At 66.7% G+C, this 56792-nt stretch carries 54 protein-coding genes and 1 pseudogene (2 of these 55 running past the window's edge); 37 read left to right on the top strand and 18 right to left on the bottom strand.

The features are described from left to right. The 12 genes and pseudogenes from tssK to H7F35_RS32190 form a co-directional block, all read left to right on the top strand. Positions 1–522, top strand: a pseudogene (tssK, locus tag H7F35_RS32245) (type VI secretion system baseplate subunit TssK) (its annotated part extends 331 nt beyond the left edge of the window); the annotation flags it as partial. A 404-nt stretch (positions 523–926) separates the two neighbouring features. Next, positions 927–1931 carry a TagK domain-containing protein gene (locus tag H7F35_RS32240; protein ID WP_187110545.1) on the top strand — a complete coding sequence of 335 codons (1005 nt, stop codon included), beginning with the start codon at positions 927–929 and terminating at the stop codon, positions 1929–1931. After that, positions 1928–3049 (top strand): type VI secretion system baseplate subunit TssG, encoded by a 1122-nt coding sequence (gene tssG / locus H7F35_RS32235; protein WP_187110544.1) that lies wholly within the window; start codon positions 1928–1930, stop codon positions 3047–3049. The genes H7F35_RS32240 and tssG overlap by 4 nt, the downstream gene beginning before the upstream one ends. Before the next feature lie 48 nt (positions 3050–3097). Continuing rightward, a complete protein-coding gene (locus tag H7F35_RS32230; RefSeq protein WP_261803447.1) occupies positions 3098–4141 on the top strand; it encodes an ImpA family type VI secretion system protein in 1044 nt (347 codons plus the stop codon). Next, entirely contained in the window at positions 4138–4764 is a 627-nt protein-coding gene (locus H7F35_RS32225; protein WP_187110543.1) for a hypothetical protein, read from the top strand. The genes H7F35_RS32230 and H7F35_RS32225 overlap by 4 nt, the downstream gene beginning before the upstream one ends. Before the next feature lie 136 nt (positions 4765–4900). Beyond that, the gene (gene clpS / locus H7F35_RS32220; protein WP_187110542.1) at positions 4901–5260 is read left to right on the top strand and encodes an ATP-dependent Clp protease adapter ClpS; all 360 of its coding nucleotides are present in this window, start codon (positions 4901–4903) and stop codon (positions 5258–5260) included. A 67-nt stretch (positions 5261–5327) separates the two neighbouring features. After that, positions 5328–7649 (top strand): ATP-dependent Clp protease ATP-binding subunit ClpA, encoded by a 2322-nt coding sequence (clpA, locus tag H7F35_RS32215; protein ID WP_187110541.1) that lies wholly within the window; start codon positions 5328–5330, stop codon positions 7647–7649. A 124-nt stretch (positions 7650–7773) separates the two neighbouring features. After that, complete coding sequence (gene cls / locus H7F35_RS32210) at positions 7774–9219, top strand: cardiolipin synthase (protein WP_187110540.1); 1446 nt, start codon at positions 7774–7776, stop codon at positions 9217–9219. Continuing rightward, the gene (gene sbcB / locus H7F35_RS32205; protein WP_187110539.1) at positions 9220–10659 is read left to right on the top strand and encodes an exodeoxyribonuclease I; all 1440 of its coding nucleotides are present in this window, start codon (positions 9220–9222) and stop codon (positions 10657–10659) included. Between the two features lie 26 nt (positions 10660–10685). After that, a complete protein-coding gene (locus H7F35_RS32200) occupies positions 10686–11417 on the top strand; it encodes a CatB-related O-acetyltransferase (RefSeq protein WP_187110538.1) in 732 nt (243 codons plus the stop codon). A 24-nt stretch (positions 11418–11441) separates the two neighbouring features. Beyond that, positions 11442–11891: a DUF3574 domain-containing protein gene (locus tag H7F35_RS32195; RefSeq protein WP_187110537.1), complete on the top strand. Its 450-nt coding sequence runs from the start codon at positions 11442–11444 to the stop codon at positions 11889–11891. Beyond that, positions 11878–12447 (top strand): GNAT family N-acetyltransferase, encoded by a 570-nt coding sequence (locus tag H7F35_RS32190; RefSeq protein WP_222621990.1) that lies wholly within the window; start codon positions 11878–11880, stop codon positions 12445–12447. The genes H7F35_RS32195 and H7F35_RS32190 overlap by 14 nt, the downstream gene beginning before the upstream one ends. Positions 12448–12659: 212 nt before the next feature. On the opposite strand, the gene H7F35_RS32185 is transcribed toward H7F35_RS32190, so the two are convergent. Further along, positions 12660–13943 (bottom strand): amidohydrolase family protein, encoded by a 1284-nt coding sequence (locus H7F35_RS32185; protein WP_187110536.1) that lies wholly within the window; start codon positions 13941–13943, stop codon positions 12660–12662. 85 nt (positions 13944–14028) lie between these two features. Here H7F35_RS32185 and H7F35_RS32180 point away from each other — a divergent pair, with 85 nt between their 5' ends. Then, positions 14029–14865, top strand: coding sequence for an AraC family transcriptional regulator (locus tag H7F35_RS32180; RefSeq protein WP_261803446.1), 837 nt, complete (start codon positions 14029–14031; stop codon positions 14863–14865). A 19-nt stretch (positions 14866–14884) separates the two neighbouring features. On the opposite strand, the gene H7F35_RS32175 is transcribed toward H7F35_RS32180, so the two are convergent. The 11 genes from H7F35_RS32175 to H7F35_RS32125 form a co-directional block, all read right to left on the bottom strand. After that, the gene (locus H7F35_RS32175; RefSeq protein ID WP_187114488.1) at positions 14885–15337 is read right to left on the bottom strand and encodes a hypothetical protein; all 453 of its coding nucleotides are present in this window, start codon (positions 15335–15337) and stop codon (positions 14885–14887) included. Positions 15338–15339: 2 nt separating this feature from the next. After that, positions 15340–16263: an ABC transporter permease gene (locus H7F35_RS32170; RefSeq protein ID WP_187110535.1), complete on the bottom strand. Its 924-nt coding sequence runs from the start codon at positions 16261–16263 to the stop codon at positions 15340–15342. A gap of 133 nt (positions 16264–16396) precedes the next feature. Continuing rightward, positions 16397–17461: an ABC transporter permease gene (locus tag H7F35_RS32165; protein WP_187114487.1), complete on the bottom strand. Its 1065-nt coding sequence runs from the start codon at positions 17459–17461 to the stop codon at positions 16397–16399. Beyond that, positions 17461–19053 carry an ABC transporter ATP-binding protein gene (locus tag H7F35_RS32160; RefSeq protein ID WP_187110534.1) on the bottom strand — a complete coding sequence of 531 codons (1593 nt, stop codon included), beginning with the start codon at positions 19051–19053 and terminating at the stop codon, positions 17461–17463. The genes H7F35_RS32165 and H7F35_RS32160 overlap by 1 nt, the downstream gene beginning before the upstream one ends. Next, the gene (locus H7F35_RS32155) at positions 19050–19745 is read right to left on the bottom strand and encodes an alpha/beta fold hydrolase (RefSeq protein WP_261803445.1); all 696 of its coding nucleotides are present in this window, start codon (positions 19743–19745) and stop codon (positions 19050–19052) included. The genes H7F35_RS32160 and H7F35_RS32155 overlap by 4 nt, the downstream gene beginning before the upstream one ends. Positions 19746–19789: 44 nt before the next feature. Beyond that, positions 19790–20755 carry a 5'-methylthioadenosine/S-adenosylhomocysteine nucleosidase gene (locus H7F35_RS32150; RefSeq protein ID WP_410010747.1) on the bottom strand — a complete coding sequence of 322 codons (966 nt, stop codon included), beginning with the start codon at positions 20753–20755 and terminating at the stop codon, positions 19790–19792. Further along, on the bottom strand, positions 20755–23451 hold the full coding sequence (locus H7F35_RS32145) for a polysaccharide deacetylase family protein (protein ID WP_261803443.1): 2697 nt from the start codon (positions 23449–23451) through the stop codon (positions 20755–20757). The genes H7F35_RS32150 and H7F35_RS32145 overlap by 1 nt, the downstream gene beginning before the upstream one ends. A gap of 133 nt (positions 23452–23584) precedes the next feature. Continuing rightward, a complete protein-coding gene (locus H7F35_RS32140; protein WP_187110531.1) occupies positions 23585–24589 on the bottom strand; it encodes a BMP family protein in 1005 nt (334 codons plus the stop codon). A 155-nt stretch (positions 24590–24744) separates the two neighbouring features. Further along, positions 24745–25374: a uracil phosphoribosyltransferase gene (upp, locus tag H7F35_RS32135; RefSeq protein ID WP_187110530.1), complete on the bottom strand. Its 630-nt coding sequence runs from the start codon at positions 25372–25374 to the stop codon at positions 24745–24747. A 34-nt stretch (positions 25375–25408) separates the two neighbouring features. Beyond that, positions 25409–26815 (bottom strand): URC4/urg3 family protein, encoded by a 1407-nt coding sequence (locus H7F35_RS32130; RefSeq protein WP_187110529.1) that lies wholly within the window; start codon positions 26813–26815, stop codon positions 25409–25411. Continuing rightward, positions 26812–28158: a GTP cyclohydrolase II gene (locus tag H7F35_RS32125; protein WP_187110528.1), complete on the bottom strand. Its 1347-nt coding sequence runs from the start codon at positions 28156–28158 to the stop codon at positions 26812–26814. Before H7F35_RS32125 ends, H7F35_RS32130 begins: the two co-directional genes overlap by 4 nt. Before the next feature lie 148 nt (positions 28159–28306). Between H7F35_RS32125 and H7F35_RS32120 the strand changes: the two genes are divergently transcribed. Together H7F35_RS32120 and H7F35_RS32115 are read left to right on the top strand one after the other, a co-directional pair. Then, a complete protein-coding gene (locus H7F35_RS32120; RefSeq protein WP_261803442.1) occupies positions 28307–28864 on the top strand; it encodes a sigma-70 family RNA polymerase sigma factor in 558 nt (185 codons plus the stop codon). Further along, entirely contained in the window at positions 28861–29502 is a 642-nt protein-coding gene (locus H7F35_RS32115) for an NrsF family protein (RefSeq protein WP_187110526.1), read from the top strand. Before H7F35_RS32120 ends, H7F35_RS32115 begins: the two co-directional genes overlap by 4 nt. Positions 29503–29802: 300 nt before the next feature. Here the strand turns inward: H7F35_RS32115 and H7F35_RS32110 are convergent, their stop codons facing one another. After that, a complete protein-coding gene (locus tag H7F35_RS32110; protein WP_187110525.1) occupies positions 29803–31317 on the bottom strand; it encodes a helicase HerA-like domain-containing protein in 1515 nt (504 codons plus the stop codon). Positions 31318–31430: 113 nt separating this feature from the next. On the opposite strand from H7F35_RS32110, the gene H7F35_RS32105 reads away from it, so the two are divergent. From H7F35_RS32105 to fabG, 10 genes are read left to right on the top strand one after another with little or no spacing between them, the layout of a single operon-like run. After that, positions 31431–31742: a phosphopantetheine-binding protein gene (locus H7F35_RS32105; RefSeq protein WP_187110524.1), complete on the top strand. Its 312-nt coding sequence runs from the start codon at positions 31431–31433 to the stop codon at positions 31740–31742. Positions 31743–31747: 5 nt separating this feature from the next. Beyond that, a complete protein-coding gene (locus H7F35_RS32100; RefSeq protein ID WP_187110523.1) occupies positions 31748–32392 on the top strand; it encodes a hypothetical protein in 645 nt (214 codons plus the stop codon). A 16-nt stretch (positions 32393–32408) separates the two neighbouring features. Continuing rightward, complete coding sequence (locus tag H7F35_RS32095; protein WP_187110522.1) at positions 32409–34118, top strand: AMP-binding protein; 1710 nt, start codon at positions 32409–32411, stop codon at positions 34116–34118. Next, the gene (locus H7F35_RS32090) at positions 34118–35134 is read left to right on the top strand and encodes an acyl-CoA synthetase (RefSeq protein ID WP_187110521.1); all 1017 of its coding nucleotides are present in this window, start codon (positions 34118–34120) and stop codon (positions 35132–35134) included. Before H7F35_RS32095 ends, H7F35_RS32090 begins: the two co-directional genes overlap by 1 nt. Then, the gene (locus H7F35_RS32085) at positions 35106–35756 is read left to right on the top strand and encodes an outer membrane lipoprotein carrier protein LolA (protein WP_261803441.1); all 651 of its coding nucleotides are present in this window, start codon (positions 35106–35108) and stop codon (positions 35754–35756) included. Before H7F35_RS32090 ends, H7F35_RS32085 begins: the two co-directional genes overlap by 29 nt. 2 nt (positions 35757–35758) lie before the next feature. Next, positions 35759–38146 carry an MMPL family transporter gene (locus H7F35_RS32080; RefSeq protein WP_261803727.1) on the top strand — a complete coding sequence of 796 codons (2388 nt, stop codon included), beginning with the start codon at positions 35759–35761 and terminating at the stop codon, positions 38144–38146. Continuing rightward, positions 38146–38985 carry a polysaccharide deacetylase family protein gene (locus H7F35_RS32075; RefSeq protein WP_187110519.1) on the top strand — a complete coding sequence of 280 codons (840 nt, stop codon included), beginning with the start codon at positions 38146–38148 and terminating at the stop codon, positions 38983–38985. The genes H7F35_RS32080 and H7F35_RS32075 overlap by 1 nt, the downstream gene beginning before the upstream one ends. Then, complete coding sequence (locus H7F35_RS32070; RefSeq protein WP_187110518.1) at positions 38982–39752, top strand: class I SAM-dependent methyltransferase; 771 nt, start codon at positions 38982–38984, stop codon at positions 39750–39752. Before H7F35_RS32075 ends, H7F35_RS32070 begins: the two co-directional genes overlap by 4 nt. Next, the gene (locus H7F35_RS32065; protein ID WP_187110517.1) at positions 39749–40222 is read left to right on the top strand and encodes a hydroxymyristoyl-ACP dehydratase; all 474 of its coding nucleotides are present in this window, start codon (positions 39749–39751) and stop codon (positions 40220–40222) included. The genes H7F35_RS32070 and H7F35_RS32065 overlap by 4 nt, the downstream gene beginning before the upstream one ends. Beyond that, positions 40219–40950 (top strand): 3-oxoacyl-ACP reductase FabG, encoded by a 732-nt coding sequence (fabG, locus tag H7F35_RS32060; protein WP_187110516.1) that lies wholly within the window; start codon positions 40219–40221, stop codon positions 40948–40950. The genes H7F35_RS32065 and fabG overlap by 4 nt, the downstream gene beginning before the upstream one ends. Before the next feature lie 555 nt (positions 40951–41505). On the opposite strand, the gene H7F35_RS32055 is transcribed toward fabG, so the two are convergent. Genes H7F35_RS32055 through H7F35_RS32040 form a run of 4 tightly spaced genes read right to left on the bottom strand, consistent with a single transcriptional unit; the run spans position 41506 to position 44902 of the window. Next, complete coding sequence (locus H7F35_RS32055; protein WP_187110515.1) at positions 41506–42282, bottom strand: glycosyltransferase family 2 protein; 777 nt, start codon at positions 42280–42282, stop codon at positions 41506–41508. Next, positions 42249–43046 (bottom strand): lysophospholipid acyltransferase family protein, encoded by a 798-nt coding sequence (locus H7F35_RS32050; RefSeq protein ID WP_187110514.1) that lies wholly within the window; start codon positions 43044–43046, stop codon positions 42249–42251. The genes H7F35_RS32055 and H7F35_RS32050 overlap by 34 nt, the downstream gene beginning before the upstream one ends. 33 nt (positions 43047–43079) lie before the next feature. Then, positions 43080–44060, bottom strand: coding sequence for a hypothetical protein (locus H7F35_RS32045; protein ID WP_261803440.1), 981 nt, complete (start codon positions 44058–44060; stop codon positions 43080–43082). Positions 44061–44113: 53 nt separating this feature from the next. Beyond that, entirely contained in the window at positions 44114–44902 is a 789-nt protein-coding gene (locus tag H7F35_RS32040) for a class I SAM-dependent methyltransferase (RefSeq protein ID WP_187110513.1), read from the bottom strand. A gap of 117 nt (positions 44903–45019) precedes the next feature. Here H7F35_RS32040 and H7F35_RS32035 point away from each other — a divergent pair, with 117 nt between their 5' ends. From H7F35_RS32035 to rng, 9 genes are read left to right on the top strand one after another with little or no spacing between them, the layout of a single operon-like run. Further along, positions 45020–45745 carry a YebC/PmpR family DNA-binding transcriptional regulator gene (locus tag H7F35_RS32035; RefSeq protein WP_187110512.1) on the top strand — a complete coding sequence of 242 codons (726 nt, stop codon included), beginning with the start codon at positions 45020–45022 and terminating at the stop codon, positions 45743–45745. 43 nt (positions 45746–45788) lie between these two features. Continuing rightward, entirely contained in the window at positions 45789–47087 is a 1299-nt protein-coding gene (gene purD / locus H7F35_RS32030; protein WP_187110511.1) for a phosphoribosylamine--glycine ligase, read from the top strand. Next, entirely contained in the window at positions 47087–48013 is a 927-nt protein-coding gene (gene hemF / locus H7F35_RS32025) for an oxygen-dependent coproporphyrinogen oxidase (protein ID WP_187110510.1), read from the top strand. The genes purD and hemF overlap by 1 nt, the downstream gene beginning before the upstream one ends. Continuing rightward, on the top strand, positions 48010–48639 hold the full coding sequence (nadD, locus tag H7F35_RS32020; protein WP_187110509.1) for a nicotinate-nucleotide adenylyltransferase: 630 nt from the start codon (positions 48010–48012) through the stop codon (positions 48637–48639). Before hemF ends, nadD begins: the two co-directional genes overlap by 4 nt. Further along, positions 48639–49343 (top strand): ribosome silencing factor, encoded by a 705-nt coding sequence (rsfS, locus tag H7F35_RS32015; protein ID WP_187110508.1) that lies wholly within the window; start codon positions 48639–48641, stop codon positions 49341–49343. The genes nadD and rsfS overlap by 1 nt, the downstream gene beginning before the upstream one ends. Then, the gene (gene rlmH / locus H7F35_RS32010; RefSeq protein ID WP_187110507.1) at positions 49340–49807 is read left to right on the top strand and encodes a 23S rRNA (pseudouridine(1915)-N(3))-methyltransferase RlmH; all 468 of its coding nucleotides are present in this window, start codon (positions 49340–49342) and stop codon (positions 49805–49807) included. Before rsfS ends, rlmH begins: the two co-directional genes overlap by 4 nt. Continuing rightward, positions 49804–50499 (top strand): phytanoyl-CoA dioxygenase family protein, encoded by a 696-nt coding sequence (locus tag H7F35_RS32005; protein ID WP_187110506.1) that lies wholly within the window; start codon positions 49804–49806, stop codon positions 50497–50499. The genes rlmH and H7F35_RS32005 overlap by 4 nt, the downstream gene beginning before the upstream one ends. 32 nt (positions 50500–50531) lie before the next feature. Beyond that, on the top strand, positions 50532–51134 hold the full coding sequence (locus H7F35_RS32000) for a Maf family protein (RefSeq protein WP_187110505.1): 603 nt from the start codon (positions 50532–50534) through the stop codon (positions 51132–51134). A 6-nt stretch (positions 51135–51140) separates the two neighbouring features. Then, entirely contained in the window at positions 51141–52667 is a 1527-nt protein-coding gene (gene rng / locus H7F35_RS31995) for a ribonuclease G (protein ID WP_187110504.1), read from the top strand. Here the strand turns inward: rng and msbA are convergent. Further along, positions 52664–54448: a lipid A export permease/ATP-binding protein MsbA gene (msbA, locus tag H7F35_RS31990; RefSeq protein WP_187110503.1), complete on the bottom strand. Its 1785-nt coding sequence runs from the start codon at positions 54446–54448 to the stop codon at positions 52664–52666. The genes rng and msbA overlap by 4 nt on opposite strands. A gap of 253 nt (positions 54449–54701) precedes the next feature. Here msbA and tolB point away from each other — a divergent pair, with 253 nt between their 5' ends. The 3 genes in view from tolB to ybgF are tightly spaced (at most 25 nt apart) and all read left to right on the top strand, a layout consistent with a single transcriptional unit that may run on beyond the window. Further along, complete coding sequence (gene tolB, locus H7F35_RS31985; protein WP_222621989.1) at positions 54702–55928, top strand: Tol-Pal system beta propeller repeat protein TolB; 1227 nt, start codon at positions 54702–54704, stop codon at positions 55926–55928. Between the two features lie 25 nt (positions 55929–55953). Beyond that, a complete protein-coding gene (pal, locus tag H7F35_RS31980; RefSeq protein ID WP_187110501.1) occupies positions 55954–56469 on the top strand; it encodes a peptidoglycan-associated lipoprotein Pal in 516 nt (171 codons plus the stop codon). Further along, positions 56469–56792, top strand: partial view of a tol-pal system protein YbgF gene (gene ybgF, locus H7F35_RS31975; RefSeq protein WP_187110500.1) — the 5' end (the start) only. 426 nt of this gene lie beyond the right edge of the window; the window shows 324 of its 750 coding nt (coding positions 1–324); its start codon is at positions 56469–56471; the stop codon falls past the right edge of the window. The genes pal and ybgF overlap by 1 nt, the downstream gene beginning before the upstream one ends.

Here is a 56792-nt window from a genome sequence, read left to right as displayed (position 1 = left end):
AAACGAGCTTCGACGATGTTGCGGCAGTCTCGGCATCGCTCGCACGTTTCTCGGTCTTCGACACCGAGTTGCGCGATGCAAACTCCATCGGACACGCGCCGCCCCCAGTCGCATCCGGCCTACCAGCACCTTGATCCGTATCTGTCCTTCAGGGAGCTGATGGCCGATGTCCAGGCGTTGCTCAATGACGTGCTGGTGCGCAGTGCCCAGAGCATTCCTCTGGCCCAACGTGCCAATGGCGTGAGCGTGGCAAGTGTCGAGCCTTCCGAGTTGCAAGGCTTTTCCAGCCTGGTGTTCGCTGTGGCCGCTCACACGCCGCCTGACGAACTGGCCAGCCAGTTTCCGGCGCGCTGCAAGGTGGGGCCCAGCGATCGACTCGCCGAACTCATTCGCTCGCACCTGCCTGGCATTCCATTGCAGACCTTGCCCGTGCCACCGCGCCAGATTCCCTTCAATGCTGGCTTCGTCTACTTCCAGATCGACCCGCGTGGCCCGCTGTGGGAGCACATGGTGATCTTCGGGCGCGAAGTGGCCATCCAGCGTTTCGCCATGAGGTTCCCGGCTGCGGTCGCCTCTAGGCGCGTCGACGAAGTCTTCTTTGTGGAACATGGGAGCGTTGAAAAATGGATGGGCAGGGTGCGGAAGAAGATGACGTCGCTGGTCAGGCCTCGCACTCGGAGCCGTCGTTGACGATCTGCTCGAAGCAGCTGTTCTGGATGTGGCTGGTCTTCATGCGGCCAGCAGGATGCCGAGGGCCGCTTCATCGGCGCGGCCAACAGGCTGCAAAAGCTCTGGGGAGGTGCGTCTTGATCGAGGGTGACTCTCGCGCGGACGACGGCAGGGGGGCGCCGTCGCGCCTTCGACTCACCCACAGCGGTGGTGAGATTCGCAACGGCACCATGCGGATTCCTGCCGCTGGCGCAGGCATGGCCGATGCACTTCAGTTATGCGGCGAACGGCAGAGCGAAGCGCAATGGCGCGTTGCCAACATGTGTCGTATCGCATGGAGCGATGAGGCTGGGGGCTGGCAGCTGACGAACAACAGCCAGACGCTGATGTGCGTGTGCAACGGCGAGCGGGTCAGGGTGGGTGCTCCGGTGTTCATTGCTATTGGCGACACGCTCGAACTGGGGCTCCTGCGCTTCCTCGTAGAAACGGATGAGGTTGGCGAGGCGCATGGTCAGGCGGTGCACTCCGAAGTGGTGCGGGGCGATCGTCAGATGGGCGGCACCTCTCGACCCCATACGCCGGCAACCCCTGTCGAGCACTTTCCGCCTGCGTTCGACCTTCGGGACCTTGCCGCTCGCGACGACAAGTACGGCAGCCTGGAATCTCCAGCCGATGCCCTGGCCGATCCTTTCGGCGTGCTGGGCATCGCAGGTGCGCAGTCTCGCCCCACGGCGGATGTTCTGGCCGAGTTGCTCGGTGAGATTCCGAGGTCGACGGCGAGCGCGACGTCTTTTGCGCACACGCCAAGGCCCCCGCCGGAGCGCGGCCGCCCCACGGCCCTGCTCGACGAACTGCACGATGAATTCGTCCGCGTTGTCCGGGACCCGGATCAACTCGCGGGCCGCACCGACTGGGAAGGCTTTCTCGCCTTCGGTGCCGAGCCTGCACCCACTCTGGACGAGTTGCGCAAGCAGGCCGAGCTTTACCCCTTGCTGCGTGACATCTTGCTGCCCCGCGAGGGCATCGACCGGATCATCGAAGACTTCGAGCCCCTCGCGAGATCGGGGCTCCTCGATACGGAAAATCCCGAAGATGTCCTGAACCTGTTCGCGCCGGAACTGGCCCGGGACGCAAGAACCTCGCTGCCCAGCCTAACGCGACGGGAGCATCACGAGCTTTCACCGGACAGCCACATCCACATCGGCTCCGCCCGGGTCGACAAAGACGATGGCAATGGCGACAGCGAGGCCTCTGCCCGATGAAGCCAGACACCGTAGCGAACTTGCAGGAAATGCTCGAACGGCTGCGCCAGGCGCCCTGGAAGTTCGGTTTTCTTGCGCTGCTGCGGCGTTTCGGCGCTTCCTATTCGCAGCAACCGCCCATCGGACTCGCCAGCCGCCCGCAGCAGGAGCCGTTTCGCCTGGGTCAGGCGGCTGCACTGGCTTTTGCACCGCGTGAAATCGCCGGCGCGGTATTGCCCGGCGAGTCGGTGCTGCGCGTCCTGGGGGGCGTCAATCCACGCGCGGGCAACAACCCGGCGCTGCCGATGGTCCGGGTCTACGGCCTGGGTCTGCTCGGGCCCAACGGCCCGCTGCCGCTTCACTACACGGAACTCGTGCGCGACCGCACAGAGAACCACAACGACAGCACGCTCGCCGACTTCCTGGATCTGTTCCATCACCGCTACCTCACGCACATGTACCGGGCATGGGCCCAGGGCCAGGCTGCGGCAGGGCTCGATCGTGCCGGTGACGAGGCTTTCAGCGGCTACATCGCGCGCCTGACCGGACACGATCCGCTGGAAATTCGCGATTCAGTGCTGCCTGCGCATGCCCGTCTGGCGGCCTCGACACACCTGGGCCGCGAGGCCCGCAACCCGGATGGGCTGGCTGCGACGTTGGCGCGCTTCTTCGCGGTGCCGGTGCAACTGCAGGAGTTCGTGCTGCACTGGATTCGCATCGACGACGAAGACCAGAGCCATCTGGGCCGCGCGCGCACTTCCAGCGTCATGGGGGTGGGGGCGATCGCAGGGGAGGTCGTGGCTGACCGGCAGAACAAGTTTCGGCTCGTGCTCGGGCCGTTGAGTCTCGATCAGTACCTGCGCTTCACGCCTCAGGGGCGCGACCTTCCGTTGCTGATCGAGTGGGTGCGCGGCTTCGTCGGGTACGAGTTTGTCTGGGAGGTCGAGCTGCGTGTGCGCAACGACAGCACGCCACCTGCCCGGCTCGAAGACACAGAAAAGCTCGGTTGGTCTACCTGGCTCGGCGGCTCCGAAGGCGCGGCGCGGCACGCCGACCCTGCTGGTCGTGTCGCCGCACATGCCCGCGACTACACCGTCGGGATGGTGTTCGAGCCCGAGCAATACATCGGTTCACGCTAGCGCAAAGACGCCTGATCTGCCTGTCGATTCCTCCCATTCCGGACCTTCATGACCCTCGCTGCCGCCTCCGCCGTTCCTTCCATTCCGCCTGACGCCCATTCCCGTGTGCGGGGCGACATGACTGCGGACTGGCTGCAGCCCCTTGGCGCCGTCGATCCTTGCGGTCCAAGCCTCGAGTACGACGCCGAATACGCGGTGCTGCTTTCCCGCATGTCCCCGCGCGGAGACGCGCAGTACGGCCAGTTCGTGGGCACGCCGGAGGGGCCCAACTGGGCCGAGATCGAACGCGACTGCCGCCGCCTGTTGCTGCGGACCTACGACATCAACCTGTTCGTCTGGCTGTGCCGGGCCCGCACAAGGCTTGCGCAGGCAGCGGGGCTTGCCCAGTCCCTGGCTGTATTGGCCGACGTGCTGCAGGCGTGGCCCGAAGCGGTTCATCCGCAGCTCGTGGTCGAGGGGGAGCGCGATCCGGCGGTACGCGCCAATGCACTGGCGGCGCTGGCCGATCCTGAGGGCCTGCTGGGCGACGTGCGCGAAATCGTCGTGGCAGCCAATGCAGCCAGGCACCTGACCGTGCGCGAGGTCGAGCGCGCTTCGATGGTGCCCCGTCCGGCCGATGTGCCCAGCCCCGAGTCGGTGGCGCAGCAACTGGCCCATTTGCATCACGAGGCAAAGGGCGACGCCGGGGCGGCGGTGAGCTTGCTTGCAGACGCCTCGCAGTCTGCAGCGTGGATCGCCGGCTGGGCCGCGAACCACCTCGGGCACGATGCGCCGCCGCTGCAGGCGCTGGTTCGATTGCTGAAGCCGTTCGATCCAGCGGCGTCCGCTGCCGAGGCTGACGCCACCGCTCCAGGCGAAACAACTCGAAGTCTGACCAACCCCGGGTCTGCCGGTGTAGCCACGCGTGAAGACGTCCAGCACAGCATCCGTGCGGCGCGCGAATGGTTTGAAGACCATGAGCCGAGCAGCCCGGTGGCTGTACTGCTCAAACAGGCCGAACGCATGGTCGGCAAGCGCTTTGCACTGGTTGCCGACGCGATTCCGCTCGATCTGCTGCGGAAATGGGATGCAGAGGGGGAGTCACCGCGATGACGCAGGCCCAGCTCGGCTTCCTGATCGTCTGCCTGGCTGTTGGCGTGCTTGGGGCAATGCTGGGTGCATGGGCTTATTCGCGCAGTTGTCGTGCGCAGCTCGATGCGCAGAGCGCTGCCTTCGAGCTTGCCCGGGAAAAGGCCAACCGCGATCTGCAGCAGGCTTTGCTGTGCGTTCCGCAATGGATGCAGCAAACCGTCCGGGTCGAGTTGGAGTTTCTGGGGCGGCAACAGGCAGAGCGTTGGAAGGAGCTGATTCGCGAACAGCAGCGCTGGCAATCTGAACAGGACGCGGTAAGGCTGGCTGAATGGCGGGCATTGTTGTCCGGTTCGCCGCCGCGGCCGGGCAGGGCGCCGGTTGCTGCTGCGCCGCCGGAGCGATCGGCTCCTGCGTCTGCGCGTGTATCCGTTCCAAGGCCGATCCCGGCGCCACCGTCGGCCCGCCCACCAGAATTGTCGGAAACCCCGCGACCGCAACCGGTGCCCGTGTACGCGGCTGAAGCGCCCGAACGCGAACTCAGCGACGAGGAAATCGACGCCTTGCCGCCCGATCTACCTGTGCCGAACCGGCCGTCAACGCGAAAATTGCCGGCGCCCAAAGGGCCGATCCTGCGCAATATCTGAGAAGACCGGCAGCCTGCCGGTTTTTTTATGCCATTCGGGCTGTCGCACACGGCGCAAGGCCCTTGATTTGTCGAATACGCGCCACCAAGTCTTCTGGCGCCGGCACGGTGCTTGCACGCTCTATAGAATCTTTTTCATGGCAACGAGAATTCCCAAGACTCCCAGCACCCCTCCGGCGCAGAAACCGGCCGGGGATGACGGAGATTCGGTCGTCCTGGAGCGCCGGCCGCAGAAAACTGCGCCGCCCCAGATGTACCAGGTGGTGATGCTGAACGACGACTACACGCCGATGGAGTTCGTGATCGTCGTGCTGCAGGAATATTTCAGCAAGGACCGCGAATCCGCGACTCAGATCATGCTCAAGATCCACCTCGATGGCCGGGGCGTCTGTGGGGTTTATTCCCGCGACATGGCGGCCACCAAGGTCAACCAGGTGATGGAGGCTGCGCAGCAGGCCGGGCATCCGCTGCAATGCGTGAGCGAGCCTGTTGCATGAACCAGTTGAATTGCGCAAGCTCCAACCCATCTGAGAACTTATTTACAGCAAGGCAAAAGGAAATCACATGATTGCCCAGGAACTGGAAGTCAGCTTGCACATGGCCTTTGTCGAGGCCCGGCAGCAGCGCCACGAGTTCATCACCGTGGAGCATCTGTTGCTCGCTTTGCTGGACAACCCGAGCGCCGCGGAAGTTCTGCGTGCCTGCTCGGCGAACGTCGACGACCTTCGGGCGTCGCTCACCAACTTCATCAAGGACAACACGCCTCAGGTGGCGGGTACCGATGATGTCGACACCCAGCCCACGCTGGGTTTCCAGCGCGTGATCCAGCGTGCCATCATGCATGTGCAGTCCACCGGCAACGGCAAGAAGGAAGTCACCGGCGCCAACGTGCTGGTCGCGATCTTCGGCGAGAAGGACTCGCACGCGGTGTACTACCTCCACCAGCAGGGCGTGACCCGTCTGGACGTGGTCAATTTCATTGCCCATGGCATCAAGAAGAGCGATCCGCCCGAAGCCGTCAAGGGCAGCGGTGAAGCACCGTCCGGCGAAGGCGAAGAGGGCGGCGGCGAACGCAACGAGAAGGCATCGCCGCTCGAGCAGTTCACCCAAAACCTCAACCAGCTCGCCAAGGACGGCAAGATCGATCCGCTGATCGGCCGCGAATACGAGGTCGAGCGCGTCATCCAGATCCTGTGCCGCCGGCGCAAGAACAACCCGCTGCTGGTGGGCGAAGCCGGTGTCGGCAAGACCGCCATTGCCGAGGGGCTGGCCTGGCGCATCACGCAGGGCGACGTGCCCGAGATCCTGGCCGAGGCGCAGGTCTACTCGCTCGACATGGGCGCACTGCTGGCCGGCACCAAGTACCGCGGCGATTTCGAGCAGCGCCTGAAGGGCGTGCTCAAGTCGCTCAAGGACAAGCCGAACGCCATCCTGTTCATCGACGAAATCCACACCCTGATCGGTGCGGGCGCAGCCTCGGGCGGCACGCTCGACGCGTCGAACCTGCTCAAGCCAGCGCTCTCGAGCGGCCAGCTCAAGTGCATCGGCGCGACCACCTTCACCGAGTACCGCGGCATCTTCGAGAAAGACGCGGCCCTGTCGCGTCGTTTCCAGAAGGTCGACGTGGTCGAGCCGACGGTGCAGGAAACCGTCGACATCCTGAAGGGCCTGAAGTCGCGCTTCGAGGAACACCATGGTGTGAAGTACGCCGTGGCTGCCCTGCAGGCTGCCGCCGAGCTGAGTGCCAAGTACATCAATGACCGCCATCTGCCCGACAAGGCAATCGACGTCATCGACGAAGCGGGTGCTGCCCAGCGCATCCTGCCGCCGAGCAAGCGCAAGAAGACCATCAGCAAGGCCGAGGTCGAGGACATCGTCGCGAAGATCGCGCGTATTCCCCCGGCCAACGTCAGCAACGACGACCGCGGCAAGCTGCAAACCATCGAGCGCGACCTCAAGAGCGTCGTGTTCGGCCAGGACAAGGCACTCGAAGTGCTGGCCTCCGCGGTCAAGATGGCGCGTTCGGGCCTGGGCAAGGGCGACAAGCCGATCGGCTCGTTCCTGTTCTCCGGTCCCACGGGCGTCGGCAAGACCGAAGCTGCGAAGCAGCTCGCCTACATCATGGGCATCGAGCTGATCCGCTTCGACATGTCGGAGTACATGGAGCGTCACGCGGTGAGCCGCCTGATCGGCGCGCCTCCGGGCTACGTCGGTTTCGACCAGGGCGGTCTGCTGACCGAGGCCGTCACGAAGAAGCCGCACTCGGTGCTGCTGCTCGACGAAATCGAGAAGGCGCACCCGGACATCTTCAACGTGCTGCTGCAGGTGATGGACCATGGCACGCTGACCGACAACAACGGACGCAAGGCCGACTTCCGCAACGTCATCGTCATCATGACGACGAATGCGGGCGCCGAGACCATGAACAAGGCGACCATCGGCTTCACCAACCCGCGCCAGGCGGGCGACGAAATGGGCGACATCAAGCGCTTGTTCTCGCCTGAATTCCGCAACCGGCTGGACGCCATCGTCAACTTCAAGGCGCTCGACGAAAACGTCATCCTGCGCGTGGTCGACAAGTTCCTGCTGCAGCTCGAAACGCAACTGGCCGAGAAGAAGGTCGAGGTCACTTTCAGCGACAAGCTGCGCAAGCACCTGGCAAAGAAGGGTTTCGATCCGTTGATGGGCGCTCGCCCGATGCAGCGCCTGATCCAGGACACGATCCGTCGTGCACTGGCCGACGAACTGCTCTTCGGCCGCCTGACCGACGGTGGCCGCCTTGAAGTCGACATCGACGACAAGGACGAAGTGCTGCTCGACATCCAGCCGTTGCCGAAGAAAGAGGGCAAGTCCAAGCCCGAAGCGGAAGAAGCCGCAACCGGTTGAGCGAACCGGGCAATTCGTGGCCGATGAGGCCGCGGAACAGCCGCCAAAGGCCGGTAGCATCACGCTACCGGCCTTTTTCTTTGGGGCGGCGAAACCGCACAGCCGCTCCAACCACTTTCCGACCTTGATCCTTCCCGAACTCAGCCACGAATGGAAAACCGGCCTCTCCCTGGCGTGGAGCGGCTACATCGCCGTGCTGTCGGTCTGGATCGTGATGCAAAAGCGCGCGCCGGTGTCCACCATGAGCTGGATCCTGTCGCTGGCGCTGCTGCCGTTCGCGGGCTTCGTCATCTATTACTTCCTCGGGCCGCAGCGCCTGCGCAAGCAGCGGCTCAAGCGCCTGCGCAACCGCGCCAGCGCCTATGCCCAGGCCGACCTTGCGCGGCTGCGCGACGTGGCGCAGAACGCACCGCCGGCGCTGCAGCAGATGGCACGGCTGGGCACCGCGACCTGCGGGTTGCCGGTATCGAGCGCCACGGGGGTGGAGCTGCTGTCCGGCGGGGCGCGCACCTTCGATGCGATCTTCGAGGCCGTGCGCGCGGCGCGCGACCACATCCACCTTGAGTACTACATCTTCGAGCCCGACAAGATCGGCACTGCGCTGCGTGACCTGCTGATCGAACGCGCGAAGGCGGGCGTGAGCGTGCGCCTCTTGATCGACGCGCTCGGCTCCAAGCGCATCGGCCGCCAGTTCATGGCGCCGCTGCATGAAGCAGGCGTGAAGGTGGCGCTGTTCCACGACACCAAGATCGGCCGGCGCCTGCGGCCGGTGACCAACTACCGCACCCACCGCAAGATCGTGGTGTGCGACGGCCGCGTGGGCTTCACGGGCGGCGTGAACATCACCGACGAGGAAGACAAGCGCACCAACCCCGACGCGTACCACGACGTGCACCTGCGCATCGAAGGCAGCGCGGTGCGCTGGCTGCAGACCACCTTCCTCGAAGACTGGACCTATGCCACCGGCGAAGACCCGCGCGGCATGGACGACACCATGGACGCCATGCTGCCGCAGCTGGAAGCCGGGGACATCCCGGTGCAGATCGTGACCAGCGGCCCCGACAACACGCTCGAAGCCATCCACCGCATGCACGTCGAGGCGATCCATTCGGCCACGACCCGCGCCTGGCTCACCACGCCGTATTTCGTGCCCGGCGAGCCTGCGCTGATGGCGCTCACCAGCGCCGCGCTGCGCGGCGTCGACGTGCGCCTGCTGGTGCCGCGCCGCAGCGACTCGGCCATCGTGAGCGCCGCCGCGCGCTCCTACTTCGACGAGCTGATCGCCGCCGGCGTGAAGGTCTGGGAGTACAAGGCGCGCATGCTGCACTCCAAGACCTTGGTGGTCGACGACCATTGCGCGATGATCGGCACCGCAAATTTCGACAACCGCAGCTTCCGGCTCAACTTCGAGGTCTGCGCCGTGGTTTATGGTCCGGCACTGGCCCGGCCACTGGCGGCGCAGTTCGAAACCGACCTGCACAGCTCCGGCGCGGTGCGCGCCCACCGGCCCCAAAGTTTCTGGCGTCGCCTTGGCGATGCCGTTGCGCGCCTGTTTTCACCCCTGCTCTGAATGAACCACACCTTTCTCTGGCACGACTACGAAACCTTCGGCGCCGTGCCGCGCCGCGACCGGCCTTCGCAGTTCGCCGCCATCCGCACCGACGCCGAACTGAACGAAGTCGGCGAGCCGCTCATGGTCTATTGCAAGCCGGCGCCAGACTACCTGCCCAGCCCCGAAGCCTGCCTCATCACCGGCATCACGCCGCAGGTGTGCCTGGAGCGCGGCATTCCCGAGCATGAGTTCGCCGCGCAGATCGAGCAGGCCTTCTCGCAGCCCGGCACCATCGGCGTGGGCTACAACACCATCCGCTTCGACGACGAGGTCACGCGCTTCCTGTTCTGGCGCAACCTGATCGATCCGTACGCGCGCGAGTGGCAGAACGACTGTGGCCGCTGGGACCTGCTCGACGTGGTGCGCCTCATGTATGCGCTGCGCCCTGACGGCATCCAGTGGCCGAAGAAGGAGGACGGCAAGCCCAGCTTCAAGCTCGAAGACCTGGCACGCGCCAACGGCCTGCTGCACGAGTCGGCGCACGATGCGCTGTCCGACGTGCGCGCGACCATCGCGCTGGCCCGGCTGATCCGCGACAAGCAGCCCAAGCTGTTCGACTTCGCCTTCGGCCTGCACCGCAAGGATCGCGTGGCCAGTGAACTCGGCTTGCCCGCAATGCGCGAAACCGCCAAGCCCTTCCTGCATGTCTCGGGCATGTTCCCGGCGGAGCGTGGTTGCCTTGCCGTGATGTGGCCGCTCGCGAGCCATCCCAGCAACAAGAACGAACTGATCGCCTGGGATCTGTCCCATGACCCGAGCGAACTGCGCGACCTCGATGCCGACACGCTGCGTCTTCGCTTGTTCACCCGCACCGCCGATCTGCCCGAAGGCATGGTGCGGCTGCCCGTGAAGGGCATCCACCTCAACAAGTCGCCGATGGTGGTGGGCAACCTGCGCACGCTGGCGCCGGCCATGGCCGAGCGTTGGGGCATCGATCTCGACGCGGCCATGCGGCACGCAGCGATTGCACGCGACCTGCCCGACATGAGCGCCATCTGGTCGAAGGTCTATGCACGGCCGAAAGAGGCCACGCCCGATGTCGATGAAGACCTCTATGGCGGCTTCGTCGGCAACGCCGACCGTCGGCGCCTGAACCAGTTGCGCGCGTTGTCGCCGGAAGAACTAGCGAAAGACCGCACCGGCTTCGACGACGGGCGCCTCGACGAGGTCCTGTTCCGCTACCGCGCGCGCAATTGGCCAGAGCTGCTGGCCCCCGAAGAAGTCGAACGCTGGGAGGCGCTGCGCGTGGCCCGGCTGTTCAAGGGCGAGGGCGGGGCGCGCACCATCGAGCAGTTGTTCAGCGAAGTCGATGCACTGTCTGAGACCGCCGATGAGCGCGGCGAAGAGATCCTGGGCGCGCTCTATGAGTACGCCGAGGCTATCGCGCCCGAAGCCTGAGAGACGAGAGCCCCGGTGCACAGCCCATGATCCTGAATATCACCCCCGAGCTTTCGCCGGCACTTGAGCCGCATGGGTTGTTTCTTGCGCCGGGTGTCGTCTTGTCCCTGCCGTTTCGCTACGAGACGCCAGTGCGCCTTTGGCCCGGCGTCCATATGTACGGCGTGTCGGTGGGCGCCTATTCGTATGTCGCGCCCTCGGTCCAGCTGCATCAGATGCAGATCGGGCGTTATTGCTCGATAGGCGACAACCTGAACCTGCTGAGCCAGCATCCGACGGATTGGCTCACGGCACATCCGTTTTCGCACCAGCACATCTTCCCCGAGCCGTTTCGCAATTCGTCCATCGACCCGTATCCGCAACTGAAGCCCACGGTGATCGGCAACGACGTCTGGATCGGCTCACGGGTGAGCCTGAAGGGCGGCGTGACCATCGGCGACGGCGCGCTGATCGGCGCGGGGGCGGTGGTGACCAAGGACGTGCCGCCGTTCGCGATCATGGGCGGCGTGCCCGCGCGTTTGATCCGGCGGCGCTTCGCCGATGCGCTCATCGACCGCATTCAGGCCTGCCCGTGGTGGGACTGGGATCTGCGCGAACTGCCGCTGGACTGGCGGCATCCGGAAGCAGCCCAGGCCACGCTGGAAGCCGCCGTGGCCGAGGGGCGCGTCTCGCGATGGAGTCCGGGGTGGCTGCAGCTTGAGTTCGGCGCGCCTGCCGAAGAGGGGCAGGGCGCACCGCTTGTCTTTCGGTCGGTGTGATTCAAGACCGGAGGGAATCTTTTCATGACACACGTTTCCTCTCGCGCCCATGCCGCAGCCCTCGTGTTGGCCGGCATCGTGATCTCCGCGCTCGCGGGGTGCAGCGCCTTGCCATCGACAGACGCGGTCGCCACGGCCTGCGCCACCGGCTTCGACAGCGTCGAGCGCGACACGCTCTATTTCGGCCGCGCCATTCCCGCCGGCGGCCAGGTGTCGGACGCCCAGTGGACGGCCTTCCTCGATGCCACCGTGACGCCCGCCTTCCCGCAGGGCCTGACCGTGACCGATGCGGTCGGTCAGTGGCGCGGAGCCTCGGGCGGCGTGGTGCGCGAACCCTCGAAGCTCGTGGTGCTGCTGCATCCGCGCAGCGCAAAAGACGACGAAGCCATCGCCGGGATCATCGACACCTACCGCAAGCGTTTCGGCCAGGAGTCGGTTCTGCAGGAAAGGCAATCCGCCTGTGTCCGCTTCTGAGACTGACCGCAACATCGTCCGGCGCCTGAAAGCCGCAGACGCCACGGCCTACCGGGCCGTGATGCTCGACGCCTACGCCACGCATCCCAGCGCCTTTACTTCGACGGTGGCTGAGCGCGCCGGCTTGCCGATGCTCTGGTGGGAGCAACGCCTTGGCGCCGACGCGGATGTACCGAGCGTGGTCTACGGCGCGTTCGACGATGCCGGCGCGCTGGTCGGCGCAGCCGGGCTGGCCTTCGAAACACGCGAGCGCACACGCCACAAGGCCACCTTGTTCGGCATGTCGGTGTCGGCATCGGCGCGCCGTTCGGGCTTCGGTCGCCGGCTGGTACTGGCCTTGCTGGAGCATGCGCGCGCACACGGGGGCCTGCGGCAGGTGCAGCTCACGGTGACCGAGGGCAACGCGTCCGCGCAAGCCCTCTACGAACGTTGCGGCTTCAAGGTCTTCGGTGTCGAGCCGATGGCCATTGCGCTCGATGGCGCCTGGCTGGCGAAGGTGCACATGTGCTGCGACCTCGAAGCGGCGGTGCAAGAGGGCCGATTGATCGGGGCGTAGTCTTCTTCGACTTCATGTCCGGGGCGGGTGCGAATGACACGCTGCTGGTGTGCAGCCGATCAACGACCGCTCTGTCCAACGCTCACGTCGATACGGGGCTCTTTTTCGCGAAATAAAGGAGGAGCGAAGCGGGGGACATTCGCGAAAAAGAGCACCGTGTCGGCGTGAGCGACGCCCTGAACAGCAACGCTCAGAACAACGCGGTGAACAGGTCAGGCCTTCTTCGGAATCATCCAGCCGGTTTCGCTGCCACGGCCCGGCAGATGCAGCGCGGCCGTTGCCGCGGGTGTTTCTGCCAGCAGCTTGCCCTTGCGAAACACCTTGAGCCGCGTCGCGCGCAGGCGGATCGCCTCGACCGGATCGCGCGCCTGCAGCAGCACGAAGCTGGCGTTGCAGCCGGCCTCGATGCCATAGCCTTCCAGGTGCATCACGCGCGCGGCGTTGGTAGTCACCGCTTCAAAACACTGGCGGATGCCCGCCTGGCTGGTCATCTGCGCCACGTGCAGGCCCATGTGCGCCACTTCGAGCATGTCGCCCGAACCCATGCCGTACCACGGGTCCATCACGCAGTCGTGGCCGAAGGCGACGTTCACGCCGGCGGCCATCAGCTCGGGCACGCGGGTCATGCCGCGTCGCTTGGGGTAGCTGTCGTGGCGGCCCTGCAGCGTGATGTTGATGAGTGGGTTCGAGATCACCGCCACGCCGCTCTGCGCGATCAGCGGCAGCAGCTTGCTCACGTAGTAGTTGTCCATCGAATGCATCGATGTGCAGTGCGAGCCGGTCACGCGGCCCTGCATGCCCAGGCGCTGCGCCTCGAAGGCCAGTGTTTCGATGTGGCGCGAGAGCGGGTCATCCGACTCGTCGCAGTGCATGTCGACCAGCTTGCCGCGTTCAGCCGCCATTTCGCACAGCAGCTTCACGCTCGCGGCGCCGTCGGCCATGGTGCGCTCGAAATGAGGGATGCCGCCGACCACGTCCACGCCCTTGTCGAGCGCGCGCTCGATGTTCTCGACGCCGCCCGGCGAGCGCAGCACGCCGTCCTGCGGAAAGGCGACCAGTTGCAGGTCGAGGTAGGGCGCCACCCGGCGCTTGACTTCGAGCAGCGCATCGACCGCGAGCAGACTTGCATCACTGGTGTCCACGTGTGAACGCACCGCCAGCAGCCCCTTGGCCACGGCCCAGTCGCAGTACACCAGTGCGCGCTCGATCAGCGCATCGGCCGTCAGCAGCGGCTTCAGTTCACCCCACAGCGCGATGCCTTCGAGCAGCGTGCCGCTTTCGTTGACGCGCGGCAGGCCGTAGCTCAGCGTGGCGTCCATGTGGAAGTGCGGGTCGACGAAAGGCGGCGCGAGCAGCAGGCCCTGTGCATCGAGCTTTTCGTGCGCCGGTGCGTCGAGGCCTTCGCTGACTTCGGCGATGCGGCCGTCCTGCACGGCGATCGACATGCCGGTGCGGCCGTCGGGGAGGGTGGCGTTGGTGATGAGAAGGTCGAGCATCGTGGTGAGGTCTCTGGAGGACGGGTGAGCGGTATTTTCCGTCGCGATGCCGTCGGAACGCCGGTCGCGCCTTGAAAATCCCGCGATGGCAAAGAAACCCGCGACAAAGACCGAGGCCGGCGGCGGCATGCCCGACCTCAGCGAGCGCGCCGACGGCCCCGCGTTGATCGCGCTGTGGGGCGACGATGACGCGGGCAACGAATTCCGTCTGGGCACGCGCGAATACGACTGGCACAGCCACCTGCGCGGACAGGTCTTCTGTGTCGAGAGCGGCCTCGTGCATGTGCGCACCGCCCACGGCTCCTGGCTGCTGCCGCCGCACCGCGCCGGCTGGCTGCCGCCTGGTGAGGCGCACAAGGTCAGCATCAGTGGCGCCATGAGCGGCTGGAGCGTGCTGATCACGCCGCAGGCCAGCCATGAACTGCCCGAGCGCCCTTGCGTCATCGGCATCAGCGAGCTGATGCGGGCGCTGGTGCGTCGCGCGGTCACCTGGACCGATCAGGCGCAACTGGAGCCCGAACAGGAGCGGATGATCGCCGTGCTGCTCGACGAAATGCGCCGCGCGCCGCATGAGCCGCTGCACCTGCCGATGCCCACAGACCGCCGCCTGCTGCGCATCGCGACGGCCATCTACGAAGAGCCCGAGAACGGCCGCACGATGGGCGAATGGGCGCAATGGGCAGGCCTGTCGCCACGCACCTTGAGCCGCCTGTTCCTGGCCGAGACGTCCGTGAGCTTCGCGCAATGGCGCCAGCAGGCGCGGCTGGTGCATGCGCTGGAGCGGCTTGCGCGGGGCGAGGCGGTTGCGGACATCGCCGATGCGCTGGGCTATGCGACGCCGAGCAACTTCATCGCGATGTTCCGGCGCAGCTTTGGGGAGTCGCCGGCGCGGTACTTTGCGCAGCGTGGTGGGTTGCGCTGACTCGCCCGAGAGTTTCCGTTCAACGCGTGCGCTGCGCCCGATACCGATACTGCCCAGCCGCCGGCCCGACCTCGATCGTCACGCGTCGCAGCTTGTCGTCATGCCCCGATGAGGCCTTGGCCGTCACCACGACGCCACGTGGTGTCGCGCGGCAAGTGAGGTCCGACAGCGCGATCTCCGCATGGTCGTTGTCCAGCTCGGCGATGGCGACCGTGTGCTCGGCCTGCAGGCCGCCATTGGCGTCGCGCGTCATCCACTGCACGTAGAGAAACGACTGCGCGTACTGGTCCGCATGAACCACCCGGTAGGTGCCCTGGTGATTCTTGCCCCAGGTGCCGCACAACTGCACCCAACTGACCGAGTCGGGCGTCTTGAAGGTGTCGTAGCTGTAGTCGCTGCCCAGCGCGTGTGCGCCCGCAGCGCCCAATGCCAGCAGAGCGGCGAGCAGCGTTGTCGCGGGTTTCTTCATCATCATCAACGTTCCCCCTTGCGGTAGGGCTTCATCAGCGCCTGCGGATAGCTGGCCTTGCGCGCGACCAGCACCAGCGCCAGGATCGACAGCAGGTACGGCAGCATCAGGTACAGCTGGTAGGGCAGCACGGCATCGCCCGATTGCTGCAGGCGCAACTGCAGCGCGTCGAAGAACGCGAAGAGCAGGGCGCCGAGCAAGGCCTTGCCGGGCCGCCATGACGCAAACACCACCAGCGCCACGCAGATCCAGCCGCGTCCGTTCACCATGTTGAAGAAGAAGGCGTTGAAGGCCGACAGTGTGAGGAACGAGCCGGCCATGCCCATCAGCGCCGAACCCGCCACGATGGCGCCGGTGCGCGTGGCCGCGACCGACACGCCCTGGCTTTCGGCCGCCTGCGGGTTCTCGCCCGCCATGCGCAGCGCAAGGCCCAGCGGCGTGCGGTAGAGCACCCAGCCGACCACCGGCACCAGCAGCAGTGCGAACAGCGTGAGCGCGGTCTGCGCATTCAGGATGGGCACGGGCAACCAGTCCATTGGCGCGAAGGGCGTGATGGTCGGCGGCGTGTTGACCTTCGGAAAGCTCACGCGGTAGCCGAAGTAGCTGAGTGCGGTCGCCAGCAAGGTGATGCCCAGCCCCGATACGTGCTGCGAGAGCGCGAGCCCCACGGTAAGAAATGCGTGCAGCAGGCCGAACACCATGCCCGTGAGCGCAGCCACGCCCACGCCCACCCACAGCGGTGCACCGGCATACACCGCGAGCCAGCCGGTGAAGGCGCCCGCGACCATGATCCCTTCGATGCCCAGGTTGAGCACGCCCGCGCGCTCGCACAGCAGCACGCCCAGCGTGCCCAAGATGAGCGGCGTGGCGATGCGCAGCACGGCGACCCAGAAGGACGGATTGGCCAGAATGTCGAGAAGATCGGTCATCGGGTATTTCTCCCTCCCCTTACGGGGGAGGGTTGGGGTGGGGGCACGCGGCGCTCGCTGTGAAGGCCGATGCCCCCATTCCAGCCTTCCCCCAGCGGGCGAAGGAGCAAGGCAGAAGATGCGAAGGCTGCCGTCATTTCTTCATCCTCACCCGGTATTGCGTCAGCAAGGTTGCCACCAGCACCGCGATCAGCGAGGCGGCGACGATCACATCGGCGATGTACGTCGGCACGCCGACCGCGCGGCTCATGGTGTCCGCGCCGACCAGCACGCCGGCCACGAACACGCCAGCGGCAATCACTCCCAGCGGATGCAGCCCCGCGAGCATCGCGATCACGATGCCGGTGTAGCCGTAGCCCGGCGACATGTCGAGCGTGACGTAGCTGGTGCGGCCGGCCACCTCGATGGCGCCGGCCAGTCCGGCCAGCGCACCCGAGAGCAGCGCCACCATGACCACGGTGCGCGTTACCGGCACGCCGGCAAAGGCGGCGGCGCGCGCGTTGGCGCCCACGGCGCGGATGTCGAAGCCCAGTACCGTGTATTTGAAGAGCGCCCAGACGATCACCGCGAGCGACACGGCCCACAGCAGCCCGGTGTGCACGCGCGTCTGCGCGATCAGCTTGCCGAGTTCCAGGTCGGACTGCAGCGACACGCTCTGCGGCCAGCCCATCGCAGTCGGGTCTTTCATCGGTCCGTCGAGCAGCGCGGACACGCCCAGCAGCACGATGAAGTTGATCAGCAGCGTGGTCACCACCTCGTCGACGCCGAGCTTGTTCTTCATCAGGGCCGGGCCCAGCAGCATCAGCGCGCCGGCCACTGCCGCCGCCAGCATCATCAGCGGGAACAGCAGCCAGGGCGACAGCTCGAAGCCCGTGCCGCCATGCATGCCGCCCACGGCCACGGCCGCCAGCGCGCCCGCGTAGAGCTGGCCCTCGGCCCCGATGTTGAACAGCCGCGCCTTGAAAGCCACCGTGGCCGCCAGCCCGGTCAGGATCAGCGGGATGGCGCGCGTCAGCGTCTCGCTCCACGCGAACACCGAACCGAAGCCGCCCTGCAGCAGCAGCGCGTAGGTGCGGCCGACCGGCGCACCGGCCCACAGCACCAGCAGCGCGCTCACCGCCATCGTGAAGGCGACCGCGCCGATAGGAGCGAGCACCAGTGCGGCGCGCGAGGTTTCGTGGCGTCGTTCGAGCCGCATCATGACGGGGCTCCCGTGCGCTGCGGAGCGGCAGCAGTCGCCCCGGCCATGGCCAGCCCGATGGCCTCGCGCGTCCAGGCTGCGGCAGGGCGCGCTTCGCCCAGATGGCCGCCGTGCATCACGGCCACGCGGTCGCCCAGCGTGAGCACTTCGTCGAGATCGTCGGAAATCACCAGCACTGCCGCGCCGGCATCGCGCGCGGCAATGAGCTGCTGCTGCACATAGGCGACCGCCCCGATGTCCAGGCCCCAGGTCGGCTGGTGCGCCACGATCAGGCGCGGCGCCCGCGTCGGGTACTTCTTGTTGTCGGCATCTTCTGCCTGCTCGGGCGCCAGCAAGGCGCGCCCCAGAATCAATTTCTGCATGTTCCCGCCGGAGAGCGAGCGGGCCGGCGCCATCAGGCCGGCGCCGCGCACGTCGAATGCTTTTTCGATGCGCCGGGCGTGCAGGCGCGCGGCGGCGCGCTTCACGATGAACGACCAGCGCGAGAACACCGGGCTGCGCAGCCGTTCCGACACCGCGTTCTCCCACACCGGCAGGTCGCCGACCACGCCGACCGCATGCCGGTCTTCCGGAATGCGTGCCACGCCGCGCTGCACCAGCCGGGCGGGCGAGGGCGGCAATGCGCGGCCCATCAACTGGGCCGTGCCGGAGACGGCGCGGCGCGTGCCGCACAGCAGCTCGGCCAGCGCCACCTGCCCGTTGCCGGAGACGCCCGCGATGGCGGTGATTTCACCGGCGCGCAGGGTCAGCGACACCTCGCGCAGCCGGTCCTGCCCGCCGTCTTTGCTGGCCGCAGTGCTCACATGGTCGAGCACGCAGATCGCATCGCCCACCGACTTGGCGGGTCGGCGCTGCGGCGCCTCGACCGCATGGCCGACCATCCACAGCGCGAGCTGCGCCTGCGTGGTGTCGGCCGTACGCGCCTCGGCTACCAGCTTGCCGCCGCGCAGCACGGCCACGCGGTGCGACACCCGCAGCACCTCGCCCAGCTTGTGGCTGATGAAGATCACCGACAGGCCCTGCGCCACCATCTGCGCGAGCGTGGCGAACAGCGCCTCGCTTTCCTGCGGCGTCAGCACGGCGGTCGGCTCGTCCAGGATCAGGATGCGCGCGCCGCGGTACAGCGCCTTGAGAATTTCGACGCGCTGGCGTTCGCCGACCGACAGGCTGCCGATCTTCGCGTCGGGCTGCACCGGCAGGCCGAAGCGCTGCGCCACATCGAGCAGCCGCTCGCGCGCGGCCGCGCGGCGCGACACCGGGCGCCACAGCGGCTCGGTGCCCATCATCACGTTGTCGAGCACGCTCAGGTTGTCGGCCAGCGTGAAGTGCTGGTGCACCATGCCCACGCCGGCGGCGAGCGCGGCCTTGGGGTTGCCGGGCGGCAGCGGCGCGCCGAACACTTCGATCTGGCCTTCGTCGGCGACGTAGTGGCCGAACAGGATCGACATCAGCGTCGACTTGCCCGCGCCGTTCTCGCCGAGCAGCGCGAGCACCTCGCCGGCCTGCAGATCGAGGGAAATGGCATCGTTGGCCACCAGCTCGCCGAAGCGCTTGGTGATGCCGCCTAGCCGGAGCACGGTGGGGTTCATGGGGTGGCGGGCTCGGGGTTGCCGAGTTCGCTGCAAAAGTTTTGAATGGCCAGGGCCGTGGCGACAGGTGCCGCTTGCAGCAAGCCGTGCGGCCCTTCCAGGCGCACGATGCGAAGGCCCGACAGGGCGCGCTGGATGATGCGGGCCGCCTGCGCGGGAACGATGCGGTCCTGCATGGCCTGCAGGTACATCGCGGGCACGCGCACCTGCGAGAGCTTGTCGACCACGTTCACGCGCTGCACTTCTTTCATTCGGCGCGTCATGACAGCCGCCGTCACCTGTCGCAGCGAGTCCTGCAGCGATGCCACAAGGCGCGGCGTGGCAAAGCGACCCAGCAGCATATGGCGCATGGGCCCACGCATCAGGTCCGAGTGCATGAACTTCATCGACAGTTCGAGCAAGCCGCCGCGCAGCAGCGCCAGCCCCGGCGCGGGGCTGCGGGCGAAGCTGCAGCACAGGATCAGCCCGCGCAGTCCCGGCGGCGGGGCGGCTGCGATCGAGATGGCCAGCGGGCCCGAGAAGGATTCGCCGAGCAGCACGAAGGGCTGGCTGGCGGGCAGTTGCGCGCGCACCAGCCGTTCGAGTTCGTCATAGCCCAGCGCCTCGGTGCCGGGGTAGCGCACCACGTCGATGGTGTCGCGCTGCCCCATGGCTTGCGCCAGGGGCTCGAAGAGATCGCCCGTGCCGTCCATGCCCGGAAGCAGAACAAGTCGAAGGGGACGAGCGGGCGCCGCCGTCACTTCCAGGCGGCCAGGAACGCCAGCATGACCTTGGCGGAGTTGTCCGCCGCGATGCTCATGAAGGTGCCCATTTCGTTCTCGCCGTCGCCACCGCCCGCGAGGTCGCTGAGCGAGCGGAAGGCGATGTAAGGCACGCCGTTGCTGTAGGCCACCATGCCCACGGCCGCGGTTTCCATGTCGAGCACGTTGGCCTGGAAAGTCTTGTAGGTGTATTCGCGATAGGCCTTGTTGTCCATGAAAGCCTGGCCCGAGACGCCGTTGCCGCCGACTACCAGCTGCGGCTTGCGCGCGAGGCACTTGCCGGCGTTGCAGTTCGCCAGGTCGACGTTGCGGATGCTGCGCGCCACCTCGAGCATCTTCGGATCGGCCTCGAACCAGAACTTGCGCACGATCTCCGGCTTGGCCGCCGAGCGCACTTCGACCGGACGCGGAAACATCATCCCGAAGTTGGGCAGCGTGGCATCGGTGATGAAGGGCGGCGCGCTGTACTTGCCCGGTGCGGTTTCGCGCGCCATCAGCACTTCGAGGTATTGGCCCCATTGCGCCGGCACCGTGACGTCGCCCACGTGCAGTTGCGGGTTCACGCCGCCCGCGATGCCGCTGAACACGATGTGGGTGATGCGAAAGCGGTTGAGCACGAGCTGCGTGTTCATGGTCGCGTTCGTCATGCTGATGCCCGACAGGAACAGCACCACCGGCTTGCCTTCGAGCGTGCCGGTGGTGAACTCCACGCCGTTCACGCTGTGTTTTGCAGGGCCTTGCAACCGGGCCAGCAGCAGCGTCAGCTCGGGCTGGAAGGCCGAGATCACCGCGATGCGCGGTGTGTCGTCCAGCCGCGTGCTGCTGTTGATGCTGACCACGTCGGACTTGTAAATGCCGACGCAGCCCGTGAGCGCAAGGCCGAGCGCGGCGGCAAGAAACGGACCGCGCAGGCGCTGAAGAAACGAGGAAGGGTTTGTCATCATGAGTTCGTTGGCGGTAGTTGAGGGCGGTGTTCAGCGTCGGGCGCAGCGATCCAGGCCTGCAGCGCCGCAACGCGCGCATGCTTGGGCGCCAGTCCGACGAAGGTGGTGTAGGCGGCCAATGCCTTGGCATCGTTGCCGGCCTGCAGGTACGCATCGCCAAGGTTCAGGTAGGCCAGGGCGCGGCTGCCGTCCATGTCGATTGCCTGCTCGAACCAACGCGCAGCCTCGACCGGCTTGCCGCGCTTGAAGTACACGAAGCCGAGGTTGTTGGCCGCCAGCGCAAAGCGCGGCTGCAGCTTCAACGCCTCGGTGAAGGCGGCTTCGGCCTCGTCGTAGCGGCGCTCGCGGTACAGCTGCAGGCCGCGGTCGTTGGCGCGCTGGGCGGCCACGCGCGGTGCTACTGGCGCGGCGGCCGGCATGGTCAGCTTGGCGTCGCCGCCTTCGAGGTTCTTCACCACCACTTCGATGGCTGCCGCACCGGCTCCACCGGCCTTTGGTGCCGCAGCGGCATGCACGGCCTGCTCGTTGGCCTCGTCGATGCGCTTGTTGACCTTGCTGGCGGCAGCGTCGAGCTGCAGGCTGTCGCCGCTGAGGCCTTCGCGCTCGATGGGCAGCGCGAACACGAACTCGCCACCCTCCGAGCCCGGCAGGCTGCCGAAGGCCGGCGTCTGCCGCGCGATGGCTGAGACCGCCGGTGCCACGTAAGCCGCGAGTTCGGTGCCGGTGATGACGCCGTCGCCGTTCAGGTCGGCCTTGCCCGACAGCGCCTGAAGCACTGTCCAGGTAAAGACGGAGTGACCGCCGGGGCCGTCATCGGCCACCTGCTGGTCAGCACCGCCGGCGGTGAGCATCTGGCGGCCGATGCGGCGCGCGTTGTCGGTCAGGAAGTTCTTGCTGCCTTGTGGTGCACCGCCGCGCGTGAGGCCCAGGCCCGAGTAGCAGGCGTCCACCAGGAAGAGCACATGCTTGGCCGACAGCGCTTCTGCGACCTCCTGCAGTTGCGGCATGGAGATCGCGTCGGAGGCCAGGTCGTCCAGCGCCGCATCGACGGGAACGATGTAGCCGACGTCGCGCCCGCTGGCGAGCTTGCGGGTGCTGCCGTGGCCGGCAAAGAACACCAGCACGCGGTCGTCGCGCTTCACGCGCTTGCTGTCGGTGAGCTTGTCGTTGAGTACGCGCAGGATGTTGGCGCGCGTGGCTTCGCCGTCGTACAGCGCCGTGACGTTCTCGGGCTTGAAGCCGAAGCGCGTGACGAGCAACTGTTCCATCGCCTTGGCATCGGGCACCGCGTGGTGCAGGCCGGGCCACTTGGCGTATTTGTCGATGCCGATGATCAGTGCGTGGCTTTCGCGGTAGAGCGTGTCGCCAGAAGTGGCAGCCACGCCGTCGTCGGGCGTCGCCTTCTTGGGTGCGTTGACGATGAACTTGCCGTCGCGCCAGGTGGCGAAGCGGTAGCCGTCGGCCACCAGCTGGTCGAGCACCGTGGGCAGGGCCTGCACGGTGCGGCCCTGGATGTCGTGGAACAGGATCACGCCGCGCTTGGCCTTGTCGACCTCGGCCAGCACGCGGTCGGCAATCGACTTGGGAACCGGGTCGGCCCAGTCCATCGAGTCGACGGTCCACAACATCGAGCGCAGCTTGAGCGCTTCGACGGTGCTCAGCTTGTCTTCGTTGCGCGCGCCGTAGGGAAAGCGGAACAGCGTGGACTGCGGGCGGCCGGTGGCGTCGAGCAGGGCCTCGGTTTCGGTGGCCTCGGTGCGCACCGCGTCGTCGCTCATCTTGGCCATCATGCTGTGGCTGAAGCTGTGGTTTCCCAGAATGTGCCCTGCGGCCAGCACGCGCTTGGCCACCGCGCCGTTGGCGCCGAGCTGCGCCTTGCCTTGCGCGTCGAGCTTGCCCAGGTTCTGGCCAAGCTCGAAGAAGATGGCCGGCGCGTCGTAGCGCTTCAATATCTCCAGGATCTCGTCGGTGTGCTTGGCGTGCGGGCCGTCGTCGAAGGTCAGCACCACGGTCTTGGGGGGCAGCGAGGTGCCGAAGATCTCGCGCACGTCGCCACCTTCCTTGGCACTGCCAGCGGGCTGCGTGTAGGGCACGATGGCGCCGAAGTCCTTGAGGATCTTGTCGCGCGAATACAGGCCCTGGAGCTTGGCCACGTAGTCGGCCCACTTTTCACGCTGGGGCTCGATGCCGCGCTGCGCAAAGCGGCCGAACACGTCCTTGAGTTCTCGGTCGTAGGCCTGCTCGATTTCGGCGAGCACGGCCAGGTCTTCGCTGGCGCGGCGGCCGAGCTTGAGGCCGGGCAGGGACTGCGCCTGGCCGTAGCGCGTGCTCAGCTCGCCAAGAAATTCCTTGAACGCCAGGCGGTCGGCATCGAACCAGCTCGGCTCGCTTTCGATGCGGTCCAGCAGCGCGTTCAAGGCCGGTACCGTGGCCGGGTCGGCCATGTCGCCGGCCTGCGCGATGAGGGCGCGCTGGCGCTCCTGCATGTCGTGAAACAGCAGTTGCCCGACCGCGCTGACCGCGCGCTTCTCGGCCGCATCGAGCTTGCGCTCGCCGGTCATGAGCACAACCATCTGGCGATGCGCGGCGAGCAGCGCGTCGGCACGCTCCTGCAGCGCGGCGGGAATGCCGACCGGTGCAGCGACAACAGGTGGCGCTGCCGCCGCCGAGGCTGCAGCGGCAGGTGGGGCCACCGCTACCGGCGGCGCCGCCGTGCCCGCTGGCTCAGGTTGGCATGCAGTGAGCGCGACGACGGCCAACGCCGCAACAGCCACACCATGGATTGCGGTCCGCCATCGCGCACGATTCATAGGTTTTCGGGAATGCTTATTTCGCGGTGGACTTGGGCTGGCCGTCGTCCACCTTGACGGTGAACTTGCCGGCAAGGATGTCGGCCTGCTTGGACTTCACCTTGGCGATGAAGTCGGCCGGCACCTTCTTCTCGAAAGTACCGAGCGGTGCCAGTTCGGAACCCTTGTGCTTCATCTGCGAGTACACGCCGTAGTCTTCGGCGGCGAACTTGCCTTCCTTCACGAGCTTGATCGCGCGGTCGGCCGAGGGCTCGAAGTTCCACAGGGCCGAGGCGACCACCGTGTCGGGGTATTGCGCCTGGGTGTCGATCACGTTGCCGATGGCGAGCTTGCCCTTTTCCTTGGCCGCATCCGACACGCCGAAGCGCTCGGCGTACATCACGTCGGCGCCCTTGTCGATCATGGCGAAGGCCGCTTCCTTGGCCTTCGGTGGGTCGAACCAGCTGTTGATGAAGCTCACGCTGAACTCGACCTTCGGGTTCGTTTCCTTGGCGCCGGCCATGAAGGCGTTCATCAGGCGGTTGACCTCGGGAATCGGGAAGCCGCCGACCATGCCGATGCGGTTGCTCTTGGTCACGCCGCCGGCCACCATGCCGCTCAGGTACGCCGGCTCCTGGATGTAGTTGTCGAACACGCTGAAGTTGGGCGCCTGCGGCTTGAGCGACGAGCCCATCAGGAAGGCGACCTTGGGGAAATCTTTCGCGACCTTGCGCGCTGCCGCTTCCACGCCGAACACTTCACCCAGGATGAGCTGGTTGCCGCCGGTGGCGTACTCGCGCATCACGCGCTCGTAGTCGGCGTTGCTGACGTTCTCGGTGGCCTTGTATTCGATCTCGCCGCGCGCTTCCGCCGCCTTGAGTGCCTTGTGGATGCGGCCCACCCATTGCTGCTCGAAGGGCACGGTGTACACCGCCGCCACCTTCAACTTGGCCTGCTGCGCAAGCGCAAGACCGGGCGCGCCGGCCGCAAGTGCTGCGGCAATGGCGACGGAACGAATGATCAACTGACGGCGTGCTGTCACGGTGCTTCTCCTCGGGGTGTGGAAATCTTGTTCTGCAAAAAAAGTGCCGCCCTTTTCCAGAAACACCGAGGAACCGGCTTTGCCGGGCCTCAGGTGTTGCCCCCGGTAGGGGGTTGGAGAAGCGACACGAAGTGCGCGAAGCCTGGGGGCGAGACTTATTTTGTGCCGAAGATCCGGTCGCCGGCGTCGCCCAAGCCGGGGAGGATGTAGCCGTGGCTGTCCAGCTCGCGGTCGATGGCGGCGGTGTAGATCGGCACATCGGGGTGCGCCTTCTGCATGGTTGCCACGCCTTCGGGGCAGGTCAGCAGGCAGACGAACTTGATCGACTTGGGGTTGAGTTCTTTCAAACGCTCGACCGCAGCCACGGCCGAATTGCCGGTGGCCAGCATCGGGTCGACCACGATCACGTCGCGGCTGTCCATTTCGCCGGGCATCTTGAAGTAGTACTCGACGGCCGTCAGCGTCTTGGGGTCGCGGTACAGGCCGATGTGGCCGACGCGCGCGCCCGGCACCACGGTCAGCATGCCGTCCAGGATGCCGGTGCCGGCGCGCAGGATCGACACCAGAACCAGCTTCTTGCCGTCGATGACCTTGGCCTGCATGGTTTCAAGGGGCGTTTCGACTTCGATGTCCTGCATCGGCATGTCGCGCGTGACCTCGTAGGCCATCAGCATGCTGATTTCATTGAGGAGCCGGCGGAAGCTGTTGGTGGACGCATCCTTGCGGCGCATCAGCGTGAGCTTGTGCTGGACGAGGGGGTGATTGACGAGATGGACGTTGCTCATTTGAATTTTTTCTACCGTTGCTGAACCGGGGAGTCTAAAAGACGGTGCCGTCGCTCTCGATCAACAGGGGCGGAGCACCATTACGCAAGCGCTGTGCCAGTGCCCGGCCGGCCGCCCAGGTGCCGCCTTCGAGGATGCAGGCCAGCGGCAGTTCTTCGGCGGTGCGGTTGAGCACCTTGCGCACGCGCGGCGCCACTTCGTCGAGCAGCGCCACGGTCAGCGCGCGCCATTCGACGATGAATTCGTCGCTCGCCTTCCAGCGCCGGGTGAGAAAGGCCGGGTCTCTGGGCACGATCACGCCGCTGTCGATCAGGAGGCCGCCGTTGCGGTATTCGGGCAGGGCAGTGAGCGCATCGAGGTGCCGCACCTTCACGCCCGCCCACTCGAAGGGTTCGAGCAGCGAATAGGTGAGCCATTGCGACAGCTTGTGGAACGGCATCCAGCCGTTGGTGAGGCCAGGCCCGCGCACTGCGCTGTGGCGCCAGCAGTCGCCGAGCGCCAGCGCCGGATCGCTGGAGCCGATGCCGCCCGCGTTGTCGCTGCCATCGGCCGCGATGCTGTCGACGGCATTGGCCGAAGGCCAGATGCGCGAGAGCGAATCGAGCAGCAGCGACAGGATCTGGTGCGCGGTGATCTCGGCGGTGGGCGGCGCGGCCGGGCCGTAGGGGCCGACCAGTGCGTCGAACAGCCGGCCCGGCCGGCCGTCGTCGCCGAAGATTTCGGGCTGCTCGTTCATTGCTTCGCCCAGCCGGCGCAACAGCGTGGCACGGCCCGCAAGGCCGACCAGCGGATTGACCTCGCTGACCTGGAAGGCGTCGCCCAGCCGGTCGGCAACGAGGCCACGCAGGCCATCCGCATCGACCTGATACGGATGGTTCGGGTCCGAAGAAAACATCCCGCTCATGAAGGCGTGGAAGCTCGCCACGCCCAGGCCTTCGGAGCGCGTGAAGCGCTCGCCGGTGGCGGATTCGATGTAGTGCCAATCGGGCCCGGCGCCGGCGTCGAGCAGCACGCTCACCAGCACGAGGTCGATGTGCGCACGGGCGCGCTGCCGTGCATCGAGTGCACCCAGCCGGGTGTTGAGTTCTTCGATGCGATCGACGCCGCCGGCCTCGAAGTGGCGCCAGCGGCTGTGGTACGGGATGGTGTCCCACGGGTAGCGCTCGCGCGTGACTTCGGCCACGGTGCGCGCCGCGTCCTCCAGCATGTCGTCGCCGCCGATGCGAAACCACTGCGACTCGCCGTTGCGCGCGCGTGCCAGCAGGGCGCCGGCACGCTGGCGGATGGCGGCGGTGGTGCGCAGCAGGCTCGCCGCGCCGGCCGGGTGGCTGGCGTCGGCGGTGAATTCGATCGATGGATCGACCTTGCCCGCGCCGCCGGGCGGCAGGCTGCCGGAACCGTCGACGGGCATGTGGGGGTCGGTGTTGTGGCTGGTGGTCATTCGGTGAGTCCGCGGCCCTTGGCCTTCTTGAGTTCTTCTGCGTCTGGCACAGGGCCAGGGGTGAAGTAGCCGGCGGCCATCTTCGCGTCCATCTCGACGCGCGCATCGGCCGGGATCAGTTCGTCGGGAATGTTCACGCGCTCGCCGATCTCGATGCCCGAGCCGGTGATCGCGTCGAACTTCATGTTGCTCATCGACACGAGCCGATGGATCTTCTTGATGCCGAGCCAGTGGAAGACGTCGGGCATCAGCTCCTGGAAGCGCATGTCCTGCACGCCGGCCACGCACTCGGTGCGCGCGAAATACTGGTCGGCCGTGTCGCCGCCCACCTGCCGCTTGCGTGCGTTGTAGACCAGGAACTTGGTGACCTCGCCCAGCGCGCGGCCCTCCTTGCGCGAGTAGGCGATCAGCCCGACGCCGCCGCGTTGCGCGCCCATGATGCATTCCTCGATGGCGTGCGTGAGATAGGGGCGGCAGGTGCAGATGTCGGAGCCGAACACGTCGGAGCCGTTGCACTCGTCATGGATGCGCGCGGTGAGTTCGACCTCGGGGTTGGCCAGGTCGCGCGGGTTGCCGAAGATGTAGAGCGTCTGCCCGCCGATGGGCGGCAGGAAGACTTCGAGGTCGGAGCGCGTGACCAGCTCGGGGTACATGCCGCCGGTTTCCTCGAACAGCGTGCGGCGCAGGTCGTTTTCGGTGCAGCCGAAGCGGCGCGCCACCTCGGGCAGATACCAGACGGGCTCGATGGCGGCCTTGGTCACCATCGCGGCACCGCCCGCGGTGAGAAAGTGGCCGTCGGCCTTGAGGCGGCCGCTCTGCAGCGCCTCGATCACCTCGGGCAGGATCACATGGGCCTTGGTGATCGCGATGGTCGGGCGGATGTCGTAGCCAGCCGCAAGTTCGGTCGAGAACACATCCGCCACCAGCGCGCCCCACGGGTCGAGCGAGACGATGCGCCCCGGCTCGCTCCACTGCGGGTACGGCCCGATCACGTCGGTGGGCGCGGTGTTGGTCAGGTCGGCCTTGTGCTCGCGCTTGAGCGCGCCCGAGGCCACCGCCAGCGCCCGGTACACGCTGTACGAGCCGCTGTGCGTGCCGATGACGTTGCGGTGCGCGCGCTTGGTGGTGGTGCCGACGACGGGGCCGCGCTCGGTGGCGGTGGCCGCGCCCCACTGGATGGGCAGTGCGCCGAAGCCGCCGGCGTGCGAGGTCAGCCGGATGTGGCCGGTCGATGTCGAGGGGTGAAGCGGGGGGAAGGGCGTGGCACCGGTCGGCGGTTCGGCGGTCACAAGCGGCGTGGCGACCGGTGTTGCAGAAGGGATCGTTGTGCTGTCGGCAGACATTGGTAGCCCTCAAAAAACACAATGTACCGATGGTGTGTGGTGCTTGCAAGCGGACACCTTCGGCACAATCGACCGGAATCTTTTTTCGACAAGGCTGTAACCAGCCGGCGAGATGGCACGAAACACCGTAGGCAGCAGGATGCAGCAGATGAGCGACGCGGAAGCGGCGCTGCGGAGCCTGTTCCTTCGTGGCCTCGACGGCGACGCCGGTGCCTACCGCGACTTCCTGCAGAAACTCAGCGCGCACCTGCGTGCCTTTCTGGGCAAGCGCCTCTTTGGCTGGCCCGATGAAGTGGAAGACCTTGTCCAGGAATGCCTGCTCGCCATGCACAACCAGCGCCACACCTACCAGAGCGACCAGCCGTTGACGGCCTGGGTGCACGCGATTGCGCGCTACAAGATGATCGACCTGCTGCGCGCCAAGTCGGTTCGCGAAGACCTGCATGACCCGCTGGACGACGACCTGGCGGTGTTCGCCGAGTCGGCCACCGAGGCCAGCGACGCAAAGCGCGACCTGGGCGGCCTGCTCGACAGCCTGCCCGAGCGCCAGCGCCTGCCGATCGTGCACGTGAAGATCGAGGGCCTGTCGGTGGCCGAGACCGCGAGCCTGACGGGCATGTCGGAGTCAGCGGTCAAGGTCGGCATCCACCGGGGGCTGAAGGCCCTGGCCGCCAGGTTCGGCAACAGTTGGGGTGGCGCCGCATGAAGACCGACGACCTCGTGGCGATGCTGGCCACCGGCAACGTGGCGGTGCGGCGGCGCGGCGCGGGTGGGCGCATCGGGCTGGCGGTGCTGGCCGGGCTGCCGTTGTCGTTCGTGATCCTGTTTGTCGAATACGGGCTGCGGCGCGATCTGATGCAGGCCATGTTCTGGCCGATGTTCTGGGTCAAGGTGCTGTTTCCGCTGTGCATCGCGGCGGCCGCCTTTGTGATGGTGCAGCGGCTGGCCCGTCCGGGTGTGGCGGTGCGGCGGTCCTGGTTCGGTGCGGTGTTGCCGGTGCTCGCGATCTGGGTGCTGGCAGCGATCGTCTGGTTCTCTGTGCCCATCGAGGAGCGCATGCCGTCGCTGATGGGGCAGTCGTGGCGCATCTGTGCGTTGAGCATCAGCTTGATGGCGTTGCCGGTTTTCGCGGCCACGATGGTGGCGCTCAAGGGGCTGGCGCCTACGCGGCCTGCACTTGCTGGTGCTGCGGCTGGGGCGTTGGCGGGCGGTGTCGGGGCCGCTGTCTATGCGTTGCACTGCATGGAGTTGACCGCGCCGTTCCTGGCGGTCTGGTACGTGAGCGGGATCGCTGCGCCGGTGCTGATCGGGGCTGTGCTGGGCCCCCGGTTGCTGCGCTGGTAGCCGCGTTTGGATTCATTCGGGGCGCGTACGAATGACACCGGGAGCTCCCCTCCGCGAATGTCCCCCGCTTCGCTCCTCCTTTATTTCGCTGCGGGGAGTACCCGGTGTCATTCGCACCTGGACACGCTGCTGGTGGTCGCCGATCAACGACCGCTCTGAGCGCTCACGTCGATACGGGGCTCTTTTTAGCTAAATAAAGGAGGAGCGAAGCGGGGGACATTCGCGAAAAAGAGCACCGTGTCGGCGTGAGTGCCGCCCTGAACAGCAGCGCCCCGAACAACGACCCCAAACCGGAGCGGGTCAGCGCTTCTTGCTACCGAAGATCCCGCCAAGCACCCCACGCAGGATCTCCTTGCCGACCGACGTTCCCATGGTGCGCACCGCCGACTTGGCCATGGTCTGCACCAGTCCGTCACGTTTGCCACCGCGTGGCCCGGTGCTGCCGAAGATCATGTCGTTGAGCATGCCGCCCATGCCGGAGCCGGATGCTTCCGCTGCGGCCTTGCCTCCCGGTGCGACCGCGGGCGCATCGGGTGCGCTGTCGGCGCGGCCCTTGAGCTTTTCATAAGCCGATTCGCGGTCCACCGTCTTTTCGTAGACGCCGGCCACCAGCGAATTGGCGATCAGTGCCTTGCGCTGATCGGGCGTGATCGGGCCGAGCTGGCTGCCCGGCGGCACCACGAACACGCGCTCGGTCACGCTCGGGCGACCCTTGTCGTCCAGGAAGCTCACCAGCGCTTCGCCGACCGCGAGTTCGGTGATAGCCGTCTCGATGTCGAGGCCGGGCTTTTGCCGCATCGTGCTGGCGGCAGCTTTCACGGCCTTCTGGTCGCGCGGGGTGAAGGCGCGCAGCGCGTGCTGCACGCGGTTGCCCAACTGAGCCAGCACCGTGTCGGGAATGTCCAGCGGGTTCTGCGTCACGAAATAGACGCCCACGCCCTTGGAGCGCACCAGCCGCACCACCAGCTCGATGCGTTCCACCAGCGCCTTGGGTGCTTCGTTGAACAGCAGGTGAGCCTCGTCGAAGAAAAAGGCCATCTTGGGCTGGTCGGGGTCGCCGATTTCAGGCAACTGCTCGAACAGCTCCGACAGCATCCACAACAGGAAGGTCGCGTACAGGCGCGGCGAGTTCATGAGCTTGTCGGCTGCCAGGATGTTGATGACACCCTTGCCGCCCACCGTCTGCATGAAATCGGCGATGTTGAGCATCGGCTCGCCGAAGAACTTGTCGCCGCCCTGGGTCTCGATCTGCAGCAGCCCGCGCTGGATGGCGCCCACGCTGGCGGCGCTGATGTTGCCGTACTGGGTGGTGAACTGGCTGCTGTTTTCGCCCACGTACTGCAGCATGGCGCGCAGGTCCTTCAGGTCGAGCAGCAGCAGGCCGTTGTCGTCGGCGATCTTGAACACCAGGTTCAGCACGCCGGCCTGCGTTTCGTTCACGTCGAGCATGCGGCCCAGCAGCAGGGGGCCCATGTCGGAAATGGTGGCGCGCACCGGGTGGCCCTGTTCGCCGAACACGTCCCACAGCGTGACGGGGCAGGCGGAGGGCTCGGGCACCTCGATGCCGCGTTCCTTGAGCGTGGCGGCCAGCTTGGCGCCGATGACACCTTTCTGGCTGATGCCGGTGAGGTCGCCCTTCACGTCGGCCATGAACACCGGCACGCCGATGCTCGACAGCTTCTCGGCCATTGTCTGCAGCGTGACGGTCTTGCCGGTGCCGGTGGCGCCGGTGATCAGGCCGTGGCGGTTGGCCAGTGCGGGCAGGAGGGTGCACTCGATGGTGTCGTGGCGTGCGATCAGAAGGGGGTCGGCCATGGGCGCTCCGGGTCGTGTCGAAACGGGCAGTCTAATCAAGCCGCACTCCTATAATCCACGGCCCGCACGGTAGTTCCATCGGTAGTTCCGGAAAAAAGTATCAGGAGGTTTTTTTGTCATCGACTGCTCAGCCCCCCCTTCCCGCCACTGGCGACGCGTCAGAACAGTCGCCGATCGAAAAAGAACTGGCTGTGCTGCTGGTGAACGCATTGAACCTTGAGGTTGCCCCCGAGGACATCGTGCCCACCGATCCGCTGTATGGCGAAGGCCTCGGGCTCGACTCGATCGACATCCTCGAAGTCGCGCTCGAAGTCTCCCGGCGCTATGGTTTCCAGTTGCGTTCGGACGACGAGCGCAACCAGCAGATTTTTCAGTCGCTGCGCACGCTCGCGACCCACGTCGCACAGCATCGCGCCGCTTCCTGATCCCCATGTCACGATGGCGACTGGCACTCCTGCTGCTGGTGGGAGTCGCCTATGCCGGCCTCTCTCACTGGATGACCCTGTTTCACGCCACGGCGCCGTGGGCCGTTGTGGTGCTGCTCGGTCCGTTGTGGCTTGCCGCTATGGGCTTTGCCGCGAGCTGGTTCGGCCGCTGGGGCTTCGTCGGCATGGCCGCGCTGGGCATCGGCGGCTTCTCGCTCGTCTTCCTGGGTGAAGCGGGTGACCCGGACCGTCTTTATGTGATGCAGCACGTTGCCATCAACGGCGCGCTGTGCGGCTGGTTCGGCTCGACGCTGCGCGGCAAGAGCTTGCCGCTGATCACCCAGTTTGCCCAGCGCGTTCATCCGCTCAAGGGCCACATGCTGGCCTACACCACGCAGCTCACGCGCATCTGGACGGGATACTTTGCCGCCGTGGTGCTGGCGTCGATCGCGATCTACATGACACGGCCGTTTTCAGACTGGTCGCTGTTCGCCAATGTGCTCTCGCCGGTGATGGTGGCGCTGCTGTTCGTGGGCGAACATCTTGTGCGCTACCGGCTGCATCCCGAATTCGAGCGCACGCGCCTGGTGGATGCAGTGCGCGCGTTCTACGGCACATCGTCGGTCGACCACGGCACCGGCGGCCGATGAAACAGGCGCTGCCCGCGTGACGACAGACATTCAATTCCTGCCGCTGCTCGCGGACCGCGACCCCGATGCCCCCCTGGCCTGGCGTGCCGGCGTGCCCGTGAGCACGCGGCAGTTTCTGGCCGACGTGGCCCGCTTCGCGCCGGTCTTGCCGGGCGAGGGGCCGGCGGTCAATCTTTGTGTCGACCGCTACGCCTTTGCCGTGAGCCTGGGGGCCGCGTTGGTGCGTGGCCATGCCAGCCTGCTGCCGCCCGATGCGCGCTCCGACACGCTCGCCCGCCTGCTCGAATCCGGCGGCCCCCGTCTTTTCGCGCTCACCGACGATCCGAAGCTCCAGACCCCTGGCATGCAGCGCGTTTTCATCGAAAACCGCTCCAGCCTCGAAGGCGATGCAAGTGGCACCGTGCCATTGATCGACGGTGCCATGCATGCCGCCAGCCTGCTGACCTCCGGCTCGACCGGCGTGCCGCAGCCGCATGCCAAGACCTGGCGCACCCTGGTGGGCGACGTGACGGTGGCGGTCAAGCGGCTTTGCAGGGTGCTCGAACGCCCGACGCTGGAAGGTGTGACGCTGGTGGCGACCGTGCCGGTGCAGCACAGCTACGGGCTCGAATCGTCGGTGCTGCTGGCCATGCTGGGCGGCGCCGCCTTCGAGAGCGGCCGGCCGTTCTTTCCGGCCGACGTGGTGCAGACGCTGGCTTCGGTGCCGCGCCCGCGCGCGCTGGTGACCACGCCGTTCCACCTCAAGACATTGCTGCTGTCGGGCATCGAACTGCCGCCGGTCGACCTGATCCTGTCGGCCACCGCGCCGCTGTCGCCGCAGCTCGCCCTGCAGGCCGAGCAGGCCATGGGCGGCGTGCTGCTCGAAATCTACGGCAGCACCGAGTCAGGGCAGGTTGCCACGCGGCGCACGACCGAAAGCGAAGTCTGGGAAACCTTTGGCGAGATTCGCGTCCACGCCGAGCCGGCCGAGGCCGGTGGCCCCGAGCGCTTCATCTTCGAGGGCGACTTCATGCCCGAGCCGACGCCGATGGCCGACGTGCTCGAACTGCTCGACGAGCGGCGCTTCCGGCTGTTCGGCCGTGCCAACGACCTGATCCATGTGGCGGGCCGGCGCAGCTCGCTGGCGCACCTGAACTACCACCTGAACAGCATCGCAGGCGTCGAGGACGGCGCCTTCTGGCTGCCCGATGAAGTGGCCGACGGCGTGGTGCGGCCGGTCGCCTTTGTCGTTGCGCCGACGCTTTCGGCGGTCGAGATCATTGCTGCGCTGCGGCAACGCCTCGAACCCGTGTTCGTGCCGCGCCGGGTGGTGCAGGTCAAGGCCTTCCCGCGCGAAGGCACCGGCAAGCTCACCGTGCGGGCGCTGCGCGAATTCGCGTTGGCGCAGCTCGCGGAAGACACCACCCCGGTGCAGATGGCTCTTGCGGTGCCGGCCGACCATCCCGTTTTTGCCGGCCATTTCCCTGGCCAACCCTTGCTTCCAGGCGCCCTGGTGCTGGCCGAGGTCATGGAAGCCATCCAGCGCGTGCCGGCCCTGGTCACGCGGCTGGGGGCGAATCCCACGCTTGCGGCGGCCAAGTTCCTGGCGCCCGTGCGGCCGGGCAGCACGCTCGCCATCGAGCTGCTTCCGGAAGCCGGAACCGGTCGCGGCGTGCGATTCGACGTGCGTTGCGACGGCGTGGTGGCTGTCAGCGGCCGCTGGGTGGCCGTGCAAGAGTCTGCGTGATGAAGCACACCGACGTCGAGGCGAATGCCGTCAACGAGGCCGCGCAGACAACCCGGGGTTCCGCGCAGAACACGCAGAAGGGCGACTGGGCGCGTGCGCCCGAGCGCAGCAACATGCTGGCGCTGCGCTTCATCTGCCTGATGGCGCTGGTGTGCGGGCGCCACGTCACGCGGCTGCTGTTGCCGCCGATCAGCATCTACTTTCTGCTTTTCGCGCCCGCGCAGCGCCGGCACATCAAGCGCTATCTTTTCAGGGCCATCGGCCCGCAGGCTGGATGGATCGACGGCTACCGCCTGCTGCATGCCTTTTCGTCGACGGTGCTCGACCGCGTGTACTTCCTGCGCGGCCGCATGGATCTGTTCAAGGTGACGGTCGACGGCAATGCGCCGATCGATGCCGAAGTTGCGCAAGGGCGGGGCGCCTTCCTGCTCGGCGCCCACGTGGGCAGCTTCGAGGTGATGGGCGCCTGCAAGCACCAGGCGCACCAGAACAACCTGCGTCTGGCGATGCTGATGTACCCGGACAACGCGCAGCGCATCACGGCCATCCTCAATGCCATCGCTGTGCCCGAGCTGCGGCCCCACGTCATCGCGCTGGGCCGGCCGCACTCGATGCTCGCGCTGCGCGACTGGCTCGACGGCGGTGGCCTGGGCGGTATGCTGGCCGATCGCACCTTGCCGGGCAGCGAAGACCAGCCCGCGCACCAGCGCGGCAACAACATCGTGCTGCCCTTCCTGGGGCAGCCGGCATGCTTCAACGACGGCCCGTTCCGCCTGGCGGCCTTGCTGCGTCGCAAGGTGTTCTTCATGGCGGGTCTTTATGGTGGCGGTGCGCGCTACGATGTCCGGTTCGACCCACTGGCCGATTTCGGCGAGCCGGCGTCCTGCGCTGCAGAGCGCGAGCAGCGCATCCGCGCGGCGCTCGAAGCCTATGTCGCGCGCCTCGAAGCGCTGTGTCGCGCGTACCCGTACAACTGGTTCAACTTTCATGATTTCTGGCTCGAAGATTCGGCTTGACTGGCTTTGCAGGGCCGTGGTGCTGGCACTGGCGTTCTGCGCCATGCCGGCCTGGGCGGCGTTCGACCTGCCCGAGCTGATGAGCCTGCTGGCCAAGCAGAAGAGCGGCGAAGCCCGCTTCACCGAACAACGCTTCGTGCACGGCCTGGAAGGCCCGCTCGACGCCAGCGGCACGCTGAGCTTCGACGCGCCCGACAAGCTGGTGCGCCGCACGCTGTCGCCGCGCATCGAGACCATGGCGGTCGAGGGCAACACGCTGACCTTGTCGCGCGGCGGGCGCAATCGCACCCTGGCGCTGGACAGCATGCCCGAGCTGCTCGGCCTGGTCGAAGCCATGCGCGGCACGCTGAGCGGCGATGGCGCCACGCTGCAGCGCTACTTCAAGAGCACGGTGACCGGCGCTCCGACCAAGTGGACGCTCGACCTCGCGCCCATGGACAGCAGGCTGGCCGCGCAGGTGCGCAGCATTCGCATCAGCGGCCGCGCGAGCGACGTGCTGGGGCTCGAAATGGAATTCGTCGGCGGTGACCGCTCGGTCATGAACATCTCGCCGAATGCGCCTGCGGCCGTGCCCACCAACGCGGCCCCGTCCGGCCCGGCGGCGGGACGCACCACACCGTGACGATGCAGCAGGCGGGTGGCCCGCCGGGCTGGCGGCGCAGGGCGGTCGTGCTGATGGCGTGGTTGCTGGTGCTGCTGTGCGGCGCCGTGGTCATTGCCCGCACGCAGATCGGCGCCGATCTTTCGGCCTTTCTGCCCAAGAGCCCGGACCTGCGCCAGCGCGTGCTGATCGAGCAACTGCAAAGCGGTGTCGCCTCGCGCACGCTGATGCTGGGCATCGAAGGCGGCAGCAGCGTCGAACAGCGCGCCACGGTGTCGCGCGCGGTCGGCAAGGCCATGCGCGAGAGCCAGCTCTTCGACCTGATCCAGAACGGCGATGTCGGCGACTGGAGCGAGGCGGGCACCTGGGTGTTCCAGCACCGCTACCAGCTCTCGCCCGGCGTCACGCCGGGGCAGTTCACCGCTGCCGGTCTGCGCGATGCCATCAACGAAACCTTGTCGATGCTCGGCACGCCGGCCGGCAACGTCATCAAGCCTTTCCTCGACAGCGATCCGACCGGCGAGACGCAACGCATCGCGATGGAGCTGGTGCCCGCCAGCGCGCCGCGCAGCGAAGACGGCGTGTGGATGTCGCGCACCGCGCCGCGCGCGCTCATGATCGCCACCACGCGCGCCGCCGGCAGCGACCTCGACGCGCAGGCCGTGGCCATCGCAAAGGTGCATGCCGCTTTTGAAGCGGCGACCCGCGACATGGGCGAGGCGAAGCCGACGCTGTTGCTGAGCGGGCCGCCGGTGTTCTCGGTGATGAGCCGCGACAAGATCAAGACCGAAGCCATCCACCTCGCGATCGTGGGCGGCATCGTGATGGGCGGTCTGCTGCTGCTGGCTTTCGCCTCGCCGCGCGCCTTGGTCATAGCCTTCCTGCCGGTGGCTACCGGCGTGGTGATCGGCACGGCGACCGTGAGCCTCGTGTTCGGCTCGGTGCACGGCCTCACGCTGGGCTTTGGCAGCACGCTGATCGGCGAGACCGTCGACTACGCCATTTATTACCTGATACAGGCTCGCGGCGCCGCCGTGGCCGGCACCGGCTGGCAGCGCTGGCGCGAGGTGCACTGGCCCACGGTGCGGCTCGGGCTGCTCACTTCCGTGTGCGGTTTCGCGGCGCTGGTGTTCTCGGGCTTTCCAGGGCTGGCGCAGTTGGGCGTGTTCTCCATCGCCGGACTCGTTTCCGCCGCGTTGGCCACGCGCTATGTGCTGCCGATGCTCGCGCCCGATGGCGCGACCGGCATGGGCATGCGCCGCTACATGGCGCAAGCTGCCGGTGTGCTGGTGCGCGGCCTGCCGCGCCTGCGCTGGCCGCTGGCCGCGCTCGGGGTTGCCGCGCTGGGGCTGGTGCTGTGGCAGGGCGGTCACCTGTGGCGTGCCGACCTGGGCGCGATGAGCCCGGTGCCCAAGGCGGCCCAGCAACTGGACGAAATGCTGCGCAACGACATCGGTGCCAGCGACGGCGGCGTGCTGGTGGTGGCCTATGGCGACGACGAGCAAGCCGCGCTGCGCAACACCGAAGCAGCCGCCGCGCGCCTCGATGCGCTGGTGGACAAGGGCGAACTCGTCGGCTACGAAGCCGTCACGCGCGTGCTGCCGAGCGTGGCCACGCAAACCGCGCGCCTTGCAAGCCTGCCCGACGCAGAAACGCTGCGCACCAACCTGGCAGAGGCCACGAAGGTCCTGCCGCTGCCGGCATCGCGGCTCGGTCCATTCCTGACCGACGTAGAGGCCGCACGCAAGCTCGCACCCGTGCAGCGTGCCGATCTGGCCGGCGGACCGCTCGGTTCGGTGGTGAACACGCTGATGTACCAGCGCCCCGGTGGCGGCTGGTCGACGCTGGTCGTGCTGCATCCCGGCAAGACCTTCGACCAGGGGCGGCTCGAAGCCGCGCTGGCCGGCCTGCCCGAAGTGCAGGTGGTCGATGTCGGCCGTGAACTCGCGGGGCTCTATCAGCGCTATCTGCATGAAGCCTTCGTGCAGGTGCTGCTTGGTGCGCTGGCGGTGGTGGTGCTGCTCGGCATCTACCTGCGCTCGTGGCGCCGGCTGCTGGCGGTGTGCCAGCCGCTGGTGTTCGCAGTGATGCTCACGCTGGGCGGCATGGCCGTGATGCAGGCGGCACTGGGCATCCTCCACTTGGTGGGGCTGCTGCTGATTGTTGCGGTGGGTTCCAACTACGCGCTGTTCTTCGACCAGTTGCGCACGACCGGCCGGGCCGATGAAGACACGCTGGCCTCGCTGATGCTGGCCAACCTGACGACCGTGGTGTCGTTCGGGCTGATCGCGATCTCGGACATTCCGGCGCTGTCGTCGATTGGCCGCGTGGTTGCGCCGGGTGCACTGCTGGCGCTGCTGCTGTCGGCTGCATTCGCGCGGCATGTGGCGCCGCCGAAGGCACAGGGCTGATGGGAAAATCCGCCGAAATGCCTTCCGCGTCCAACCCCTCCGAATCCTGGCCCTGGCCGCCGGCCATGCGCGCCAGTGCGGCGTGGCATGTGGCGGCCATCGGTGCGGGCGTGCTGGTGCCGGGCGCCTTGCCCTGGGCCATCGGCGCCATCGTGCTGAACCATGCGCTGATCACCGGGGCCGGGTTGACGCCCCGCAGCAGCCTGCTGGGCCCGAATGTCACGCGACTGCCTGAAGCTGCGGCCGCACGGCGCGAAGTGGCCATCACCATCGACGACGGGCCGGAGCCCGAGGTCACGCCCCAGGTGCTCGACCTGCTGGACGCACATGGCCAGCGCGCCACCTTCTTCTGCATCGCCGAGCGCGTGCTGGCGCACCCCGAACTGGCGCGCGAGATCGTGGCGCGAGGCCACAGCATCCAGAACCACACGGCGCAGCATCGGCACAACTTCTCCTTTCTGGGGCCGCGTGGTTTCGCGAAAGAAATCGCTCGCGCGCAGGACATCCTGACCGACGTCACCGGCCAGCGTCCGACCTGTTTTCGTGCACCGGCCGGCCTGCGCAACCCCTTTCTCGAACCCGTATTGCACCGCCTGGGCCTCTCGCTCGTGAGCTGGACGCGCCGTGGTTTCGATACGCGTGAAGGCGACGCCACCAAGGTGATGGCGCGCCTGAGCCACAACCTGCAGGCGCGCGACATCCTGTTGCTGCACGACGGCAATGCCGCGCGCACCGCCGAAGGAAAACCCGTTTTGCTGGAGGTACTGCCCTTGTTGCTCGAACGCCTGCGCGCCGATGGATTGCGCGCTGTCACCTTGCCCGAAGGACTGAAGCCATGAGCGCGGTGATGCCGTCATCGTCGACCGACACCGCATGGAGCGAGCTGCACGAAGCTGCCACGGTCCCCTACAAGAAGGGCGGCACCTTCGCCTGGCAATTCGCGCGCGGCAAGCTGGGGCGCGACCCGGTGTTTCGCGGGCTGCTCGAACGCGGACTGTTCGGTGCGCAGCACCGGCGTGTGGTCGATATCGGTTGCGGTCAGGGCCTTTTCGCGAGCCTGCTGGCATCGATGAGCGCGATGCAGAAAAAGGGGCGCTGGCCGTCGTCGTGGTCTGCCACGCCTGCCGCCGCCGACTACACGGGCATCGAGCTGATGCCGAAAGATGTGGCGCGCGCAGAGGCTTCCATCGGCCATCTGCAGCCTGCGCCCCGGCTGTTGTGCGCCGACATGTGTTCGGCGACCTTGCCGGAGTGTGATCTCGTGGTGATCCTCGACGTGCTGCATTACGTGGACCTCGATGCGCAAGAGGGCGTGCTGCTGCGTGTGCGCGATGCACTGAAGCGCGGCGGCAATCCGCAAGCGCGGTTGTTGCTGCGCGTGGGCGATGCATCGAGCCGCCGCGGTTTTGCCATCAGCCAATGGGTCGACCGCACGGTGACACGCATCCGCGGCCACAAGGTCTCGCCGACCTGGGGTCGCCCGCTGGCCGAATGGATGGCGCTGCTGCAGCGCCTGGGTTTTCGCGTGCAGAGCATTCCGATGAGCGAAGGCACGCCTTTCGCCAACGTCCTGCTGGTGGCCGACCTCGAGGCCGTCGCTGCATGACGGCGCCGCAGACGCTCGACCGCGCGGGCATCGCGCAGCGCATTCCGCACAGCGGCAGCATGTGCCTGCTGGAGCGGCTCGAAAGTTGGGACGCCGACGCGATCCACTGCAGCACCACGACGCACGCGCAAGCGGGCAACCCGCTGCGCACCGCCGGCGGGTTGCTGGCACCGAATGCGATCGAATATGCCGCGCAGGCGATGGCGCTGCACGGCGGCTTGTTGGCCGCCGAAGGCAGCACGCCTTCGGCCGGCTTCCTGGCGAGCGCGCGCAATGTGAAGTTGGCCGTGGCGCGGCTGGACGACATCGCCGGCGCGTTGCAGGTGCGCGCAAATCGCCTGTCAGGCGACGATCGCCAGATTCTTTATGAGTTCACGGTGAAGGCCGACGATGGCCGCATGCTGGCCGAAGGCCGCGCCGTGGTGGTCCTGAACACGCCGCTGGCAGCAGAAAGCACAACCCCGTCATGAGTCTCGAAGGAAAACGCGCACTGATCACGGGCGCAAGCGGTGCGCTCGGTGCCGCGATGGCCGAGCGTTTCGCGCGCGATGGCGCCACGGTGTTGTTGCATGCGAATTCGCGGCCGGAGGCGGTTGAAAAACTGGCTGCGTCTATCGTGGCGGCGGGCGGCAAGGCGGAATGCCATGTGTTCGATCTGCGCAGCGACGAAGCCTGCGCGGCTGCGTGCGCGCGGATGCTGGAAGGTGGACCGATCCAGATCCTCGTGAACAACGCGGGTGTGCACGACGACGCGGTGCTGCCGGGCATGCGCGCCGAGCAGTGGCACAAGGTGATCGACGTGTCGCTCAACGGGTTCTTCCGCGTCACGCAGCCTTTGTTGTTGCCGATGATGCGCACGCGCTGGGGGCGCATCCTGAACATCTCTTCGGTTGCCGCGATTGCGGGCAACCGGGGGCAGGTCAATTACGCGGCTGCGAAGGGCGCGCTGAACAGTGCGACCAAGGCGCTGTCGCTCGAAGTGGCTTCACGTGGCGTGACGGTCAATGCGATCGCGCCGGGGATCATTGCTTCGCCGATGGCGGATGCGGTGTTCGATCAAGCGGTCATCAACCAGATGGTGCCCGTGAAGAGGGCGGGCACACCCGAGGAAGTGGCCGCGCTGGCTGCCTTTCTTGCCAGCCCGGAGGCCGCTTACATCACGGGGCAGGTGATCTCCATCAACGGCGGGATGATCTAGATTCTGGGTCGTTGGTGTCCGGGGGCTCGGCGATGGGTGCTGTGCCCTTGGGCGGCCGACGTCACCGGCCGCTTCGCGGCTGCCCTGCGCTGCTCACGACGGGCGGGGTCTCGCAGAACTCGCTTCGCTCAAACAGCTGCGAGCCCTGATCCGCCCGTCGCTGCGCTGCTCGGCGGTGCCTCAACGGCCGCCCAAGGGCACAGCACCCATCGCCGTGGTCAGAGCGGTTGTTGATCCCTCCTCTTCGGAGCCCGCTCCCCGTCTTACTCCCTCTCCCTCTGGGAGAGGGCTGGGGTGAGGGTCGACGGCCTCAAAGAAGTACAGAGCCTCCGTTCACCCCAGGAGCCCGGTATGCAGTTCGGCGCAGTCAGCCCCTCTGGGTCGCCGAGGAGCGCAGCGTTTCGCGGATCAGGGCTCGCAGCTGTTTGAGCCGAAGGCGAGTTCTGCGAGACCCCGCGAGATGCGAGCACCGCAGGGAAGCCCGAAGGGCCGGCACAGTGGGGCCGACTGCGCCGAACCACATACCGGGCGCCCCCAAACAAAAGACAACAAGCCTCAGTCCTGAAAAGGCGGCGCCCCAGTCACCTTGCGAAACAGCAGCAAAGGCAGCCGCAAGACAAACTCAACCATCAACCGCGCGTGCATCCAAGTCAGCAAGACGTTGTCCCGCCCATACCGAAAGTGCGAAACCCCGCCTTCTTCGGCCGTCAGGTACTTCACAGGCGCATCGATGTTCACAGGCTTGACCCCACGCCAGGCCAGCCGCACAACCGCTTCGGTGTCGAAGTCGAAGCGCCGCATCCAGGGCTGCCGCGCCATCACGGCGATGAGGTCCGCGACAGGGTAGACACGAAAGCCGTAGAGCGAATCGCCAACGCCGGCAAACAGCGTCTCGAGCTGCGTCCACCCATTCGACACACGCCGCCCGCGCACGCGCAACAATGGCGCGCTGGCATCGAAAACGGGGCGCCCAAGCACCATCGTCTCAGGGCGTTCCAGCGACGCTTTCATGAATGCAGGAATCAGTTCGGCCGGATGCTGCCCATCCGAATCCATCGTCAGCGCATGCGTGAAGCCGGCTTCCTTGGCCACGCGCAGCCCGTGCAGTACCGCCGACCCCTTGCCCTGGTTCTGCGGCAACAGCCACACGCGCAACCCCGGGTCGGAGGCCGCCATCTGCTGCAGCCGTTCGCCCGTGCCGTCGTCGCTGCCGTCCACCACCACCCACACCGAATCCCATTGCGCGCGTGCCGCCGCAACCGTCGAGAACAGGCGTTCCCCCGTGTTGTAGCTGGGGATCAGGACAAGGTGGGTGCGCGAGGCGTCTGGCATTCGGGGGACGCGTCGGTGGCGCGCTGTTCCATGTTTTGGCGAAAGTATTGTTCAAGCTCGGCCTGCAGCACATCGCTGTCCTGCGTCGGCGCGAAGCGCTTGCCGAGCCGCAAGGTGAAGACGATGGGCAGCGGCGGGACGCGCCACAGCGGCCAGCCCTTGCCGAGATAGGGCGAGTCGGTGTCGATGAACACCGTTTGAATTGGCGCCTGCGCCAGCTTGGCGATCAGCGTCACGCCGGGGCGAAACGGATTGAGCGGCGGTGTCACGGTGCGCGTGCCTTCGGGAAACACCACCAGTTGGCCGCCGTTGCGCAGGTCGGTCACGGCCAGCCGCACCATCATGCGGGCCGACTTGTTGCTGATGTAGCGCGCCAGCCGGGCGCCCGCGCCGAGGAAGATGTTGCCCATCAGGTCGGCCTTCATGATGCAGGCGCTGCGCGGCAGGCGCGCCACCAGCAGCAGCGCGTCGAGCATCGTCGGATGGTTGGCCACGAAGATCACGCCGGGCTCGCTGCGCATCGGGTCCAGGCAGGCGGCGTCGATGCGCATCATCCCGGTCACGGAGGCCAGCCACCAGAACATGCGGTAGGCGAAGGCGATCGTCACTCGGCCCAGCGCACGCGCCGGTGCCGCCGGCATGACCGGATAGATCAGCATCGCAACGAAGTTCCAGACCAGCGAGATCAGGCCCAGGAACAGCAGCAGCGCATAAAGCATCAGCGCGAGCGGGATCGCCGTGAGAATGCGCAGCACGCGAGTCATTGGATCGAATGATCGGGCGGGAAACGCAACCGATCAGGCCTGCAGTCGGCCAGCGGCGACCGTGTGGGCCTCGATCTCGACGAGCAGATCGCTGCGGCAGATGTCGGCTTCCAGGTACACCGCATGGCGAGCCATGGGCGCATCGGCGCCGAGCGTGCTTTCGATGATGCCGCGCGCCGCATCGGTCTGCGACGGATGCCGCACGTAGACCACGCAGTCCAGCTCGGCCAGCGAGAACTTCGCGGTGCCTCGTTCGTTGGCGGCGGTGATCACGGCTTGCAGGTTGCGCAGCGTTTCGCGGGTTTGTTCCAGCACGTCGCCGTGGTGCACGGTTTCGTGGCCAACGATGCTCGCGGTGCCCGAAATGAACAGCGCGATGTTGCCGTCGCCGATGTCGGACAGCGCGGCGCGCGAGAAGGTGGGCGAGCGCGGGCCGTAGGTTTCGGGGTAGCGATAGGCCGAGACCTGCCGCGGGTTTTCGACCGGCAGCGGTGCCTGCTGGCCGGCCAGGAAGCGGATCGACAGCGCGCCCTGGTGGATGCCCAGCGCGCAAGCCGCCGGGGCACCTTCGAAGGCCGCGCGGCCGGCTTCAAGAAACGCCTCTTGCCGGCCGAGGTTGAACTGGCGGTAACGCTCAAGGCCGCCACCGTCGCCATTGATCTGCGGCAGGTAGTTCCAGATGCGCTGCAGGTGCGGCGCGCCGGCCTGGTCCAGCGTCTTGAAGAGGTCGCGGTAGGCACGGTGCGCGAGCTCGGCCAGGCCTTGCTTCTCCGTGGCCTCGTCGAGGTCGATGGCGCCCAGCAGCCAATGCCCGTCGGTGCGCCAGCGCACGATGCCGGTGGTGCCCGACTCGATGTGCGCGCCCGTCACATGCCACACATCGGCCATGGCACCGTGCGACGACAGCACGCGCGCGTTCACGGTCGGCATCCATGCCACGCCGTGCGGCGTGCCATAGCCGAGCGCCGCGAAGGGCGCCTTGCCATCGGTCGCCAGCGCGAGGCTGTCCGGCAATGAAAGGCGCTCTACGCGCAGATGGGATGGGTTTTCGTCCTGAGCTCGCACTGTCACCTGGCCTCGGCGGTAGGTTCTGGTTTGATGGCGGTATAGGCAGAGAAAACACCGAGGCTGGCATGCCGTTGCACGTCGCGAAAGCCCGCGGTGCCCAGCGCCTGCATCACCCGCTCGGGCGGGATGCAGGCCTCGATCGTGTCCCAGTAATAGCGCCACAGTTCCGAGGTGTTTTGTCGGCGACCGACCACGCGGGCGATCAGCGGCACCACGGCGCGCATGTAGCCCTTGAGCAGTGCCGTCGCAATGCGGCCCTCGGGCTTGGTAATTTCGAGCACCACCACGCGCCCGCCGGGGCGCAGCACGCGATGAAATTCGCTGAAGGCGGCCGCCACGTCGCTGATGTGGCGCATGGCGTAGCCCATGCTCACGAAGTCGCTGCTGGCGTCCGGCCGGGGCAGGGCTTCGGCAAAACCCCGCACCAGCTCGACGCCGGGAAGCTTCACCTGTTCCATCATGCCGGGGCTGGGGTCCACGCCCACGAGGTGGCCGGTCGAGCCGATGATCTTCAGCGCTTCCCGCGCAACCAAGCCAGTGCCGATGCCGACATCGAGCACCTGCGCGCCCGGTGCAAGCCCTGCCTGCAGCAATGCCGCACGGCGGTACGAAGGCCCGGTGCCGAAGGCGAGCACGCTCTCGATGCGGTCGTAGTCCGCAGCGGTGCTGTCGAAGATGCGACGCAAGAATGCCTGGTGCTCTGCTTCGGTGTTGTAGTACAGCGGCAGCGGTGCGTGCGGCGGCAGGGTGTCGGGATTTCCCGTACCGACAGAAGGCGATGGCGTCATCGAACGATTATCACCAAAAGGCCCGGCCCGAATTCCCTGGCGCCGGGGAGCGTTGTGTGCGCCGGACAGTAAACTCCACACTTGCTTTGAAAACACAAGACAGCGAGAGAGAAAGCCATGGCCGGACATAGCAAATGGGCAAACATTCAGCACCGCAAGGGCCGCCAGGACGAGAAGCGCGGCAAGCTCTGGACCCGCGCCATTCGCGAAATCACGGTGGCAGCGCGTGCCGGTGGCGGTGACCTCAGCGCCAACCCCCGGCTGCGGCTGGCGGTCGAAAAGGCCAAGGCGGTCAACCTGCCGATCGACACCGTCAAGCGCAACATCGACAAGGCCACGGGCAATCTCGAAGGCGTCAACTACGAAGAAATTCGTTACGAAGGGTACGGCATCGGCGGCGCGGCGATCATCGTCGACACCATGACCGACAACCGCGTTCGCACCGTGGCCGAAGTTCGCCACGCCTTCTCGAAGCACGGCGGCAACATGGGCACCGAAGGCTCGGTGGCCTTCCAGTTCAAGCACTGCGGCCAGATCATCTTCGCGCCGGGCACCGATGAAGACAAGGTGATGGAAGTGGCGCTCGAAGCGGGCGCCGAAGACGTGGTCACCGACGACGACGGTGCCATCGAAGTGCTCACGGGCGTCGCCGATTTCGAGGCCGTCAAGAACGCGCTCGAAGCCGCCGGCCTGAAGCCCGAACTGGCCGAAGTCACCATGCGCGCCGAAAACCCGATCGAGGTGACCGGCGAAGACGCAGCCAAGATGCAACGGTTGCTCGACGTGCTCGAGGACCTGGACGACGTGCAGGGCGTTTATCACAACGCCTCGCTGTCCGAATGAGCGAATGAATGATTGATTTACAGCGAATGAAGAAGGCCCGCGAATGAAGGTACTGGTAATTGGTGGTGGGGGCCGTGAACACGCTCTGGCGTGGCGCCTGGCGCAGGCCAACCGTGTCAGCCGCGTGTATGTGGCGCCGGGCAACGGCGGCACCGTGAGCGACGAGCGCTACGACTGCATCGACATCACCGAGCCCGCCGCATTGCGCGAATGGGCGATGGCGGAAAAGATCGCGCTGACCGTGGTCGGCCCCGAGGGGCCGCTGGCTGCGGGCGTGGTGGACGAGTTCCGTGCGCACGGGCTGCGCATCTTCGGCCCCACGCAGGCCGCCGCACAGCTCGAAAGCTCCAAGGCGTTCTCCAAGGCGTTCATGAAGCGCCACAAGATCCCGACCGCTGAATACGAAGCCTTCACCGATGCCGCTGCGGCGCACGCGTACATCGACGCCAAGGGGGCGCCCATCGTCGTCAAGGCCGATGGCCTGGCCGCCGGCAAGGGCGTGGTGGTTGCCATGACCGCGCAAGAGGCCCACGAGGCCGTCGACTTCATGCTGGTCGACAACAAGTTCGGCGTGTCGCACAACGAGGGCGGCGCGCGCGTTGTCATCGAAGAGTTCCTGCAGGGCGAGGAAGCCAGCTTCATCGTGCTGTGCGACGGCAAGAACGTCACCGCGCTGGCCACCAGCCAGGACCACAAGCGCCTGCTCGACGGCGACGAAGGTCCCAACACCGGCGGCATGGGTGCGTATTCGCCCGCGCCCGTGGTCACGGCCGAGGTGCACGCACGCGCGATGCGCGAGATCATCCTGCCGACCATTCGCGGCATGGAAAAAGACGGCATTCCGTACACCGGCTTCCTGTACGCCGGGCTGATGATCGACGCGACCGGTCACCCCAAGACGCTCGAATTCAACTGCCGCATGGGCGACCCCGAGACGCAGCCGATCATGATGCGGCTCAAGTCCGATCTGTTCGAGGTGTTCTGGCACGCCACCGACGGCACGCTCGACCAGGTCGAGCTGCAGTGGGACCGCCGCGTGGCACTCGGAGTGGTGATGGCCGCGCATGGCTATCCGCTCTCGCCGCGCAAGGGCGATCGCATCACCGGCATTCCGCCCGAGGCACCCGATGCGGTGGTGTTCCATGCCGGCACGACCATGCAGGACGGCGAGCTCAAGACCAGCGGCGGCCGCGTGCTCTGCGTGACCGTGCTGGCCGACAGCGTGAAGCTGGCGCAGCAGCGGGTCTACGAGGTGGCGGCGCGCGTCAAGTTCGACGGCGCCCAGTACCGCAAGGACATCGGATACCGCGCGCTTCACGCGCGCAACAACCCTCACGCTTGATGCAGCAAACCAATCCGGCAGCGGTCGGCGACTACCTGCGCGGACTGCAGCAGTCGATCATTTCGGCGGTGGAGAGGGCCGATGGTGGCACCTGCGTGCGCGATGCCTGGCACAAAGAGCCGGGCGAAACCTTGCAGGGCCACGGCCTGACCTGCATCCTCGAAGGCGGTGAGCTGTTCGAGCGCGCCGGCTGCGGTTTTTCGCAGGTGCGCGGACCGAAGCTGCCGCCCTCGGCCACGCAGAACCGGCCCGAGTTGGCGGGTGCGCCCTTCGAGGCGATGGGCGTGTCGCTGGTGTTCCATCCGCGCAATCCTTATGTACCGATCGTTCACATGAACGTGCGCATGCTGGCCGCGCTGCCGAAAGATGGTGCGGGCGGCGAGCCGGTCTGCTGGTTTGGCGGCGGCATGGACCTCACGCCTTGCTATGGCTTCGAGGAAGACGCGGTGCACTTCCACACCACGTGCCGCGATGCGCTCGCACCCTTCGGCGACGACAAGTACCCACGCTTCAAGACCTGGTGCGACGAGTACTTCTTCTTGAAGCACCGCAGCGAGCAACGCGGCATCGGCGGCATCTTCTTCGACGACTTTTCCGAAGGCGGCTTCGAGAACGGCTTCGCGATGATCCGCTCGGTCGGCGACGGTTTTCTGCCGGCCTACCTGCCCATCGTCGAGCGGCGACGTCACACGGCGTACGGCGAGCGCGAACGCAATTTCCAGCTTTATCGTCGCGGGCGCTACGTCGAGTTCAACCTCGTGTGGGACCGTGGCACGCACTTCGGCCTGCAGTCCGGCGGGCGCACCGAATCGATCCTGCTGTCGATGCCGCCGCTGGCCAGTTGGGCCTACCAGCAGCAGCCCGAAGCGGGCAGCCCCGAAGCCGCGTTGTACAGCGACTTCATCGTGCGGCGCGACTGGTTGTGAGCGCCTTGGGCAAGGCTCCACGCATCGGCGTTTTCGGCGGCGCATTCGATCCGCCACACAACGCGCATGTGGCGCTTGCCGAAGCCGCCATCGCGCAACTGAATCTGGCCGAACTGCACGTCATTCCGACAGGGCAGGCCTGGCACAAGAGTCGTGCGCTGACGCCCAAGCAAGACCGCCTCGCAATGACGCGCCTGGCCTTCGCCGATCTGAAGGGCACTGTCGTCATCGACAGCCGCGAAGTGTTGCGTGACGGCCCCACCTACACCCTCGACACCCTGCATGAATTGCAGCAAGAACAGCCCGGCGCACAGCTCGTTCTGATCATGGGCGCGGACCAGGCGAGTGCCTTGCCGACCTGGAACGGCTGGCAGGCTATACTAGCCATTGCTATCGTTTCTGTAGCGTATCGCGCACTATCGACGGGCGACATCGCTCGTTTTGATCCGAAAATGCTGCCTCGCCTCCCGGCTGGCGCGCGTTTCGAGGCGCTAGAACTGCCGGCCATGGACACCAGCGCCACCGAAATTCGGCGGCGCGCGGCGCTGGGCGAGGATATTTCCTCACTGGTTCCGCCCACCGTTGCACGCTATATTGACCAACACCACCTCTACCGCTCTGCCTGATGACCACTGAAGCCGCCGCCAAGAAAGACACCCAGAAACTCCAGCGAGCCATCATCGATGGTCTCGAAGACGTCAAGGCGCAGGACATTCAGGTATTCGACACAGAACATCTTTCGCCGCTCTTCGAGCGCGTGATCGTTGCGTCGGGCACCTCGAACCGCCAGACCAAGGCGCTCGCTGCCAGCGTGCGAGACGCGGTGCGCGAGGCCGGTTTCGGCAAGCCGCGCATCGAGGGCGAGGACAACGGCGAGTGGATCATCGTGGACTGCGGCGCAGCCGTCGCGCACATCATGCAGCCCGCCATTCGCCAGTACTACCACCTCGAAGAGATCTGGGGCGACAAGCCGGTGCGCGCCAAGCTCGGCGGCGCCAAGCCCGCCGCTGCCAGCGCATCGAAGGTGGTCGAAGAGAAGAAGCCCGTCGCCGCCAAGATGCCGAACCTGCGCCGTGCGAGCGCTGCCAAGACCGCCATCCGCGCGGCCGAGCAGGAAGCCAAGGCCGAGAAGGCCAGCAGGAGCCCGTCCAGGAAGCCTGCTGCCAAGAAGGCCCCCGCCAAGACAACCGCCGCCAGGAAGACCACCACTGCACGCGTGCCGGTGAAGGTCGTCGGCAAGCCGGCGGCCAAGAAGCCCGCAGCCAAGACGGCGGCAAAAACGGCTGCCAAGAAGGCGCCCGCGCGCAAGGCGGCCCCGCGCCGTCCATGAAGCTGCTGGTGGTCGCCGTTGGGCAGCGCATGCCCGACTGGGCGCAGACTGCCTGGGACGACTACGCCAAGCGCTTCCCGCCCGAGCTCAAACTCGAGCTGCGTGCCGTCAAGACCGAACCCCGCGGCTCCAAGTCGCTGGAAACCCTCTACGCAGCCGAGCGCGAGCGCATCGAAGGCGCCATCGCCCGCGGCATGCGCATCGTTGCACTCGATGAGCGCGGCACCGCGCTCACCACCAAGGCACTGGCCGCGCGCCTGCAGGCCTGGCAAGGCGAGGGCGATGACGTAGCCCTGGTCATCGGTGGCCCCGACGGGCTCGATCCCACCTTCAAGGCCGCGGCCCACGAACGCATCCGCCTTTCCGACCTGACGCTGCCGCACGCGATGGCGCGGGTGCTGCTGGTCGAACAGCTCTACCGGGCCTGGTCGGTGAACGCAGGCCACCCCTACCACCGCGAATGACCAGCGCCAGCAGTCGGGCCGCGATGCTCGACGAGGTGGGCCATGCGCTGTTGCCGGCGCTTCTGCCGACGGATCTCCTGGTCCGGACCGCGCAGTCGCTTGAACTCACGCTGGGGCAAGGTGCCGGCAGCCGCAACCTGCTGGCCCAGCCGCAGTGCCGTGAAATGGCCCATCGCTTGAAGACGCAGCTTGCCGATATGGGCCTGCTCGATGCTTCCGCGGTGGCCGTGCAGTGCACGTTGTTCGACAAGACGGCCGACAGGAATTGGCTGGTCGCGCTGCACCAGGACACATCGATCCCCGCATCGACGCGCGAACCCGACTCGGCGATGCCCGTCGTCATCAAGGAAGGCGAGCCCTACGTGCAGCCACCGGTCGACGTGCTGCAATCGCTGCTGGCCGTGCGGGTGCACCTTGACGATTGCGGCGCCGATGCCGGCCCCTTGCGCGTGGTCCCGGGCAGCCACTGTGCAGGCCGCCTCGATGACGCCGAAGCGCAAGCGATGCGCGCCGACTTTGGCGAGGCGACGTGCACGGCCGCACGCGGCGACGCGCTGCTGATGCGCCCATTGCTGCTGCACGCGTCCTCCCGCGCCCGCTCGCCGGTTCGCCGCCGCGTCCTTCACTTCCTCTTCGGACCCGCGTGCCTGCCGCACGGACTGGTCTGGAATCGCACCGTGGCCGGCGCGTAACCCGCGTCGCCGGCCCCCCAGGAGAACTGAACTTGCCCGACTTCATCTACCTTGCCTCGCAAAGCCCGCGCCGCGCCCAACTGCTCGGCCAGCTCGGCATCCAGCACGCCTTGCTGCTGGCCGACGCCAGTGAAGACGCCGAGGCGCTCGAAGCAGTGCTGCCCAACGAGGCACCGGCAACGTATGTGCAGCGCGTCACGGCGCTCAAGCTCGATGCCGCCGTGGCCCGGCTGCGGCGTCGCGGGCTGGCCGATGCGCCGGTGCTGTGTGCCGACACCACGGTGGCGCTCGGCCGAACCATCCTCGGCAAGCCCGAGGACGCAGCCGATGCCGCGCGCATGCTCGCGCAGCTCTCGGGTGCCACGCATCGCGTGCTGACCGCCGTGGCCCTGCAGCACGGCACGCAGCGCTACGCGGCGCTCAGCGTTTCGCGCGTGCGCTTCGCCAAAATCACCGACGCACAGATCGCGCGCTACGCCGACAGCGGCGAGCCGCTCGGCAAGGCCGGCGCCTATGCCATTCAAGGCGCGGCGGCGGCATTCATCGAGCACATCAGCGGGTCCTATTCGGGCATCATGGGCCTCCCCATGTTCGAGACCGCGCAGTTGCTTCAGAGCGCCGGTTTCACTACTTAAGACCTCATGCAAGACATCCTGATCAACTGGTCCCCGCAAGAGACCCGTGTGGCGCTGGTCGAGCACGGCGCAGTGCAAGAGCTGCACGTCGAACGCACGCTGGAGCGCGGGCTGGTCGGCAACGTCTACCTGGGCAAGGTCTCGCGCGTTCTGCCGGGCATGCAGTCGGCCTTCATCGACATCGGCCTGGAACGCACGGCCTTCCTGCACGTGGCCGACATCGTCGCGCCGTTCACCCCGGGCTCGCGGCCCAGCGCGCCGGCACCGGAGCGCGACCACCGCAACGGCGGCCCCATCGTGCCCATCGAGAAGCAGGTGTTCGAGGGGCAGTCGCTGCTGGTGCAGGTGATCAAGGACCCGATCGGCACCAAGGGCGCGCGGCTGTCGACGCAGATCAGCATTGCCGGCCGGCTGCTGGTGTTTCTGCCGCAAGACAACCACATCGGCGTGTCGCAGAAGATTCCGTCGGACCAACGCGAGTCGCTGCGCACGCGCATGCTGGCGCTGATCGAGGCGGCCGCGGCTGCCGACAGCGGCGGCGTGGTGCCGGTCAACACGGGTGGCTTCATCCTGCGCACCAACGGCGAGGATTCGTCCGACGCCGAGCTTGCCGAAGACATCGCCTACCTGCGCAAGACCTGGTCACGCATCCGCGATTCGTCGAGCAAGCTGCCGGCGATGTCGCTGCTGCATCAAGACCTGAGCCTGCTGCAGCGCGTGCTGCGCGACATGACCATCGAAGACACGCAGACCATCCGCATCGACTCGCGCGAGCAGTTCGAGGTGCTGCTGAAGTTCGGCCTCGAATTCATGCCGCAGGCGGCGGGCAAGCTGCAGCACTACAAGGGCGAGCGGCCGATCTTCGATCTGTATTCGGTCGACGAAGAAATCGCCAAGGCACTGGGCCGGCGTGTCGAACTCAAGTCGGGCGGCTACCTCGTGGTCGACCAGACCGAGGCACTGACCACGGTGGACGTGAACACCGGCGGCTTTGTCGGCGCGCGCAATTTCGACGACACGATCTTCAAGACGAATCTCGAAGCGGCGCAGGCGATTGCGCGGCAACTGCGGTTGCGCAACCTGGGCGGAATCATCATCGTCGACTTCATCGACATGGGCCGTGACGATCACCGGGAGCAGGTGCTGGCGGAGTTCCGCAAGCAACTGGCGCGCGATCGCGTCAAGACCACGGCCGGTGGTTTCTCGCAGCTCGGGCTGGTCGAGATGACGCGCAAGCGCACGCGCGAATCGCTGGCCCACATGCTGTGCGAACCCTGCGCGGCCTGTGGTGGGCAGGGCATCGTGAAGACTGCGCGCAGCGTGGCCTACGACGTGATGCGCGAGATCCTGCGCGAGGCGCGGCAGTTCACGCCGCGCGAATTCCGCATCGTGTCGTCGCCGCAGGTGATCGAGCTGTTCCTCGATGAAGAGAGCCAACACCTGGCGGGGCTGAGCGACTTCATCGGCAAACCGATCTCGCTGCAGTCCGAGCCCGCGATCGGGCAGGGACAGTACGACATCGTGCTGCTTTAAAGCGTCGGGTCTTGCCCCGGCGGGGCGCTGCGCACGGCCAGCGTCTGCAGGCGGGCGTAGAGCCCGTCCAGCGCCATCAATTGCTCATGGCTGCCTTGCTCGGCAATGCGGCCCTGTTCCATCACGATGATGCGGTCGGCATGCTGGATGGTCGAGAGGCGGTGGGCGACGATCAGCGTGGTGCGGTTCTGCATCAGGCGCTGCAGCGCGTCCTGTACCAGCCGTTCGGACTCGGTGTCCAGAGCCGATGTGGCCTCGTCGAGCAGCAGCACGGGCGCGTTCTTGTAGAGCGCACGGGCAATGGCGAGGCGCTGGCGCTGGCCGCCCGACAACTGGGTGGCGTTGTGGCCCAGCACGGTGTCGATGCCCTCGGGCAGGCTCTCGACATGGCTGCTCAGGTTGGCGGCGGCGATGCATTCGAGCACGCGTTCGCGGTCGATCTCGGAGCCCAGCGCCACGTTGGCGGCCAGGGTTTCGTTCAGCATCACCACGTCCTGGCTCACCATCGCGAACTGCGCGCGCAGGCTCTTGAGTTGCCATTCGCTGGTGTCGTGGCCGTCGAGCAGCACCTGGCCGCCGCTCGGCTGCACGAAGCGCGGCAGCAGGTTGACCAGCGTGGTCTTGCCCGAACCCGAGGGCCCGACGAAGGCCACCACCTGGCCGGGTTCGATGGTCAGGTTCACGCCGTCGAGTGCGCGTTGTTCGTTGTCGCCGCGGTAGCTGACCCGCACGTTGCGCAGCTCGATGCGGCCGGCAGCGTGTTCGAGGCTGAAGTTGCCTTGCGATTCCGGTGCCACTTCATCAATCAGCACCAGCCCGCGTTCAAGGGCCGCCAGGCCACGCGTGATCGGGGCGGCCATGTCGGCCAGCCGGCGGATCGGCGCGATCAGCATAAGCATGGCGGTGATGTAGGCGACGAAGCCACCCACGGTCAGGCCCTGTTCGCCGCTTTGCCAGAGCGCGATCATCACCACGACCGACAGCGCGAGCGAAGCCATCATCTGCGTGAGCGGCGTGGTGGCGGCCTGCGCGATGGTCGACTTCACGGCCAGGCGGTTCAGGCGCTGGCTCAGTTTCTCGAAACGCTCGCCTTGCGCCGCTTCGGCACCATGAAGGCGCACCACGCGGTGCGCAAGCACGTTTTCTTCCACCACGTAGGCCAGCTCATCGGTCGCCTGCTGCCCCTGCTGTGTGAGGCGGTACAGGCGCTTGGAGAACACTTTCATGATCCAGGAGATGCTGGGCACGAGAAAGGCCACGATCAGCGTGAGCTTCCAGTTCAGGTAGACCAGATAGGCGAGCAGCGCAATCAGCGTGAAGCCATCGCGCGTCAGGCCGAGCAGCGCCTGCACCAGCAGCATCGCGCCGGTCTGCACCTCGTAGACCACCGTGTTCGACAGCGCGCTGGCAGACTGGCGCGTGAACAGCGCTAGCTCGGCGCCCATCAGCCGTTCGAACAACACGCGCCGCAGCCGCTGCATGCCTTCATTGGCGATGCGCGACAGGGCGTATTGGGAAATGAACTGGGCGATGCCGCGCACCGCGAACAGCAGCAGCACGGCGGCCGGCACGATCCACAGTGCGAGCTGGCCGCGGTTGAAGCCACGGTCGAGCAAAGGTTTGAGCAGGGCTGCCATCAACGGCTCGGTGATGGCAGCCATCAGGGCGCCGATCAGGCCGGTGGCCCACCACTGGCGAGAGCCGCCAAACCAGGTCATGAGTCGCGCCAGACGGCGCATCAGGGGAGGGCGCGCGTTCTCGCTGCCGGGGGATGCTTGCATGGCGGCGGATTCTACGGGGGCCCCATTCCGGGCTTCCTTAAGTGATTCTGTAGGACCGCATCGCCGGATAAACGTTTTGTGACGGGGCCTGCAAACCAGTGTGTAACATGTGGCCCGTTAAGCCCGGGGCGAAACTTTTTCTCCGGAAACCTCTCCGAACCGCATGAACAAGCCGTTGTCAGCTCTTACCCCAACTCCTTCTTCATCGCTATTTGCACGCCGCACCCTCATTGCGGCTCTTGCTGCCACTCCCATGCTTCCTGCACTGGCCCAGTTCCGGGTCGAAGTGTCGGGCGTCGGGCTGACGCAACTGCCAATCGCGCTCGTTCCCTTCAAGGGCCAGGAAAGCTCGCCCCAGAAGATTTCGGACATCGTTCAGGCCGACCTCGAACGCAGCGGCCAGTTCCGCGGTGTCGACGCGTCGGGCCAGGCGCTGGACGAGGCCTCGCGCCCCGACCTGTCGCTGTGGCGCCAGCGCACGGCCGATTCGCTCGTGGTGGGCAGCGTCAGCAAGCTGGCCGATGGCCGCTTCGACGTGCGCTTTCGCCTGTGGGACGTGGTGAAGGGGCAGGACCTGGGTGGCCAGAGCTACACCGTGCCGCAAGGCGACCTGCGCCTTGCCTCGCACCGCATTGCCGACTACGTCTATGAAAAGCTGACCGGCGAGAAGGGCATCTTCTCGACCCGCATCGCCTACGTCACCAAGGGCGGCAGCCGCTACTCGCTGTGGGTGGCCGACGCCGACGGCGAGAACGCACAGGCTGCGCTCGCCAGCCCCGAACCCATCATCTCGCCTTGCTGGTCGTCCAACGGCCAGCAGCTGGCGTATGTGTCCTTCGAGTCGCGCAAGCCGGTCGTGTACGTGCACAACGTGGCCAGCGGCCAGCGCCGCCTGCTCGCGAACTTCAAGGGTTCCAACAGCGCGCCGGCTTGGGCGCCCGATGGCAACTCGCTGGCCGTCACGCTCAGCCGCGACGGCGGCTCGCAGTTGTTTAGCATTCCCGCCACGGGCGGCGAACCGCGCCGCCTGACCCAGAGCTCCAGCATCGACACCGAGCCGGTGTATTCGGCCGACGGTGGCACGATCTACTTCGTGAGCGACCGCGGCGGTGCACCGCAGATCTACAAGATGGGCGCCAGCGGTGGCAACCCGACACGGGTTACCTTCAGCGGGACCTACAACATTTCTCCGTCCGTCAGCGGCGATGGCCGGTGGTTGGCCTACATCTCGCGCATAGGCGGTGCCTTCAAACTCCAGGTGATGGAATTGGCGACCGGCAATGTTGCGTCCATTACCGACACCACCGCCGATGAGAGCCCGAGTTTCGCGCCCAATAGCAAGCTGATCGTCTACGCCACGCACCTGCAAGGCCGCGAAGCGCTCATGACGACCACGCTCGATGGAAAAATAAAGGCACGACTCGCGGGACAGGCGGGAGACATCAGAGAACCGGACTGGGGTCCGTTTCAAAAGCAATGATTAGGTTTACTTGAGGAGTTCGAAAATGTTGAAACGTACGATTTATTCGCTGGCCATCGTGGCTCTCATTGCCGGTTGTTCGTCGGGCACCAAGCTCAACGAAACGCCGGTGACCGACCGCTCCGGCTCCGCCGGCGGCCAGCAGGGCGCCGCTACCGTGGCACCCGTCACCATCGACCCGAACGCGGGCACCACGCAAGGTCCGATCGGTGTGGAACGCATCGTCTACTTTGACTACGACAGCTACACGGTCAAGCCCGAGTTCCAGTCGGTCATCGATGGCCATGCGCGTTTCCTGAAGCAGAACCCGCAGCGTCGCATCTCGATCGAAGGTCATACCGACGAACGTGGCGGCCGCGAGTACAACCTGGCGCTGGGTCAGAAGCGTTCCGAAGCCGTGCGCCGCGCGCTCACGCTGCTCGGCGTGAGCGACGGCCAGATCGAAGCTGTGAGCTTCGGCAAGGAAAAGCCGGCCGTCCAGGGTTCGGGTGAAGAAGCGTGGGCGCAAAACCGCCGCGCCGAAATTCGCTACACCCGGTGATGCAACGCGCCTTGCTGCGAGGCGCGGCGCTGGCTGCCGCCTTGCTTTGCGTCTCGATGGGGTCGCAAGCCGCATTGTTCGAGGATGACGAGGCCCGCAAGGCCATCCTCGACCTGCGGCAGCGCGTCGAGGCCATGCGCCAGCAAACCGATCAGCGGCTGACCGACGAAAACGGCCAGTTGCGTCGCAGCCTGCTCGATCTGCAGAGCCAGATCGAACAGATGCGCGGCGACCTGGCACGCATGACGGGGCAGAACGAACAGCTCACGCGCACGCTGAGCGAAATGCAGTCGCGCCAGACCACCATCGACGACAAGCTCAAG

Source organism: Variovorax sp. PAMC26660 (assembly GCF_014302995.1).
Lineage (GTDB): Bacteria > Pseudomonadota > Gammaproteobacteria > Burkholderiales > Burkholderiaceae_C > Variovorax.
The sequence above is the reverse complement of the archived record's forward strand: the minus strand, read 5'-3'. Positions and strand labels throughout refer to the sequence as shown.

Coding starts and splice junctions, on each gene's coding strand:
- msbA (WP_187110503.1), bottom strand. CDS start 54,448: ATGCAAGCATCCCCCGGCAGCGAGAACGCGCGCCCTCCCCTGATGCGC.
- clpA (WP_187110541.1), top strand. CDS start 5,328: ATGATTGCCCAGGAACTGGAAGTCAGCTTGCACATGGCCTTTGTCGAG.
- H7F35_RS32110 (WP_187110525.1), bottom strand. CDS start 31,317: ATGGCCGACCCCCTTCTGATCGCACGCCACGACACCATCGAGTGCACC.
- fabG (WP_187110516.1), top strand. CDS start 40,219: ATGAGTCTCGAAGGAAAACGCGCACTGATCACGGGCGCAAGCGGTGCG.
- upp (WP_187110530.1), bottom strand. CDS start 25,374: ATGAGCAACGTCCATCTCGTCAATCACCCCCTCGTCCAGCACAAGCTC.
- rsfS (WP_187110508.1), top strand. CDS start 48,639: ATGACCACTGAAGCCGCCGCCAAGAAAGACACCCAGAAACTCCAGCGA.
- pal (WP_187110501.1), top strand. CDS start 55,954: ATGTTGAAACGTACGATTTATTCGCTGGCCATCGTGGCTCTCATTGCC.
- H7F35_RS32240 (WP_187110545.1), top strand. CDS start 927: ATGGCCGATGCACTTCAGTTATGCGGCGAACGGCAGAGCGAAGCGCAA.
- clpS (WP_187110542.1), top strand. CDS start 4,901: ATGGCAACGAGAATTCCCAAGACTCCCAGCACCCCTCCGGCGCAGAAA.
- H7F35_RS32035 (WP_187110512.1), top strand. CDS start 45,020: ATGGCCGGACATAGCAAATGGGCAAACATTCAGCACCGCAAGGGCCGC.
- H7F35_RS32075 (WP_187110519.1), top strand. CDS start 38,146: ATGGGAAAATCCGCCGAAATGCCTTCCGCGTCCAACCCCTCCGAATCC.
- sbcB (WP_187110539.1), top strand. CDS start 9,220: ATGAACCACACCTTTCTCTGGCACGACTACGAAACCTTCGGCGCCGTG.
- H7F35_RS32195 (WP_187110537.1), top strand. CDS start 11,442: ATGACACACGTTTCCTCTCGCGCCCATGCCGCAGCCCTCGTGTTGGCC.
- H7F35_RS32005 (WP_187110506.1), top strand. CDS start 49,804: ATGACCAGCGCCAGCAGTCGGGCCGCGATGCTCGACGAGGTGGGCCAT.
- rng (WP_187110504.1), top strand. CDS start 51,141: ATGCAAGACATCCTGATCAACTGGTCCCCGCAAGAGACCCGTGTGGCG.
- H7F35_RS32155 (WP_261803445.1), bottom strand. CDS start 19,745: ATGGACGGCACGGGCGATCTCTTCGAGCCCCTGGCGCAAGCCATGGGG.
- H7F35_RS32225 (WP_187110543.1), top strand. CDS start 4,138: ATGACGCAGGCCCAGCTCGGCTTCCTGATCGTCTGCCTGGCTGTTGGC.
- tssG (WP_187110544.1), top strand. CDS start 1,928: ATGAAGCCAGACACCGTAGCGAACTTGCAGGAAATGCTCGAACGGCTG.
- H7F35_RS32230 (WP_261803447.1), top strand. CDS start 3,098: ATGACCCTCGCTGCCGCCTCCGCCGTTCCTTCCATTCCGCCTGACGCC.
- hemF (WP_187110510.1), top strand. CDS start 47,087: ATGCAGCAAACCAATCCGGCAGCGGTCGGCGACTACCTGCGCGGACTG.
- H7F35_RS32070 (WP_187110518.1), top strand. CDS start 38,982: ATGAGCGCGGTGATGCCGTCATCGTCGACCGACACCGCATGGAGCGAG.
- H7F35_RS32065 (WP_187110517.1), top strand. CDS start 39,749: ATGACGGCGCCGCAGACGCTCGACCGCGCGGGCATCGCGCAGCGCATT.
- H7F35_RS32165 (WP_187114487.1), bottom strand. CDS start 17,461: ATGCGGCTCGAACGACGCCACGAAACCTCGCGCGCCGCACTGGTGCTC.
- H7F35_RS32150 (WP_410010747.1), bottom strand. CDS start 20,755: ATGACAAACCCTTCCTCGTTTCTTCAGCGCCTGCGCGGTCCGTTTCTT.
- purD (WP_187110511.1), top strand. CDS start 45,789: ATGAAGGTACTGGTAATTGGTGGTGGGGGCCGTGAACACGCTCTGGCG.
- H7F35_RS32050 (WP_187110514.1), bottom strand. CDS start 43,046: ATGACTCGCGTGCTGCGCATTCTCACGGCGATCCCGCTCGCGCTGATG.
- H7F35_RS32160 (WP_187110534.1), bottom strand. CDS start 19,053: ATGAACCCCACCGTGCTCCGGCTAGGCGGCATCACCAAGCGCTTCGGC.
- tolB (WP_222621989.1), top strand. CDS start 54,702: ATGCTTCCTGCACTGGCCCAGTTCCGGGTCGAAGTGTCGGGCGTCGGG.
- H7F35_RS32180 (WP_261803446.1), top strand. CDS start 14,029: ATGGCAAAGAAACCCGCGACAAAGACCGAGGCCGGCGGCGGCATGCCC.
- H7F35_RS32200 (WP_187110538.1), top strand. CDS start 10,686: ATGATCCTGAATATCACCCCCGAGCTTTCGCCGGCACTTGAGCCGCAT.
- H7F35_RS32185 (WP_187110536.1), bottom strand. CDS start 13,943: ATGCTCGACCTTCTCATCACCAACGCCACCCTCCCCGACGGCCGCACC.
- H7F35_RS32090 (WP_187110521.1), top strand. CDS start 34,118: ATGAAGCACACCGACGTCGAGGCGAATGCCGTCAACGAGGCCGCGCAG.
- H7F35_RS32125 (WP_187110528.1), bottom strand. CDS start 28,158: ATGTCTGCCGACAGCACAACGATCCCTTCTGCAACACCGGTCGCCACG.
- rlmH (WP_187110507.1), top strand. CDS start 49,340: ATGAAGCTGCTGGTGGTCGCCGTTGGGCAGCGCATGCCCGACTGGGCG.
- H7F35_RS32040 (WP_187110513.1), bottom strand. CDS start 44,902: ATGACGCCATCGCCTTCTGTCGGTACGGGAAATCCCGACACCCTGCCG.
- H7F35_RS32120 (WP_261803442.1), top strand. CDS start 28,307: ATGAGCGACGCGGAAGCGGCGCTGCGGAGCCTGTTCCTTCGTGGCCTC.
- H7F35_RS32170 (WP_187110535.1), bottom strand. CDS start 16,263: ATGACCGATCTTCTCGACATTCTGGCCAATCCGTCCTTCTGGGTCGCC.
- H7F35_RS32175 (WP_187114488.1), bottom strand. CDS start 15,337: ATGATGAAGAAACCCGCGACAACGCTGCTCGCCGCTCTGCTGGCATTG.
- H7F35_RS32080 (WP_261803727.1), top strand. CDS start 35,759: ATGCAGCAGGCGGGTGGCCCGCCGGGCTGGCGGCGCAGGGCGGTCGTG.
- H7F35_RS32055 (WP_187110515.1), bottom strand. CDS start 42,282: ATGCCAGACGCCTCGCGCACCCACCTTGTCCTGATCCCCAGCTACAAC.
- H7F35_RS32085 (WP_261803441.1), top strand. CDS start 35,106: ATGATTTCTGGCTCGAAGATTCGGCTTGACTGGCTTTGCAGGGCCGTG.
- H7F35_RS32130 (WP_187110529.1), bottom strand. CDS start 26,815: ATGACCACCAGCCACAACACCGACCCCCACATGCCCGTCGACGGTTCC.
- H7F35_RS32100 (WP_187110523.1), top strand. CDS start 31,748: ATGTCACGATGGCGACTGGCACTCCTGCTGCTGGTGGGAGTCGCCTAT.
- H7F35_RS32115 (WP_187110526.1), top strand. CDS start 28,861: ATGAAGACCGACGACCTCGTGGCGATGCTGGCCACCGGCAACGTGGCG.